Annotated in this window: 48 protein-coding genes and 1 pseudogene; 35 read left to right on the top strand and 14 right to left on the bottom strand. The window is 71.7% G+C overall.

Features of this window, described 5'->3' with window-relative positions:
• The 3 genes from BBH68_RS21310 to BBH68_RS21320 form a co-directional block, all read left to right on the top strand.
• On the top strand, positions 1-576 hold a 576-nt coding region (locus tag BBH68_RS21310; protein ID WP_141713037.1), incomplete at its 5' end, for an ABC transporter ATP-binding protein.
• A 20-nt stretch (positions 577-596) separates the two neighbouring features.
• Positions 597-1,670, top strand: coding sequence for an ABC transporter ATP-binding protein (locus BBH68_RS21315; RefSeq protein WP_065965057.1), 1,074 nt, complete (start codon positions 597-599; stop codon positions 1,668-1,670).
• 77 nt (positions 1,671-1,747) lie between these two features.
• A complete protein-coding gene (locus tag BBH68_RS21320; RefSeq protein ID WP_065964948.1) occupies positions 1,748-2,407 on the top strand; it encodes a trimeric intracellular cation channel family protein in 660 nt (219 codons plus the stop codon).
• Positions 2,408-2,479: 72 nt separating this feature from the next.
• On the opposite strand, the gene BBH68_RS21325 is transcribed toward BBH68_RS21320, so the two are convergent.
• Positions 2,480-2,935, bottom strand: coding sequence for an ester cyclase (locus BBH68_RS21325; protein WP_065964949.1), 456 nt, complete (start codon positions 2,933-2,935; stop codon positions 2,480-2,482).
• A 109-nt stretch (positions 2,936-3,044) separates the two neighbouring features.
• Between BBH68_RS21325 and BBH68_RS21330 the strand changes: the two genes are divergently transcribed.
• The gene (locus BBH68_RS21330) at positions 3,045-3,965 is read left to right on the top strand and encodes an SRPBCC family protein (RefSeq protein ID WP_065964950.1); all 921 of its coding nucleotides are present in this window, start codon (positions 3,045-3,047) and stop codon (positions 3,963-3,965) included.
• Between the two features lie 77 nt (positions 3,966-4,042).
• Here the strand turns inward: BBH68_RS21330 and BBH68_RS21335 are convergent, their stop codons facing one another.
• The gene (locus BBH68_RS21335; RefSeq protein WP_065964952.1) at positions 4,043-4,885 is read right to left on the bottom strand and encodes an alpha/beta fold hydrolase; all 843 of its coding nucleotides are present in this window, start codon (positions 4,883-4,885) and stop codon (positions 4,043-4,045) included.
• Positions 4,886-4,945: 60 nt separating this feature from the next.
• On the bottom strand, positions 4,946-5,332 hold the full coding sequence (locus BBH68_RS21340; protein WP_065965059.1) for a carboxymuconolactone decarboxylase family protein: 387 nt from the start codon (positions 5,330-5,332) through the stop codon (positions 4,946-4,948).
• Between the two features lie 233 nt (positions 5,333-5,565).
• Between BBH68_RS21340 and BBH68_RS21345 the strand changes: the two genes are divergently transcribed.
• Positions 5,566-6,735, top strand: coding sequence for a cysteine desulfurase family protein (locus BBH68_RS21345; protein WP_065965062.1), 1,170 nt, complete (start codon positions 5,566-5,568; stop codon positions 6,733-6,735).
• Here the strand turns inward: BBH68_RS21345 and BBH68_RS21350 are convergent.
• Complete coding sequence (locus BBH68_RS21350) at positions 6,732-7,472, bottom strand: N-acetylmuramoyl-L-alanine amidase (protein ID WP_245738199.1); 741 nt, start codon at positions 7,470-7,472, stop codon at positions 6,732-6,734. The genes BBH68_RS21345 and BBH68_RS21350 overlap by 4 nt on opposite strands.
• A gap of 187 nt (positions 7,473-7,659) precedes the next feature.
• Here BBH68_RS21350 and BBH68_RS21355 point away from each other — a divergent pair, with 187 nt between their 5' ends.
• On the top strand, positions 7,660-8,562 hold the full coding sequence (locus BBH68_RS21355; protein WP_065964954.1) for a TIGR03619 family F420-dependent LLM class oxidoreductase: 903 nt from the start codon (positions 7,660-7,662) through the stop codon (positions 8,560-8,562).
• 235 nt (positions 8,563-8,797) lie between these two features.
• Complete coding sequence (gene mnmA, locus BBH68_RS21360) at positions 8,798-9,955, top strand: tRNA 2-thiouridine(34) synthase MnmA (protein WP_065964956.1); 1,158 nt, start codon at positions 8,798-8,800, stop codon at positions 9,953-9,955.
• A gap of 23 nt (positions 9,956-9,978) precedes the next feature.
• On the opposite strand, the gene BBH68_RS21365 is transcribed toward mnmA, so the two are convergent.
• Complete coding sequence (locus tag BBH68_RS21365; protein WP_158080295.1) at positions 9,979-10,539, bottom strand: Uma2 family endonuclease; 561 nt, start codon at positions 10,537-10,539, stop codon at positions 9,979-9,981.
• 245 nt (positions 10,540-10,784) lie between these two features.
• On the opposite strand from BBH68_RS21365, the gene BBH68_RS21370 reads away from it, so the two are divergent.
• The 8 genes from BBH68_RS21370 (at position 10,785) to BBH68_RS21405 (ending at position 19,469) form a co-directional block, all read left to right on the top strand.
• Complete coding sequence (locus BBH68_RS21370) at positions 10,785-11,390, top strand: hypothetical protein (RefSeq protein WP_065964960.1); 606 nt, start codon at positions 10,785-10,787, stop codon at positions 11,388-11,390.
• Positions 11,391-11,444: 54 nt separating this feature from the next.
• Complete coding sequence (locus tag BBH68_RS21375; protein ID WP_065964962.1) at positions 11,445-11,810, top strand: ArsR/SmtB family transcription factor; 366 nt, start codon at positions 11,445-11,447, stop codon at positions 11,808-11,810.
• Positions 11,811-11,815: 5 nt separating this feature from the next.
• Positions 11,816-12,301, top strand: a complete 486-nt coding sequence (locus BBH68_RS21380; protein WP_065964966.1) for an SRPBCC family protein — start codon at positions 11,816-11,818, stop codon at positions 12,299-12,301.
• Between the two features lie 252 nt (positions 12,302-12,553).
• Positions 12,554-13,090, top strand: coding sequence for an allene oxide cyclase barrel-like domain-containing protein (locus BBH68_RS21385; protein WP_211301778.1), 537 nt, complete (start codon positions 12,554-12,556; stop codon positions 13,088-13,090).
• A gap of 349 nt (positions 13,091-13,439) precedes the next feature.
• The gene (locus BBH68_RS21390; protein ID WP_245738200.1) at positions 13,440-14,729 is read left to right on the top strand and encodes an AAA family ATPase; all 1,290 of its coding nucleotides are present in this window, start codon (positions 13,440-13,442) and stop codon (positions 14,727-14,729) included.
• A complete protein-coding gene (locus BBH68_RS21395) occupies positions 14,726-15,571 on the top strand; it encodes an RloB family protein (RefSeq protein WP_065964967.1) in 846 nt (281 codons plus the stop codon). Before BBH68_RS21390 ends, BBH68_RS21395 begins: the two co-directional genes overlap by 4 nt.
• Before the next feature lie 132 nt (positions 15,572-15,703).
• Complete coding sequence (locus BBH68_RS21400; RefSeq protein ID WP_065964968.1) at positions 15,704-18,256, top strand: type I restriction-modification system subunit M; 2,553 nt, start codon at positions 15,704-15,706, stop codon at positions 18,254-18,256.
• A complete protein-coding gene (locus tag BBH68_RS21405; RefSeq protein WP_076970732.1) occupies positions 18,246-19,469 on the top strand; it encodes a restriction endonuclease subunit S in 1,224 nt (407 codons plus the stop codon). The genes BBH68_RS21400 and BBH68_RS21405 overlap by 11 nt, the downstream gene beginning before the upstream one ends.
• Here BBH68_RS21405 and BBH68_RS39660 read toward each other — a convergent pair.
• The 3 genes from BBH68_RS39660 to BBH68_RS21415 are packed head-to-tail and all read right to left on the bottom strand — an operon-like array spanning position 19,405 to position 20,788.
• Positions 19,405-19,755 (bottom strand): DUF397 domain-containing protein, encoded by a 351-nt coding sequence (locus BBH68_RS39660; RefSeq protein ID WP_342673144.1) that lies wholly within the window; start codon positions 19,753-19,755, stop codon positions 19,405-19,407. The two genes, BBH68_RS21405 and BBH68_RS39660, sit on opposite strands and share 65 nt — an antisense overlap.
• Positions 19,727-19,933, bottom strand: coding sequence for a DUF397 domain-containing protein (locus tag BBH68_RS21410; RefSeq protein ID WP_245738201.1), 207 nt, complete (start codon positions 19,931-19,933; stop codon positions 19,727-19,729). Before BBH68_RS21410 ends, BBH68_RS39660 begins: the two co-directional genes overlap by 29 nt.
• A gap of 3 nt (positions 19,934-19,936) precedes the next feature.
• Positions 19,937-20,788 carry a helix-turn-helix domain-containing protein gene (locus BBH68_RS21415; RefSeq protein WP_065964971.1) on the bottom strand — a complete coding sequence of 284 codons (852 nt, stop codon included), beginning with the start codon at positions 20,786-20,788 and terminating at the stop codon, positions 19,937-19,939.
• Between the two features lie 312 nt (positions 20,789-21,100).
• Between BBH68_RS21415 and BBH68_RS21420 the strand changes: the two genes are divergently transcribed.
• The 4 genes from BBH68_RS21420 (at position 21,101) to BBH68_RS21435 (ending at position 26,813) form a co-directional block, all read left to right on the top strand.
• Positions 21,101-21,562, top strand: coding sequence for an ATP-binding protein (locus BBH68_RS21420; protein ID WP_065964972.1), 462 nt, complete (start codon positions 21,101-21,103; stop codon positions 21,560-21,562).
• A 178-nt stretch (positions 21,563-21,740) separates the two neighbouring features.
• Positions 21,741-25,286: a type I restriction endonuclease subunit R gene (locus BBH68_RS21425; protein WP_065964973.1), complete on the top strand. Its 3,546-nt coding sequence runs from the start codon at positions 21,741-21,743 to the stop codon at positions 25,284-25,286.
• Between the two features lie 170 nt (positions 25,287-25,456).
• Positions 25,457-26,200, top strand: coding sequence for a M48 family metallopeptidase (locus BBH68_RS21430; protein WP_065964974.1), 744 nt, complete (start codon positions 25,457-25,459; stop codon positions 26,198-26,200).
• An 88-nt stretch (positions 26,201-26,288) separates the two neighbouring features.
• Complete coding sequence (locus tag BBH68_RS21435) at positions 26,289-26,813, top strand: LOG family protein (RefSeq protein ID WP_065964976.1); 525 nt, start codon at positions 26,289-26,291, stop codon at positions 26,811-26,813.
• Positions 26,814-26,870: 57 nt separating this feature from the next.
• On the opposite strand, the gene BBH68_RS21440 is transcribed toward BBH68_RS21435, so the two are convergent.
• Positions 26,871-28,028, bottom strand: a complete 1,158-nt coding sequence (locus BBH68_RS21440) for a hypothetical protein (protein WP_079151126.1) — start codon at positions 28,026-28,028, stop codon at positions 26,871-26,873.
• 224 nt (positions 28,029-28,252) lie between these two features.
• Here BBH68_RS21440 and BBH68_RS21445 point away from each other — a divergent pair, with 224 nt between their 5' ends.
• The 10 genes from BBH68_RS21445 (at position 28,253) to gatB (ending at position 40,605) form a co-directional block, all read left to right on the top strand.
• Positions 28,253-28,942 (top strand): SDR family oxidoreductase, encoded by a 690-nt coding sequence (locus BBH68_RS21445; protein ID WP_065964980.1) that lies wholly within the window; start codon positions 28,253-28,255, stop codon positions 28,940-28,942.
• A gap of 120 nt (positions 28,943-29,062) precedes the next feature.
• Positions 29,063-29,521, top strand: coding sequence for a MarR family winged helix-turn-helix transcriptional regulator (locus tag BBH68_RS21450; RefSeq protein ID WP_174589063.1), 459 nt, complete (start codon positions 29,063-29,065; stop codon positions 29,519-29,521).
• A gap of 123 nt (positions 29,522-29,644) precedes the next feature.
• The gene (locus BBH68_RS21455; protein WP_245738203.1) at positions 29,645-31,210 is read left to right on the top strand and encodes an MFS transporter; all 1,566 of its coding nucleotides are present in this window, start codon (positions 29,645-29,647) and stop codon (positions 31,208-31,210) included.
• On the top strand, positions 31,207-32,244 hold the full coding sequence (locus tag BBH68_RS21460) for a methionine synthase (RefSeq protein ID WP_076970731.1): 1,038 nt from the start codon (positions 31,207-31,209) through the stop codon (positions 32,242-32,244). Before BBH68_RS21455 ends, BBH68_RS21460 begins: the two co-directional genes overlap by 4 nt.
• Positions 32,245-32,259: 15 nt before the next feature.
• A complete protein-coding gene (gene ligA / locus BBH68_RS21465; protein ID WP_065964983.1) occupies positions 32,260-34,446 on the top strand; it encodes an NAD-dependent DNA ligase LigA in 2,187 nt (728 codons plus the stop codon).
• 228 nt (positions 34,447-34,674) lie between these two features.
• Complete coding sequence (locus BBH68_RS21470) at positions 34,675-36,873, top strand: putative bifunctional diguanylate cyclase/phosphodiesterase (protein WP_065964985.1); 2,199 nt, start codon at positions 34,675-34,677, stop codon at positions 36,871-36,873.
• Between the two features lie 168 nt (positions 36,874-37,041).
• Entirely contained in the window at positions 37,042-37,338 is a 297-nt protein-coding gene (gene gatC, locus BBH68_RS21475) for an Asp-tRNA(Asn)/Glu-tRNA(Gln) amidotransferase subunit GatC (RefSeq protein WP_065964987.1), read from the top strand.
• Positions 37,339-37,343: 5 nt separating this feature from the next.
• Positions 37,344-38,837 (top strand): Asp-tRNA(Asn)/Glu-tRNA(Gln) amidotransferase subunit GatA, encoded by a 1,494-nt coding sequence (gatA, locus tag BBH68_RS21480; protein WP_065964989.1) that lies wholly within the window; start codon positions 37,344-37,346, stop codon positions 38,835-38,837.
• Positions 38,834-39,073 (top strand): hypothetical protein, encoded by a 240-nt coding sequence (locus tag BBH68_RS21485; protein ID WP_065964991.1) that lies wholly within the window; start codon positions 38,834-38,836, stop codon positions 39,071-39,073. Before gatA ends, BBH68_RS21485 begins: the two co-directional genes overlap by 4 nt.
• A gap of 23 nt (positions 39,074-39,096) precedes the next feature.
• A complete protein-coding gene (gene gatB, locus BBH68_RS21490) occupies positions 39,097-40,605 on the top strand; it encodes an Asp-tRNA(Asn)/Glu-tRNA(Gln) amidotransferase subunit GatB (RefSeq protein WP_065964993.1) in 1,509 nt (502 codons plus the stop codon).
• A gap of 75 nt (positions 40,606-40,680) precedes the next feature.
• On the opposite strand, the gene BBH68_RS21495 is transcribed toward gatB, so the two are convergent.
• Positions 40,681-42,219, bottom strand: coding sequence for a M81 family metallopeptidase (locus tag BBH68_RS21495; RefSeq protein WP_065964995.1), 1,539 nt, complete (start codon positions 42,217-42,219; stop codon positions 40,681-40,683).
• Positions 42,220-42,507: 288 nt separating this feature from the next.
• On the opposite strand from BBH68_RS21495, the gene BBH68_RS21500 reads away from it, so the two are divergent.
• Positions 42,508-44,802 carry an MMPL family transporter gene (locus BBH68_RS21500; RefSeq protein WP_065964996.1) on the top strand — a complete coding sequence of 765 codons (2,295 nt, stop codon included), beginning with the start codon at positions 42,508-42,510 and terminating at the stop codon, positions 44,800-44,802.
• On the opposite strand, the pseudogene BBH68_RS39665 reads toward BBH68_RS21500, so the two are convergent.
• Positions 44,690-45,661 (bottom strand): annotated as a pseudogene (locus BBH68_RS39665) (ArsR/SmtB family transcription factor); the annotation flags it as partial. The gene BBH68_RS21500 and the pseudogene BBH68_RS39665 overlap by 113 nt on opposite strands.
• A gap of 60 nt (positions 45,662-45,721) precedes the next feature.
• Here BBH68_RS39665 and BBH68_RS21515 point away from each other — a divergent pair.
• From BBH68_RS21515 to BBH68_RS21525, 3 genes are all read left to right on the top strand, one after another.
• Positions 45,722-46,987 (top strand): MFS transporter, encoded by a 1,266-nt coding sequence (locus tag BBH68_RS21515; protein ID WP_065965000.1) that lies wholly within the window; start codon positions 45,722-45,724, stop codon positions 46,985-46,987.
• A 114-nt stretch (positions 46,988-47,101) separates the two neighbouring features.
• Positions 47,102-47,296, top strand: coding sequence for a hypothetical protein (locus tag BBH68_RS21520; RefSeq protein ID WP_065965002.1), 195 nt, complete (start codon positions 47,102-47,104; stop codon positions 47,294-47,296).
• A 156-nt stretch (positions 47,297-47,452) separates the two neighbouring features.
• Entirely contained in the window at positions 47,453-50,530 is a 3,078-nt protein-coding gene (locus tag BBH68_RS21525; RefSeq protein ID WP_065965004.1) for a helix-turn-helix transcriptional regulator, read from the top strand.
• A gap of 157 nt (positions 50,531-50,687) precedes the next feature.
• Here BBH68_RS21525 and BBH68_RS44295 read toward each other — a convergent pair whose 3' ends face one another.
• The 3 genes from BBH68_RS44295 to BBH68_RS21540 form a co-directional block, all read right to left on the bottom strand.
• Positions 50,688-50,867, bottom strand: coding sequence for a DUF6191 domain-containing protein (locus tag BBH68_RS44295; protein WP_065965006.1), 180 nt, complete (start codon positions 50,865-50,867; stop codon positions 50,688-50,690).
• Positions 50,868-50,945: 78 nt separating this feature from the next.
• Positions 50,946-52,127 carry a PQQ-dependent sugar dehydrogenase gene (locus tag BBH68_RS21535; RefSeq protein ID WP_245738204.1) on the bottom strand — a complete coding sequence of 394 codons (1,182 nt, stop codon included), beginning with the start codon at positions 52,125-52,127 and terminating at the stop codon, positions 50,946-50,948.
• 201 nt (positions 52,128-52,328) lie between these two features.
• Positions 52,329-53,327, bottom strand: a complete 999-nt coding sequence (locus BBH68_RS21540; protein WP_076970727.1) for an aldo/keto reductase — start codon at positions 53,325-53,327, stop codon at positions 52,329-52,331.
• A 73-nt stretch (positions 53,328-53,400) separates the two neighbouring features.
• Here BBH68_RS21540 and BBH68_RS21545 point away from each other — a divergent pair, with 73 nt between their 5' ends.
• Together BBH68_RS21545 and BBH68_RS21550 are read left to right on the top strand one after the other, a co-directional pair.
• Positions 53,401-54,378, top strand: a complete 978-nt coding sequence (locus BBH68_RS21545) for a 2-hydroxyacid dehydrogenase (protein ID WP_065965011.1) — start codon at positions 53,401-53,403, stop codon at positions 54,376-54,378.
• Positions 54,379-54,654: 276 nt separating this feature from the next.
• A complete protein-coding gene (locus BBH68_RS21550) occupies positions 54,655-57,642 on the top strand; it encodes a putative bifunctional diguanylate cyclase/phosphodiesterase (RefSeq protein WP_065965013.1) in 2,988 nt (995 codons plus the stop codon).
• Positions 57,643-57,671 lie beyond the last annotated feature (29 nt).

Consider the following 57,671-nt stretch of genomic DNA (forward strand, 5'->3'; position numbering starts at 1 on the left):
ACAGCTACCCAGTTCTCCGGCGGTATGCGGCAGCGCGCCATGATCGCGATGGCCCTGGTCAACAACCCCGAGCTGCTGATCGCCGACGAGCCGACCACCGCCCTGGACGTCACCGTGCAGGCGCAGATCCTCGACCTCGTCCGGGACCTGCAGAAGGAGTTCGGCTCCGCGGTCATCGTCATCACCCACGACCTGGGCGTCGTCGCCGAGCTGGCCGACGACCTGCTGGTGATGTACGGCGGGCGCTGCGTCGAGCGCGGCCCGGCCGAGAAGGTCTTCTACGAGCCCCAGCACCCCTACACCTGGGGCCTGCTCGGCTCGATGCCGCGCATCGACCGCGACCAGACCGACCGCCTCATCCCGGTCAAGGGCTCCCCGCCCAGCCTGATCAACGTGCCGTCCGGCTGCGCCTTCCACCCGCGCTGCCCGTACGCGGATGTCCCCAAGGACAACATCACGCGCACGGAGCGGCCGGAGCTGCGCGAGGCCGGGGGCGGCGGGCACTTCTCCGCGTGCCACATGACGCAGGAGGAGCGCACGCGGATCTGGACCGAAGAGATTGCGCCGAAGCTGTGACGGACACGAAGGATCCGAAGATGACGGTCCCGGAGCAGGCGACCACCACCCCCGAGCCCCTGCTCAAGGTGTCCGGCCTGGTCAAGCACTTCCCCCTCAAGAAGGGGCTGCTGCAGCGGCAGGCCGGCGCGGTGCAGGCGGTGGACGGCCTCGACTTCGACGTACGGCCCGGGGAGACCCTGGGCGTGGTGGGCGAGTCGGGCTGCGGCAAGTCCACCATGGGGCGGCTGATCACCCGGCTGCTCGAACCCACCCGAGGGAAGATCGAGTTCGAGGGCAAGGACATCACGCACCTCGGCACCGCCGGGATGCGGCCGATGCGCCGCGACGTCCAGATGATCTTCCAGGACCCGTACTCCTCGCTGAACCCCCGGCACACGGTCGGCTCCATCGTCGGGGCGCCCTTCCGGCTCCAGGGCGTCAAGCCGGAGGGCGGTGTCAAGGCGGAGGTGCAGCGGCTGCTGGAGCTGGTGGGCCTGAACCCCGAGCACTACAACCGCTACCCGCACGAGTTCTCCGGCGGCCAGCGGCAGCGCATCGGCATCGCCCGCGCGCTCGCGCTCAAGCCCAAGCTGGTCGTCGCGGACGAGCCGGTCTCGGCGCTGGACGTCTCGATCCAGGCCCAGGTCGTCAACCTGCTGGACGACCTCCAGGACGAGCTCGGCCTCACCTACGTGATCATCGCGCACGACCTGTCGGTCATCCGGCATGTCTCCGACCGGATCGCGGTGATGTACCTCGGCAAGATCGTCGAGCTGGCGGACCGCAAGGCCCTGTACGAGCGCCCCATGCACCCGTACACCAAGGCGCTGCTCTCGGCGGTGCCGGTGCCGGATCCCAAGCGGCGCGCCAAGCGGGAGCGGATCCTGCTCAAGGGCGATGTGCCCTCGCCGATCTCGCCGCCGTCCGGCTGCCGCTTCCACACCCGGTGCTGGAAGGCGACCGAGGTGTGCAAGCAGCAGGAGCCGCCGCTGGTCGCGCTGGAGACCGGACACCAGGTGGCCTGCCACCACCCGGAGAACGCGTCAGACCAGGCGCCGGCGGAGAAGCCCGGCCCCGAGGCGGCGGCGAAGGTGGAGAAGAAGGCGGAGTAGGGGAGCAGGGGAGCAGCGGACGGAGCCGAGGGCTGGGCGGCCCGGCGATGAGAAAATCCGATGAGTAAAAATGTCGGGTGTTCATCGATCTGTTCAGCCCGTCCGTCCAGCACTCACTGGACCTCGCCGGGATCTTCGTCTTCGCGATATCCGGCGCGCTGCTCGGCGTGCGCAAGAACTTCGACATCGTCGGCATGGCGCTGCTCGCGGAGGTCACCGCGCTGGGCGGCGGGGTGTTCCGCGATCTGGTGATCGGCGCCGTGCCGCCGGCCGCCTTCACCGACCTCGGCTACTTCCTGACCCCGCTCATCGCCACCGTCATCGTCTTCTTCCTCCACCCCGAGGTGGAACGGATCACGGCGGCGGTGGGCGTCTTCGACGCGGCCGGGCTGGGGCTGTTCTGCGTCGCCGGCACGACGAAGGCGTACGACCACGGGCTCGGCCTCACCTTCTGCGCCGTCCTCGGGATGACCACCGCGATCGGCGGCGGCGTGCTGCGCGACCTCCTCGCCCACGAGGTGCCGTCGGTGCTGCGCTGGGACCGCGACCTGTACGTGGTCCCGTCCATCGTGGGCGCGACGATCGCGGCAGTCCTCATCCGCTTCGACGCGCTGACGGGCTCCACCAGCGCCCTGGCGGCCGCCGTCGCGTTCCTGGTCCGGCTGCTGGCGATGCGGTTCGGCTGGCGCGCGCCGCGCGCGTGGAACCGGCGCAGCACGGCGGCCGAGGAGGTCTGAGGCCGGCGCGGGGCCGGCCAGGGGGCGGATACGGGAGCGGACAAGGGCCGAGCGGGCCCGGGGCAGGGCTGGTCAGGGCGCGGTCGGCGGCTCGATGAGCCCGAGCTGGGCGAGCTGGGACAGCGCGTCGTAGAAGTACTCGCCACCCACCACCCGCCCGTCCGCGTCGTAGTGCAGGATCTCGCAGATCGTCATCCGCATCGGCCTGTGGGTGGGCGGCACCCCGGGGATCAGCTCGCCGTCGTTGACGCCTCGGCCCTCGAAGACCGCGATGGTGTGGTCCCCGGCGTCGTAGAAGCGCTCCTCCTCGACATGGACGTCGGAGAAGGCGACCGCCGCCCGCCGGGAGTGCTCCACCACCCCCTCCACCCCCTTGATGACCTCCCCCCTGGGGTGGTCGACGAACACCACGTCCGGGCTGAAGGGGAGGGCGGCGGCAGCCCAGTCGCGGGCCCGGAACGCCTGGGTCAGCTTCTTGTGCGTGTCGAGATTGCGCGTGTCGGGATTGCGCGTGTCGGGATTGCTCACCGGCGAAGCCTCGCAGGACTCCCTCAGCATCGGCTCAGGGCTCGGTCAGCCCCCGGCGGCACCCACCGTGGTTGTATGGCGATGAGCCCTGAACGAGGGAGGACGCGCTGTGAAGGACACGCTGAGCTCGACCGAGGGCGGCCGCTCGGCCCTGCGCCTGGAGCGGCGGATCGCCCGCCCGCCGGAGGAGGTCTGGCGGGCCCTGACCGAGCCCGCCCTGATGGCGCGGTGGTTCCCCGCCGAGGTCCGGCTGGAGGCGCGGGTCGGCGGGCGGATGGACTTCGTCTTCCCCGGGCAGGACGTACCCGACACCCAGGGGACGGTCACGGAGCTCGACCCGCCGCGCGTCTTCGCCTTCACCTGGGGCGCCGACCAGCTCCGCTGGGAACTGCGGCCGGAGGGCGACGGCTGTGCCCTGACCCTCACCCACACCTTCCGCGACCGCTTCGGCGCGGCCAGCTTCGCCTCCGGCTGGCACACCTGCGTCTCGGCGCTCGCCACGCTGGTGGAAGGGGTGGAACCCGGCGGCCCGGCGGGCACCGCCGACCCTGGTGACACGGCCGGCCCGGCCGGCCCGGCTGACATGGCCGAGCTGCACGAGCGCTACGTCGAGGCGTTCGGCCTGGCCGAGGGCGTCGTCGAGGCCGCCGAGGACGGCTGGCGGCTGCGGTTCGAGCGCCAGCTCGTCCGCCCGGTCGAGACGGTGTGGCAGGCGCTGACCGGCCCGTCCGGCACCGGGGAGCCCGTGGTGGGCGGCCCGGTGCCGATCGGATTCCGTACGGACGCGGTGCCGCCCGGCCCGGTCGCGGATGTCGCCCCGCCCCGCGAGCTGTCCTACGACTGGCTGCGCGGCGGCCACCCGGCCGGGCGGGTCCGCTGGCGGCTGACCGACGGCACCGGGCACGGCGCCCGACTGATCCTCACCCAGACCGGCCCGCCCGAGGCGGGGGAGGAGCGGGACGCGGCGCTGGCCGCCTGGCGCAAGCACATCGCGCTGCTGGCCGCGAAGCTGCTGTACGCGCGGGGCTGAGCCGCCGACTCGACCGGCGCGTGGATCGTCCGGCCCGCTGCCGGACGGCCCACTGTCCGGCCTGCCGCCGGACGGCTCTACTCGCCGAGGAAGCCCAGCAGCGCCGCCGTGAGCTCGGCGGGGGCATCCTCCTGGACGAGATGGCCCGCGCCCTCGAACATCCGCAGCCGCGCGCCGGGGATCGCGTCGGCCAGCTCCCGCCCCCGCTCCGGCGGCAGCCAGGTGTCGGCGGCGCCCCAGCAGACCAGCACGGGCAGGTCCAGCTCGCCGTAGCGGCCCTGGATCTCGTCGGTGAAGCGCTGGTCGTTCTGCGCCATCTGCCGGTACAGCGCGGCCTGTCCCTCGTCGCCGCACCACGGTTCGACCAGCCGGTCCAGGACGGCGGGGTGCAGCCCGGGGCCGCTGGCCGAGGCCACGTACTCGCGCACCAGGGCCCGGTGCAGCCCGGGCGGCAGCCGCTCGAAGACCCCGGCGTGGTCGCCGAGCAGCCGGTAGGTGTCCGTGCCCCAGGGGCCCAGGGTCACCGCGTCGACCAGGGCCAGCCGCTCGTAGCGCGCGCCGTGCAGCAGATGGGCGCGGAGGGCGACGCAGCCGCCGAAGTCGTGGGCGACGACGGACGGCGCCGGCCCGGGGCCGGTCAGCCCCCAGTGGTCCAGCAGCTCGGTGAAGACCCGGGCCTGGGCCGCCAGGGAGACGTCCTGCCCCGCCCGCTTCTCCGAGGCGCCGTAGCCGGGCATGTCCCAGACGAAGACCCGGTGGCGGTCGGCGAGTGAACGGGCCACGGCGCGCCATATGTACGAGGAGAAGGGCGTGCCGTGGAGGAGGACGACCGGCGGGCGGTCGGGGGCGCCGAGCGCGGCCCAGCGGACCTCGCCGGAGGAGCTGTGGTGGGTGTGGTCCAGTTCCCAGTCGCCTGTCATGAGCAAAACGCTAGTTGCTCATGACAGGCCCTGTCGAGCCCGTCCGGTCAGCCCGTCCTGTCAGCCCTCGGCGGCGGCGTCGCCACCGGGGACGGGCAGCAGCCCGCGCTCGCCGAAGACCTTCTTGGCGACGAAGGTGGCGTTGAGCGCCTTGGGGATGCCGCAGTAGACCGCCGCGTGCAGCAGCGCCTCGGTGATCTCGGTCGTGGTGAGGCCCACGTTCAGCGCGGCGTTGATGTGCACCTCGAGCTGCGGCTCGCAGCCGCCGAGGGCGGTGAGTATGCCGAGGGTGACCAGCTGCCGGTCCCGGGGGGCCAGCTCGGGGCGGGCGTACATGTCGCCGAAGGCCCAGGCGGCCACCTGGTGGCCCAGCTCGGGGGAGATGTCGGCCAGCGAGTCGACCACTCGCTCCCCCACCTCGCCGTCGATCCGGCTGAGCACCTCCATGCCGTACTCGAAGCGCTCCTGCTTGATCTTGTCGTTCTTGGCCGTGTCGTTCTTTACCGTGTCGTTCTTGGCCTTGCTGTTCTTGGCCTCGTCGTTCGCGTTGCTCATGCGGAGAAACGTAGGAGTTGGAGCACACTCCAAGGCAAGCGGCCGGGCACCGGGCCGCCCGCCCCCCTGTGCCCGGCATGCGCCCGGCACGCGCCCCCGCCGTGGCTCGTAGAATCGTGCTCACCATGGTTTACCTCGACCACGCCGCCACCACCCCGATGCTTCCGGAGGCGGTGCAGGCGATGACCGCCCAGCTCGCCGTCACCGGTAACGCCTCCTCGCTGCACGCCGCCGGCCGCCGGGCGCGCCGTACGGTCGAGGAGTCCCGCGAATCGCTCGCCTCCTCACTGGGCGCGCGCCCGAGCGAGGTCGTCTTCACCTCGGGCGGGACCGAGGCCGACAACCTCGCGGTCAAGGGACTGTACTGGTCCCGCAGGGACGCCGACCCCGCCCGCACCCGCCTGCTCGCCAGCCCCGTCGAGCACCACGCCGTCCTCGACGCCGTCGACTGGCTCGCCGAGCACGAGGGCGCGCGGGTCGAGTGGCTGCCCGTGGACGGATACGGGCGGGTCCACCCCGACGCGCTGCGCGAGGCGATCGCCCGCGATCCCTCGGATGTCGCCCTCGCGACCGTCATGTGGGCCAACAACGAGATCGGCACGGTCATGCCGGTGCGGGAACTGGCCGCCGTGGCGGCCGAGTTCGACATTCCGCTGCATGCCGACGCCGTCCAGGCCTTCGGCCAGCTCGACCTCGACTTCGCCGCCTCCGGCCTGGCCGCGATGACGGTCAGCGGCCACAAGATAGGCGGCCCGTACGGCATCGGCGCGCTGATCCTCGGCCGTGAGTGGACCCCGGCGCCACTGCTGCACGGCGGCGGCCAGGAGCGCCAGGTGCGCTCCGGCACCCTCGACACCCCGGCCGTCGCGGCCTTCGCGGTCGCCGCCGCCCACGCCGCCGCCCACCGCGAGCAGTTCGCCCGCGAGATCGGCGCCCTGCGCGACGCGCTGATCAGCGCCGTCCGGACGGCCGTCCCCGACGCGATCCTGGGCGGCGACCCGGACCCGGCCGGCCGCCTCCCGGCCAACGCCCACTTCTCCTTCCCCGGCTGCGAGGGCGATTCGCTGCTCCTGCTGCTGGACGCGCGGGGCATCGAGTGCTCGACCGGCTCGGCCTGCACCGCCGGCGTCGCCCAGCCCAGCCATGTCGTCCTCGCCACCGGCACCGACCCCGACCTGGCGCGCGGCACCCTGCGCTTCTCGCTCGGCCACACCTCCACCAAGGCGGACGTGGAGGCGGTGGCGGAGGCAATCGGCCCGGTGGTCGAGCGGGCGCGCGGCGCGGGCCTGAGCTAGGCCCTGTTGCCCGTCGTCTCCCGCCCGTCCATGGCCGCCCGGACCAGCCGCAGATAGCGGTCCCAGTCCCAGTGCGGCCCGGGGTCGGTGTGGTCGGTGCCCGGCACCTCGGAGTGGTTGACGAGGTGCTCGCGGTCCGCCGGGAATCCGTACCGCTCGCAGATCCGGGCCGTCAGCCGCGCCGACGCGCGGTACATCCGGTCCGTGAAGGAGCTAGGCCGGTCCACGAACCCCTCGTGCTCGATGCCGACGCTGCGCTCGTTGTACGCGCGGTTTCCCGCGTGGAAGGCGACGTCCAGCTCCCGGACCGTCTGCGCGATCGCCCCGTCGCGGCGCACCACATAGTGCGCCGCGGCGCGGTGGCCCGGGTTCCGGAACGCCGCCAGCGCGTCGGAGAAGCTGCCCTGGACGACGTGGATCACGACCCGGTCGACGGTGTAGTCGTACGGCCGGTCCGCCCGCCGCCAGTTCGCCGGCGAGGCCGCGTCCCACCGCGCGCCCGGGTAGTCGACCGCGCCCTCCTCGCGCGGCCGGTCCACGCCGGGCAGCCGCCACCACAGCCGCTCCAGGTCGTCCCACGCCGCGTAGCCCACCCCGGCCAGCCCGGCGGCGACCCCGCCGGTCAGCAGCGCCCGCCGCCCGAGGCGCCGCCCGCCGCCGCGCCGCCCTGCGCGGTCGCCCTGCCCGGGGTCCCTGTCGGAGGCGGAGCGCTCCTGGGCGTCCGTGGTCTCGCTCACGGTTCTTTCAACGGGCGGCGAGGCGCGTCCGGTTCCAGCGGGACCGACCGGGATCATCGGACGCGGATGCTCTGAAGTGGAGGATCATGGCCTGAATCCCTCCCCCGACGCGCCGACCGCCCCACCCCCGGGGTAGATGAAAGTTGGACCATATTTGTTCCGGCCACTCGACGAGGAGTGAACCACCATGCGCATCGGCTTCGCGCTTCCCCAGTTCGGCGCTCTGGCGCACCACCCGGAGGACGTCGCCCGGTTCGCCCGGCAGGCCGAGGAGCTGGGCGCGGCGAGCCTGTGGGTCGGCGACCGGCTGCTCGCCCCCGTCCGGCCGACCGTCGGATACGCCGGCACCGACACGATCCCGCCGGAATTCCGCGTCGCCCTGGACCCCTTCGCCCTCCTCGCCACCGCCGCCGCCGTCACCGAGCGGGTCCAGCTGGGCAGCAACGTCATCAACGCCCCCTGGTACCCGCCGGCCGTCCTCGCCCGCTCCCTCACCACCATCGACGCGCTGAGCGCGGGCCGGCTGCTGGTCGGCCTCGGCACCGGCTGGTCCCCGGAGGAGTACGAGGCCGTGAACGTCCCGATGGGCGAGCGCGGCCGCCGCCTGGACGAGACCCTCGACGTCCTGACCGCCTGGTGGACCACCAACCCGGTCGAACACCGCGGCGAGCACTGGACCGTCCCCGCCTCCCACATCGACCTCAAGCCGGCCACCCGCCCCCACCCGCCCGTCTACCTCGGCGGCTTCGTCCCCACCGCCCTCCGCCGGGTGGCCCGGCGCGCCGACGGCTGGCTGCCCATCGCCGTCCCGCCCGGCCCGTTCGACCCCGAGGCCGCCGTCGTCCGCCCGATGCGACGCATCCGGGAGACGGCCGAACGCGAGGGCCGGGACCCCGCCGCGCTCGACGTGATCCTGCGGGTCAACCCCACCTCCGCGGCCACCGCCGAGGACATCGTCACGGTGCTGACCCGGGCGGAGGCGGAGGCGGGCGTGCGGCACGCCTTCGTGGACCTGACGTACGCGGCCAAGGACGTGGACCAGGCGCTGGAGCAGGCGCGTCGCGTCCTGGACCGGGCGGGCGCCCGCTGAGGGGCGGCGCTGGGAGCGGCGCCGAGGAGCGCCCGTCGAGGGACGGCCGCTGAGGGGCGGCCGCCGAAGGACGGAGCAAGCGCGCGCGAAGCACAGGGGCCCAAGGCCATGCCGGCCGCGAGGCCTGCCGTGCGGAGCAAGCGCGCGCGAAGCACAGGGCCTCCGTACCGCCACGGTCCGTGACGTCCCCCTGGGCAACCAGGCCCCCACCTCCAGGGCCTACCCTGGAGGGGTTATGAATGACTTCCCCGGTGCGCCCACAGGTCCCCGCGACGGTCGTCGCCTGCGCGTCCTCGCCGCCATGTCCGGCGGCGTCGACTCCGCCGTCGCGGCCGCCCGCGCGGCCGAGGCGGGCCACGACGTGACCGGCGTCCACCTCGCCCTCTCCGCGAACCCGCAGTCCTTCCGCACCGGCGCCCGCGGCTGTTGCACCATCGAGGACTCGCGCGACGCCCGCCGGGCCGCGGACATCATCGGCATCCCCTTCTACGTGTGGGACCTCGCCGAGCGCTTCCGCGAGGACGTGGTGGAGAACTTCATCTCCGAATACGAGGCCGGGCGCACCCCCAACCCCTGCCTGCGCTGCAACGAGAAGATCAAGTTCGCGGCGCTGCTCGACAAGGCGCTCGCCCTCGGCTTCGACGCCGTCTGCACCGGCCACTACGCCACGATCGTCCACCGCGAGGACGGCACCCGCGAGCTGCACCGGGCCTCGGACATGGCCAAGGACCAGTCGTACGTCCTCGGTGTCCTCGACGAGCGCCAGCTGGCCCACGCCATGTTCCCGCTCGGCGACACCCTCACCACCAAGGACGAGATTCGCGCGGAGGCCGAGCGGCGCGGCCTGGCCGTCGCCAAGAAGCCCGACAGCCACGACATCTGCTTCATCGCCGACGGCGACACCCAGGGTTTCCTCGCCAAGCACCTCGGCACGGCCGAGGGCGACATCGTCGACGAGGACGGCCGCAAGCTCGGCACCCACGAGGGCGCCTACGGCTTCACCATCGGCCAGCGCAAGGGCCTGCGCATCGGCCACCCCGCGCCCGACGGCAAGCCGCGCTACGTCCTGGACATCTCCCCGGTGAACAACACCGTCACCGTCGGCCCGGCCGAGGCCCTCGACGTCACCGCCCTCACCGCCATCACCCCCCGCTGGTGCGGCACCCCGCCCACCGGCCCCGCCACCTACACCGCCCAGCTGCGCGCCCACGGCGGCGAAACCGAGGTGACGGCGGAACCCGTCGCCGGCGGACTGCGCGTCACCTTCACCACCCCGGCCCGCGGCGTGGCCCCCGGCCAGGCGATCGTGCTGTACGACGGCACCCGGGTCGTGGGCTCCGCGACCATCGCGACGACGGAACGGGTGGCGGCCCGGACGGCGTCGGTGAGCTGAGCGGACGCCTTGGCAGGCGCGCCTCAATAGGTGTAGAGCGCCGAGGTGTCGAGGTCGGTGCCGAGCGGTTCACCGAGCGGCACCGGCTCGCCGAAATCCGTCTCCAGCGACGCGCGGTAGTGCTCCCCGCTGGGCAGGGAGTAGAGCAGGCACTTGCCCACGATGGGGTTGACGATCAGGTAGTACGGGATGCCCGCCAGGGCGTACTTCCTGACCTTCTTCACCGTGTCGTTCTCGGGATTGGACTCCGAGACGACCTCGGCTACGAGGATGATCTCGTCGGCGGGAAACTTTGCGAGACGTGTGCCACGGTGGGAAGAGTCGGCGACGGAGATGTCCGGCCGGAGGAGTGTCGTGCCGTGCCACCCCTCGTAGACGGTGTCGACTTCGGTCATGACACACCACTTGGAGGCGAGCTGGGCTCCGATGGCCATGACCATCTGTCCATGAGGGCTGGTAACCACGGTGCTGACGTAAACCTCTCCATCAATCATCTCGGCGTGGTAGTCCGGGAATGCCGCATCGAACTTCTCGAAGCGCCGCATCTGCTCGGTCTGCACTGGGCTCTCCATCTGCGCCGTCATGGTGTGCCCTCCCCTCGTGTCCTGGCCTTTGCCAGGGTAGCCGTGCGTATGCGCTCCCGCAGTCGGTCGGGCCTCGGAGACATCGACCTTTCGCCGCGCGGCGCGTGCGGATCGCGTTCTCGTATCAGGCGGCATGCAGTGCTCCAGAGGTATGTCGGCAGTCCCGGCAGCGGGCGGGCGGGGCGTACGGTGAAAACGGCCCCCCAAACGGCTTCAACTGACCGCACCGTGGCAAAGTCACGCCCATGTTGACCTCGACGCGTGAGCGGCGCAGACCCTTCGCCGCGGCCGCTCTCCTCCTGGGAGCCGTCATATCCCTGACCGCCTGCGGTGAGCAGCGCGGCATGGACTCGGCGGCCGGCATCCCGAACCCGCCGCCCCCGAGTTCCAGCCCGGGCTCCTCCGGCGCCTCCCCCCACGTGGAGCCCGGAGCAGGCGACGGCGCCCCGCACTACAACGAGAACAACGCCGGCCGCCTCCCCGGCGAGATGTCCGCCGACAGCGCGGAGGACGCGCGGAAGGAGGCCGACCGCATCAGACCCGTGCTCAGGCGGCTCTGGAAAGAGAAGAAGTGGGACGTCAAGAGCGTGCGCGCGGCGCTGCTCGAGTTCGGGTACGAGGAGGTGCGGACCGGGGCGGGCGGCAAGCGGCTCGGGGGGACGCTCGACGTGCGGGGGATGGAACCACGCTTCGAGACCGACCACTACGTGACGCCGGAGGGCGCCCGGGTGGGCCTGTGGGTCCATGACGACGCCTGCGTCACGGCCTTCGTGCAGAAGACCAACTTCGAGGTGCGCACGAACGGCCCGTACCTGGAGAGCGGCTGCTTCGAGCCGCCCTTCGCCCACTGAGGAAACGCGTCCAGGGCTTGCGGCCCGGGGTTGACGGGGTTAACGTACAACCAAATGGTTGTAGATGAGCTGAGCGACGAGTCCGTGGACCGCCTGTTCCACGCGCTGGCCGACGCCACCCGCCGCAGCATCCTCCGCCGCTGTGTGCGGGGTGAGTTGTCGGTGTCGCGGCTGGCCGAGGACTACCCGATGAGCTTCGCCGCCGTGCAGAAGCACGTGGCCGTGCTGGAGCGGGCCGGCCTCGTCACCAAGCAGCGCCGTGGGAGGGAGCAGCTCGTGCGGACCGACGCCGAGGCCATAGCCCGCGCGCGGCAGGTGCTCGACGAGCTGGAGGCGACCTGGCGCGGGCGCGTGGACCGGATGGCCCGCCTGCTCGCCCAGGACCCGGAGCCGGACGACAAGACCCCGAAGGAAGGATGAGGCCGATGAGCGTCACCCGTGTGGACAAGGACCTGGACAACCTGACCCTGACCCTGATCGCCGACTTCACCGCCCCCGTCGACCGGGTGTGGCAGCTGTGGGCCGACCCGCGGCAGCTGGAGCGCTGGTGGGGACCGCCGACCTACCCGGCCACGGTCGAGCAGTACGACCTGACCCCGGGTGGCGAGGTCACGTATTTCATGACCGGCCCGGAAGGCGACAAGCACCACGGCTGGTGGCGGGTCGCCTCGGTCAACCCGCCGACCTCCCTCGAATTCCTCGACGGGTTCGCCCACGAGGACGGAAAGCCGAACGACGAGATGCCGACCACCACCATGCGGGTCCGGCTCACCGAGCACGACGGCGGCACCCGGATGGAACTGCGCTCGGTCTTCGACTCCCGGGAGCAGATGGAGCGGATGGCCGAGATGGGCATGGTCGAGGGCCTGCGGCAGGCGGTGGGCCAGATGGACGCCCAGCTCGACGCCTGACGCCGACTCGCCCCCATCCTTGCGTCTCGGGCGCAAGGGAGCCCCGGTGCGCGCCCGCACCGGGGCTTCCGTCATCACCGACCTGGCCGGGAGGCAAGCCAGGGTCTGCCCGGCGCCGGCCGGGGCCCGTTCTCTCCTGCGTCATGCCTTCGTGGTTATAACGCCATAACGGTATTCGTCTTGGATGTTATGAATCGCAAGGCATAGCGTCGAGGTGTTCGCACACGGAGATCGGAATGAGGAGGATTCCCCATGGTCGCCAGCAGCTCAGGGTCCACCGGCGCGCAGCGGAGGGAGTGGCGGAGGAACAACCGGCGGGTGACGCTCGTCAAAACCTTCGCCGTATCGCTGGTCACCGCATTAGTCGGCGTCTGCGCAGTTGGCAGCGCAGACGCCGATGCTCCGGGAAAGGGCCGAGTCGACGTCCTCGAACTAGAAGTTCAGAACGATCAGTACACGAATACTGATCTGGGCCCGACGGGGCCGAGCTTGGGTGACATGTACGTCTACTCCGGCACCGCGATAAAGGACGGTCGAGCAGCCGGACGTGGGGGCGGGTCGTGCCAGGTCATTCATGCTGATGGTGAAGAACTGACGACGCAGTGCCTGATCACGATAGAACTTGAGCGCGGCTCCCTGACGATGCAGTCGCTCTGGGTGAGCGGAACGAATGCGCTCGACATGGCCATCACCGGCGGTACGGGCGACTTCAGCAACGCGAGGGGCACCGCGCGCTACTGGGACATCGCAACGTCGAAGGAGAGGGTGCGGGCCGAGATCCTGCGCTGACCGGCGGTGGGCCGCGCGCCCCACCCGCGGTCGCGTTCGTCGCCCGGGCTCGTCCGTACGCCGGTCCGGGGCTGTCGGACCCGGACCGTCCGCGGGCCGCCGAAGCGCGCACCGGCGATCGATGCCGCGATCCGCGAGATGGCCGGCGGGCGGCCTGCTTCGGGAGTCCGTGCCGGGCGGTCGCAGGGCGGCTATGCCGCAGGCGAGCGGTCCGGCCGAGCGGCGGGATGCGTCAACTCCGGCTGACGTTGCTCTGGCGCATCCAGCAGCCCCATCATAGGCTGTTTCGTGCGGGCTTCCCGCACGAAAGGCCGTAAGGCGGCAATCGAGGCACCGCCTCGCGAGGAGGATGGCCGTGCTGCTCAGCTTCCGGGTGGCCAATCACCGGTCGATCCGCGACGAGCAAGAGCTTTCGCTGGTTGCGACGGAGTTCAATGAGGGCACCGGCCGAGAGACAAGTGCTCGATTCGAGGGCAAACCCGTGTCCGTACTGCCCGCGATCGGCATCTACGGCTCAAATGCGTCGGGCAAGTCCAACGCCCTGAAAGCCCTGCGCTTCATGCGCAAAGCCGTGCTCGAGTCCTTCGCGGACTGGGCCAAGGAACCCGATATCCCCTTTCGCGAGCCCTTCGCGCTCGATCCCGGGGCCCGCGAGGAGACCAGCCTCTTCGAGGTCGAGCTGCTGCTGGGCCGCACCCCGACGCGCTACACCTACGGATTCGAGATCTCCGACGAGCGGGTCGAAGCGGAATGGCTGCACGCCTACCCGTCCGGGCGCCGTCAGATCTGGTTCGACCGTGAGGCCGGGCGGCCGGAGGACGAGGGCGGCGAATTCAAATTCCCCGGTAGCGGGCTGCGGGGCCGCAAGGACGAAATCACCGGCCTCACCAGACCCAACGCCCTCTTCCTCACGGTCGCCGCCGCTCTCAACCACCCCCAGCTCTCCGCCGTGCACCGCTGGTTCGTCGACCACTTGTGGCTGGTCACCTCCCAAGCCGACGTCCCGGCCCGGACCCGCTGGACCCGGGAGCAGCTCAGCCGCCCGGACGCGGAGGGCAAAAAGCTGCGTGATCGTCTCACGCGGCTGCTCGCCGCCGCAGACCTCGGTATCACGGGGATGGACCGCGATCCCGACAGCGGTGAGGTGCGACTGCTGCACCGGACGCCGGACGGGGGCTCGGCCCCCCTGGACTTCTGGAATCAGGAATCTCTGGGCACTCATGCCTGGTTCGCCTTCCTCGGCCCCCTTTTCCACATCCTGGACCGTGGCGGCTCCCTGCTCGCCGATGAACTGGACTCCAGCCTGCACCCGCTACTCGCCGCGGAGGTGATCCGCCTCTTCCACGACGAGCAGGCCAACCCGCGGACCGCGCAGCTTATCTTCACCACCCACGACGCGACCCTGCTCGGCAACGCGACAGCCCAGCGCCCGCTCGACCGGGACCAGGTGTGGATCACGGTCAAGAGCAAGGGAGGGGAGACCGAGCTGTATCCCTTGACGGCAGCGAAGGCACGCCGGGACGAGCCCCTTGAGCGCCGGTATCTCCGTGGCCACTATGGAGGGATTCCCCAGCTGATCACAGGGGAGATCGCACAGGAACTGGCCCGGGTGGAAGAGGAGCTGAAGGCGACAGCGTGAGCAGGGGGCGGAAACAACAACAGGACAATGGCGGGCGGCGCAGGAGGCGCCGCGATCCGGGGGCGCCGGCCCGGTCGCCGCGTGGCCCGGTCAGCGCGTACGGGGACCGGGCCCAGCGGGTCATCTACATCGCCCACGAGGGCGAGAAGACCGAGAAGGATTACCTTCGGCTACTGGAAAGCACCTACCGCACCCGTGAGGGCAAGCGCTCCTTCAGATTCGCCCTGTTTGGAGAGGCCGGCGGCCTGCGCCCGATGGCGACGGTCGACCGGGTGCTGGAAGAGACCGAGCCGCACGACGAGAAGTGGGTCTTCTTCGACCGCGACGCGGCGGACAGCAGGGATACCGAAATCCCGCAGGCCATGCGCAAGGCCGCCAAGAACGGCGTGCAGGTGGTCCTCTCGCACCCGTCCTTCGAGCTGTGGCTGCTGCTCCACTTCCAGCTCTGGACCAGCCAGGAGAGTGGTTTCGACAGTAAGGTCAAAGATCGGCTCCGCCAGCACAAGGACGCCAAGGGCTTTGAGGACTACGACCAGGCGTCCGGCGACCGGGGCAAGGGCATCGACGGCAAGCGGGCGGAGTCACTGCTCGCCTCTGGCCGTGTGAAAAGCGCCATCCGCAACGCACGCAAGCTGGTGAACGCGTGCCAGTACGGGCAGTGCAAGGCCGAGGCCGCCGACGAGGCCGCCGCCTCCCCCATCGACCCGGGCAAGCCCGAGACGTACGACCAGTGGACGAGGCGCAGCGGGCACGCCGGCGGATGCGAGCCACTTAAGCGTGATCCGTCCACCGATGTGTGGCGGCTGCTCGCCGCGCTGGAGATCGACGGCGAGGACGAGTGAGGCTTGCGGTGAGTATGGGACGGCGACACGCCGAAGCGTCGGCGTGTCGCCGTCCCATACTCACCGCAAAATCTCCGCGCCCATGCGTCTAGGCTCTAGCCCAGACCCTCCGAAGCGACGAAGGAACCGTGCGTGGCCAGAATCACCCTGCCCCAGTTGGAGCGGCATCTCTTCTCCGCCGCCGACATCCTGCGCGGCCGGATGGATGCCTCGGAGTACAAGGACTACATCTTCGGGATGCTGTTCCTGAAGCGCAGCTCAGACGAGTTCCACCCGCAGTGGCGGCGCGTCCACGAGGATGCGCTGGCACGTACGGGGGATGAGGGCAAGGCCCTCGCCCGCGCGAACGACCCCGACTCGTACCGCGATCTCTACGTGCCGCCGCGGGCCCGGTGGTGGGCCGGGCCGCACCACGATCCTGAGTACCCCGACTCCCCGGCGCTCGGCATCTCCCGCCTCACGTCGAAAGTGGGCGAGGGGCTGAACCAGGCGCTCAAGGCCCTTCAGGACGAGAACGGTGACCAGTTCGCCGGAGTCGCCGCGCACATCGACTTCAACGGGATGGTGGGCACCCGCACCCGGTTCACCGACAATGAACTGCGCGCGCTGATCAGGCACTTCTCACTGTACGAGCTGCGCAATGAGGACTTCGAGTTTCCCGACATGCTGGGCGCGGCATACGAGTACCTGATCGGCCGCTTCGCCGACTCGGCCGGCCAGCGCGGCGGAGAGTTCTACACCCCGCGGTCGGTGGTCCGGATGATGGTGCGGCTGGTCGATCCCCAGCCCGGCGACACGGTCTACGACCCGTGTGCGGGGTCGGGGGGCATGCTGATCGCGGCCAACGAGTACGTGGAGGAGCACGGCGGCGACACCCGGCAACTGATGGTCTACGGCCAGGACAAGAACGGCGCCTCATGGTCCATGGCGACCATGAACATGCTGCTTCATGGCATCCGCGAATTTGACCTCAGGCATGGCGACACGCTTGCCGAGCCGCTGCACCTGACCGAGGACAAGCGGCTGCGGAAATTCAGCAAGGTGCTCTCGAACCCGCCCTTCTCGCTGAACTATGACGCGGCGCTGGTCGCCAAGGCGGACGAGGACCACGGCCGACGAATGCTGGACTGGACACCGGAAGGCGGCAAGAAGGCCGACCTGATGTTCGTCCAGCACATGGTGGCGGTGCTGGAGGAAGCGGGCGTGGCGGCCACGGTCATGCCGCACGGCGTGCTGTTCCGGGGCGGCGCGGAGCGGAACATCCGGGAGCGGTTCCTGAAAGCCGACGTGATTGAGGCCGTGATTGGTCTGGGGCCGAACCTCTTCTACGGGACGGGTATTCCTGCGTGCATCCTGGTGCTGCGGCGGCCGGGGCGGAAGCGCGGAAAGCGTGCGGGGAACGTGTTGTTCATCAACGCGGACCGTGACTTCGTGGCGGGCAGGAACCAGAACGAACTGGGGGCGGAGCACGCGGAGAAGATCGTCGCGACGTTCACGAAGTGGCGGGAGATCGAGGGCTATTCGCGGATCGTGACGAGAGAGGATCTGCTGAAGGCCGAGGCGAACCTCAACATCCGACGCTGGGTGGACAACTCGCCGCCCGCCGAGCCGCAGGATGTTCGGGCGCATCTGTACGGCGGCGTGCCGAAGGCGGAGATCGCGGCGAAGGCTGAGCTGTTCGACGCCTACGGCGTGGAGGCGGAGAGGCTTTTCGCGGAACGGGAGGGGGACGGGGCGTATGTCGACTTCCTGCCAGAAGGGGCCGAGGCGACGGCGGCGCGGATTCCCGAGCTGACGGCGGAGAAGGAAGAGCGTCTGAGGAAGGCGTACGGAGAGTGGTGGGAGGGGCATTCGAGTGCGTTCGCGGAGCTGTCGTCTCATCAGCGTCTGATGAAGCTGCGGGATTCGCTGCTGAGCAGTTTCACGAAGGCGGTGGGTGGTGTGGGCGTCATCGATGAATACACCACGGACGGGATCATCGCCGACTGGTGGATGGGCAACCGCTACGACTTGAAGGCGCTGGCGGCGGGTGGTTTCGACCGGGTGCTGGAGGGCTGGGTCGACTCTGTGGAGGCCATGGTGGAGCCGGCCACGCCGGGGGACGGTGACCGGGCGGTGAGCGTTTCGGCGGCTGACCGACGCCGGGCGATGGACCAGCCGGTGGTGGGGCAGCTGATCCCGGAGTTTCTGGGTGAGGTGGTGCGGGCCGACGCTGCTTTGGCGGACGCGGACGCGGCGTACAAGGCGGCGCTGGATGCGGTGGCGGAGGCCAAGGGGGACGGCGGCGAGGAGGACGGTGATGAGGCCGTCCCCGGCTCGTCTTCGGCGGCCGATCCGGAGGAGATCGCGCGGCTGGAGTCGGTCGCCGCGCAGCGGAAGAAGGAGCGCGCGGCGGCGTCCAAGAAACGGAAGGACTTGGACAAGCGGTTTTTGAAGGACTTGCGGGCCGCGGCGGATGGGGTGCTGGCGGCTGGTGGGTCGGAGGGCGTGGTGCTGGCGGTGCTGGAGCAGGATCTGGCGGGCCGAGTGGACGCTGCGGTCGCGGCCGGGCGGCGGGAGTTGATCGCGGTTTTCCGGCGGTGGGTCGAGAAGTACGCGGTGTCACTGGCGGAGCTAGAGGGGGAGAGCGACAGTGCGGCGGGGGAGCTGGCCGAGGTGCTGAGGAGGTTGGGTTATGCGCGGTGAGGCTGTGGAAGCCGGCTTTGCTTGGCCTCGGGGCTGGCGGCGCATCCCCCTCGCGGAGGCCGGGAAGTGGCTGTCGGGTGGAACCCCGAGCACGTCGAACGATGCCTATTGGAATGGCGACATTCCATGGATCAGCGCAGCGAGTTTGAAAAGCTTCCGTATCGCGGACTCTGATCGTCGGCTGACGAGGATGGGGGCGGCGAATGGATCTCGCCTGGTAGGCGAGGGAACCGTCCTCTTTATCGTGCGAGGAATGAGTCTCAAGTCGGAATTCCGGATTGGCGTCACGGCAAGGGAAGTGGCCTTTGGGCAGGACTGCAAAGCTGTAATTCCTGTGGAGGGCATCGATCCCCACTTTCTCGCTCATGCGATCCAAGTCCGGACTCCCAAGATTCTGGGCATGGTCGAGGAGACCAGCCATGGCACGGGTCGGCTGGATACGGCCCGACTTCAGGCCCTGGAGATCGGAGTGCCGCCGCTCGCTGAGCAGCGCCGGATCGTTGCCGCTCACGCCGCCTTCGAGCGGCGCATTGCGGTGGTGGAAAAAGTGCTTCAGAAGTTGAGGGTTGCCGAGGCTGCTCTCGTTGCACGGGCAACAGCAGGCGCGCAGGTGCGGGTCAAGCTCGGGTCATGGCTACATGGCATTGAAGCAGGGAAGAGTCCCCTGGCCGAGGACACGCCAGCAGGAGAGGGCGAATGGGGAGTCCTCAAGGTCAGCGCCGTTCAGCGCGGCTGGTTCAACGCGGTTGAGAATAAGGTGGTACGTGATCCCACTCTTATCAATTCTCGCTTTGAGGTCCGACCGGGTGACCTGATTATGACGCGAGCAAACACGGAAGATCTTGTCGGACTCGCTTGCGTTGCCCACAACCCCCCGGGGTGCCTCATGCTGAGCGATAAGACCCTGCGCCTTATCGTCGACCATTCGATCGCCGATCCTGAATTCATTGAACTGGTGCTTATGGAGCCAGGGGTTCGCAGACAGGTGAAGGCGGCGGCGACTGGTACAAGTGGCAGCATGAAGAATATCGGCCAGGATGCCATCAAGGGATTGCTCGTCCCGGATGTCTCTCTTGATGATCAGCGCAGGACCGTTGCTGTGCGAGCGGCTAGCAAGGCTCGAACGGATAGCTTGCGGAAGCAACTCGTCAAGCTGCGCGCGATCCAACAGGGGATGGTTGAGGACCTTCTCGGGCCAAGGCCTGTTCCCTGACCTCGCCCGTCGCGATTTCTCTGCTTCGACGCATCAGCCCAGCAGCTGGTCGAATTTCCCGTCCATCACGGCCAGGAGGAACGCGTGGAGTGTAGTCCGATCGGTCGAGACGATGGCTTCGGGCTTGCGAACTCTCTCGGATGGCAATGTCGCCACCCCTTGCGGCGACCTCCAGGCAGTTATTGCCGCTGCTGCAGAACGACGACCGCTGCCAGGTGTACTCATGCATAGGCAGCTCCTCTTGCGCCAGATGCGGATCAGCCCACCAGATGATCGAATCGCCCATTCTTGACGGCCCGGACAAACATGCCAAGGGTTATCCGGTCGGTCGTGACGATGGTCTCGGGATGGCAGCTCTCTCGCATGAATATGGTGCCACCGCCGGTGGCGATCTCTATGCAGTTGTTGCCGCCTTCTTCGGAGAAAGAGGACTTGCGCCACCCGGTCTCAAGCAAAATGGACACCTCTTATAAATCTTTGGCGATCGCGTAGATGAAATCCCGCGAATTTTTCGGACTCAGAGCCATCTCTTCGATAAGGCGCAGCCGCTTGCGGAAGTTGGCCAGTTGAGTCGGTGAGTCGATGAACACCGCTCCGGTTGGAGAGTCCATGTGTACGGTGTCCAGTCGGAGGTTCGGTGCCTCGGCGTACAGTACGGAGTCTCCGGCCATTGGGAAACCGCCTGCCTCGAAGGGGATCACGAGCAACGTGATGTTGTCGCGCTCGCTCTCTTCCAGCAAGTGATCGAGCTGTGAACGAGCGACTCTCCGACCGCCGATCTGCATGCGCAGGGCCGCCTCGTGGATTACGCCCACATACGGGACGGGGTCGTCCCCGGTCACCACGGTTCGCCGAGTGAGGCGATGCGCCACTCGCAACTCCACTTCCAGGCGAGGCAATGGTGGCACGATGAGATCGAACAGCGCTCGTGCGTGCTCCTCGGTCTGGAACATGCCAGGCAGGTGCGCGGTCTGAACAGTCCGTAGCCGCACAGCATGCGCCTCGATCTCGGAGACGTCCAGAAAGCCCGGCGGGATCTTGCCGCGATACTCCTCCCACCAACCTGGCTTGCGCCTCCCGGTCATCTCGGCCAGAGCGTCGATGAGCGTGGAGTCGTCGCACTGGTAGATGCTGGCGAGCCGCCGCAGGCGCTCCTCGCTGATGCCGAAGCGGCCTGACTCGATGTTGGAGATCATCGTTCGGTCGGTTCCCAGCAGCCCGGCCGCGATCGGTGCGGACATGCCCGCTTCCTCGCGGAGTCGTCGCAGCTCAGCTCCCAACCTGCGTTGGCGGACGGTGGGTGCTTGTTTAGGTGCCATACCTCTCCTCTTTCCGCGCACAGTTTGCCGAGCTGAGGAGCGCGCGGCGAGAAGAAACCGAACGGTTCACCCGTTCTGATTAAGTTGGTACCACGCGTTATGTGAATGGGCCTACGGTGTGAGGCAAGCCACTCATCCTGCCCCGCCGCTTCGCGACGGAAGCGCACCGTTCCCCCTGCCTGGGAGGGCGAACGGCACTGACACCGTCGCGGCACCGACATCCAGAGACAACGAGCGGCGGCGGGGCCCGCACCGCGTACCGAACCAGATGCCACGTACCGCGAACGAAAACACCGCCACCGGAGGTGCCGCGTGACCCCGTTTCCGCCACCGCTGCTGTTCACCGAGCCCTGGGAGTACGAGCTCCGCTTCCCCCGGGACCCTCGCGGTCCCGGGATCGTCCGGGCCACCTTGCACGCCGTGCTGACCGCGCACGGTCTGCGTGAACTCGTCGAGCGCGCGGCTCTGCTGACGTCCGAGCTGACCACCAACTCCGTGCGCTACTCCGACAGCTGCGCCTCCGTACGCCTGCTCTGGCTTCACCCCGTCCTCCGTGTCAGCGTCACGGACACCAACCCGGAATTGCCCGAGCCCCTGAAGCCCTCGCCCGAGCTGGACAGCGGCCGGGGGCTGTTCATCCTGGACGTGCTCGCGGACCGCTGGGGCGGGTGTGCCCTCGGTGAGGAACCGTTCGGGCTCGGCGGTAAGACTCTGTGGTTCGAGCTGTCCTGGGGAGGGCCTCCGCCCGTGCCGGCTCCGGCGCTCGCCGCTTGACCCCAGCCGACCCGAAAACCTGCCGCCACCGCCTCACCCCGCCACCGTCGCCAACAGTCGTGCCACTCCTGCGAATCGGCCCCAACCAGGGGTAGTGTTCCGGGTACTTGTCTCCAGGGAGACGTGCGGGACGTACGACGCGACGGGCGAACGAGACGGCGGCGGGGAGAGACCGGTAGTGGGGCAGCCGGAGTACGAGATGGTGGAGCGGCCGCTGATCGAGCAGTTGGTCGCCATGGGGTGGGAACACCTTGAGGGCGCACCGCCCGGCGAGCCCGCCCACCATCCCGAAGACAGCGAACGCCACAGCTTCACCCAAGTGGTCTACGAAGACCGGTTCCGCGAGGTCGTACGCCGTATCAACCCCGGCCCCGATGGCGAAACCTGGCTCAGTGACGCCCAGCTGAACCAGATTCTCGCCATGGTCCTCGGTACCGCCCCCGGCTACGCCGAGCGGGGAGTAGCCGGGAACCTCGCCGTGACCGATCTCCTCCGTAAAGGAATCGCGTCGCGCAACCTGCCGGGCTGGCGCAAGGAGCTGCCGGAGACAGTCCGGCTGGTCGACTGGGACGGCGAGTGCGAGCCCGGCAATGACTTCCTCGCCGTCTCGCAGTTCCGGGTCGAGCGGCGCGGCGCGGAGCCGCTCACCCCCGACCTGGTGTTGTTCGTCAACGGCCTGCCCTGGGTGGTCATCGAGTGCAAGACGCCCTCGCCCCTGGGGCTCGATCTCGCGGTCGAGCAGGTGCTCGATGCGGCAGGTGGTGCGGCAGAGGCCCCGGTGTCTGAATTCATCCGCTTCGGGCAGGTCCTGATCGGCACCGACCGTGAGAGTGCCCAGCTCGGCACGGTCACCGCCGAACCGAAGCACTTCGCTTACTGGCGTACGGTCGCGCCCGCTACCGAGGCTCAGGTACGCGACGAGGTGGAAAAGCCGGACAGGAAGCACGCCCTGACCGCGCAGGAGGTGCTGGTCGCCGGAGTGCTGCGACCTGCCCATCTGCTTTCCCTCGTAAGGGACTTCACCACGACCGCCGGCCAGGGGCCCCGTACGGTCAAGCTGGTCGCCCGCTATCCCCAGTTCCGCGCCGTGCACACGTTGGCGCATAGGCTCAAGGACCGGAAGCGGACGCTGGCGGCAGGCAGGGATCCGGGTCACCGGGCCGGGGTGGTCTGGCATACGCAGGGCTCCGGCAAGAGCCTGACCATGGCCTTTCTGGTTCGCTGCCTGCGCAGCGACCCCGAGCTCGCCGGGCACAAAGTCGTGGTGATCACCGACCGGATCGATCTGGAACGGCAGATCACCGGCAGCCTGGTCAGCGCGAGCGACGAGAGCGTGCACCGTTCGTCCAACGTGAACCAGGCCCGCCAGTACCTGGCCGTCGACGTGCCCGACCTGGTTCTGGTGACGATCCAGAAGGCCCGCAAGGACGAGGACGCGGACGACGGCAGCGAGGAGAAGCTCAGCGAGGGCCCGGAGGAACAGAGGATCCACAACCGGGTGGCGAACCCCAACCACGAGATCGTCGTCCTCGTCGACGAGGCACACCGCTCGCACGGAAGCTGGCAGCACGCCCGGCTGCGCAAGATGCTGCCGAACGCCGCGATGGTCGGCTTCACGGGTACTCCGATCATCAGCGGTGCGGCCAAGCGCACGCGGGAGATCTTCGGCGACTTCGCGGACACCTACACCCTGCGCGATGCCGAGACGGACGGTGCCGTCATGCCGGTGCGCTACGAGGCGCACAGGGTGCCGATGGATGTGGTGCGGCAGGCCGCGCTGGACGCGGAGTTCGACGAGCAGGTGCCCGCCGATCCTGAGCAGCGGGAGAAGGTGCTGCGCCGCTTCGCCCGCCGCAAGGAGGTACTGGAAGCGCCGAGCGTGATCGCCGCGAAGGCCGCGCACATGCTGCGGCACTGGGCCAAGACAGCCATGCCGGACGGGTTCGGGGCGCAGGTCGTGACGGTCTCCCGGCTGGCCGCCGTGCGCTATCGCGAGGCGCTGCTCGCGGCGCGGGACGGGCTGCTGGCCGAGCTGGAGGCGATCGAGCCAGACCTGGCGTACGACCCGATGGCCCATGAGTACCTGACCGAAGAGCAGCAGGAGCTGCTCTATCTGCTGCCGCACCGAGCTCTCCTGGCCTCGATCGACGCGGCCGTGGTGATCTCCGAGGCGGCGACGGGACGCAAAGATCCCAAGGAGTGGCGGACCTGGACCGCGAGATCCCATCAACAGGAGCACATCGAGCGGTTCAAGCGCGGCACCGGCGCCGTACGGGGACAAGCGCCCGGAGAGCCGTGGGAAGCGGAAACCCATGGGGCCCCGTCGTGGAACGCAGGCCCGGGGGCGGGCGGTGGCACGGCGGTCGGCGAGGCCTGGCATCAGGAGAAGCCGGCGGCGGAGCGGGAGGAGGCCGAAGCCTCGGAGGTCTCCGCACCCCTGGCATTCCTGGTGGTGAAGTCGATGCTGCTCACCGGCTTCGACGCCCCGGTGGAACAGGTGCTCTACCTCGACCGCGCGATCTCGGGCGTCGAACTGCTCCAGGCCATCGCCCGTACCAACCGCCCGTACCCCGCGAAGAAGTGGGGCCAGGTGGTCGACTACGTCGGCATCGGCCCCGAGCTGGCCAAGGCACTCGGGGAGTACGACACGGCGCATCTGCGCGAGGTGTACGGGTACCAGCAGCCCACCGTCGAACACCTTCAGGAGGGCTACCAGGGCGAGCAGCCGACTTCCGACCGGCCTTGGTTGCAGACGGACGCCGCCGCCGACGAGCTTCTGCGGGATCTGCACACCAAGGTCCAGAAGTTCCTGACCGCTCATCGCGGTGGTTCGCTCGCGGACGACCGACAGCGTGAGGATCTGCTGGCGGAGCTCGCCGACCCGCTGCTGCGAGCGGAGTTCGACAGTCTCGTACGGGACTTCCTCACCGCGCTCAACGCGGTGCTGCCCCGGCCGGAGGCACTGAAGTACGAGGACATCGCCCGGCGGCTGGGTGTGGCCCAGTACCTGGTCCGGCGGCGGTATCTGGACGGGCACGACCGGTTCAGCCCGCGCCGCTACGGCGCGAAGGTCCGAGGGCTGATCTCACGTCACCTGGCGGTGTCGGGTATCCAGGCGCGGATACCCCCAGTGAGGATCACCGATCCGGATTTCATGGAGAAGGTCCGGGCGAACACCGATCCACGGGCCAGGACTTCGTACATGGCGGGATCGCTGCGCCTGCACATCACCGCCCGGCTCCGTTCGGACCCGGTGGTGTACGAGCGGTTCAGCGTCCGGCTGGAGAAGATCGTCCAGAGCATGGCCGAGGACTTCGACAGGGCGGCGTCCGCGATGGCCGATCTGGTGGCCGAGGTGGAGGCCCACGAGGCAGAGGCGACGGACGACGACGGCCCTCGGCTCGACCCATGGACGGAGGCGCCGGTCTACCGGACTCTGGTGCGGGCGCTTGAGGAGGCCGGACAGACGCCGGGGCCTGAGGGTATCGATCTGATGTGGGCCGCTCAGGTGCTCTCGGCCGACATAGCGGAACTCGTGCGGCCTCCCCAGTTCCCCACGCTCCCCGCCGCGCAGAACCGGGTGCGCAAGGAGCTGAGGCAGCGGTTGGAGGAGCGCTTCTCGCTGGATTGGGATGTGACCGGGCCTCTCGCCGGCCGGCTGCTGGATCTGGCTCTCAGCAGGCGTGAGGACTTTCTGCGCTACGGATCGCCTGGGGAGGGCTGAGTCGCCGTCCAACCGTAGCGGGCGGTGTTGCTCCCCGCTCGTCAGGTTCCTGGTCGCCATGGGCAGGTGCCTCGGTTTCGGCGGCTCGGAGGGGACCGGTCGCCGTGCGGAGCAGCGCACCGGGACCTCGCACCGGCCCGGATGTCGCCGCCAGGTGATAGCAATGCGCTGTGAGGACTTCCGTCCAGCAGGCCATCGCGTCTCTCCCGGTGCCGGAGGGGTGGACGTGGCGGGTCGTCGTGCGCCCCCGGCGCCGAACTTTGGGCATTGAGGTCGCGCCGACCGGTGACGTGGTCTTCTCCGTGCCGGGGGACGCCGATCCGGACGCCGTGGCGGCCGCGGTGCGCTCCAGGCTGCCGCGACTGGCGGAAGAGGTGAGACGGCGGCAGGCGAGTACCGAGGAGCCGGTCAAGAAGCTGGTTTCGGGCACTGAATTCCGCTATCTCGGCCGTCGTTATCGGTTGAAGCGGGTGAGGGGCGGCGCCGAAGGGGCGGTCCCCGGTGTACGGCTCCACCAGGGGTGGCTCGAGCTGGCTTGGCCGGTTGACGCGGCGGAGGGGGGACGGCGTATCACCGAGTGGTACACGGCCCGCGGGAATCGCTGGCTGGCGGCCAGGATGCCGCCACTCGCCACGAGGATCGGCGTGAGCCCGACTGCGGTGGTGGCCCGGGATACGGGTGACCGGTGGGGGGAGTGCGGGCCTGACGGGCTGGTGGCCGTGCACTGGGCGGTGATGCAGCTGGCTCCCGCTCTGGTCGACGTGGTTTTGGCTCATGAGCTCACCCACCTCGCGGTGCCTGGCCATGGGGCCAGGTTCCGGCATCGGCTACGGCTGGCGCTTCCTGACTTCGATGACCGGGAGAAGCTGTTCGCGGATGAAGTGGGTGGTTTGTGGCGAGGAGCGGTGCTGTAGGGATGGCCGCAAAGCGGAAGCTCTGCACTGGCCGCCACAGAGGCGCGGACCCGAGGTGGTGTCGGACCCCGGCCGTACAGTGGCGGGCATGAACATCTGTGTCTTCTGCTCCGCCGCCGACCTGGACGAGCGCTACACCGCCCCCGCGCGCGAATTCGCCGAGCTGATCGGCAAGCGTGGCCACACGCTCGTGTGGGGCGGGTCGGACGTCGGGCTGATGAAGGTCATGGCGGACGGCGTGCAGGAGAGCGGCGGGAGGTTGGTGGGGATATCGGTGGAATTCCTGGCGGCGAAGGCCAGGGAGAACGCCGACGAGATGGTGATCGCCAAGGATCTCGCCGAGCGGAAGGCGCAGCTGCTCGCGCGGGCGGACGCGGTGGTGGTCATGGTGGGCGGTACCGGGACGCTGGACGAGGCCACGGAGATCCTGGAGCTGAAGAAGCACGGCCTGCACATCAAGCCGGTGGTGCTGCTCAACACGGCGGGCTTCTACGACGGGCTGAAGCAGCAGTTCCAGCGGATGGAGGACGAGGGCTTCCTGCCGGTGCCGCTGAGCGAGCTGGTGTTCTTCGCGGAGAACGGCGCGGAGGCGATGGCGCACCTGGAGCAGTGAGAGACGCGGGCGCGGCTCCGCCGGGGCGGAGCCACGCCGTGGGCGACCGGTCGCGGGTCAGCGGCCCACCACGTACACATGGCGCTTGCGCGGGTGCTCGCCGAGCCCCCAGATGCCGTCCCGGTCGCCGTCGTAGCTGAGGTCCTCGGGGCCGATCGAGAGGTACCCGTAGGGGTCGCGCGCGTTGCCGCGCGGGCGGCGGTAGAGACGTCCTCGTCTGGTGGTGCCGTCGCTGACCGAGAAGTAGTACGTGCCGTTCACGCTGACCGCCCCTTGGACGTTCGCGATCCCGATCCGCCGCTCTTCCACGGCCTCTTCCGAGGTGATGGAGCTGGTTTCGGGGTTCATGTACCAGCGGACGGCCTTGCCGTTCTGGCTGTGCGGACGCCACTCGCTCACCACGATGGACGGCTGCGGGGTCGTACGGTCCACCGCGACCTGCGAGAACCTGAGAGGCGCTCCCGCGTTGTCGTAGGCGCGGCTCTGCGGAAGCACATACCGGTAACCCAGTGCGTAGTACTTCTTGTCCCCGGCGTGGTAGCCGCACCAGCGGGCCGCCGCGCCGCCGGTGGAGACCTGGAACATCTGGTCGATGTTGAACACGCGCAAGCCGCCGCGCGTGTCGGCGAGATAGAGCCTGGTGCCGTACCAGGCGATGCCCCCCGCGTGGACATTCACCGGTGAGAAGTCGTAGGGCTCCCCGGCGGACTTCTTCGGCTCCACGAGCAGCACGTGGCGATACCGCGGCCTGCTCGGGGCGGTCACATCGACGAAGGTGACGCGTGCGCCCTTGCCCAGGCTCGCGCCCTTCGCGTACCAGGACACCAGGACCGCGCGCTTGTCCGCGTCCGTGTTGGTGCCCGGAAGCGGTCCCTGGTAGGCGTCGTAGCTGGTGGAGACGCCCTGGGGGTACCACTCCCGGGTGGTGCCGTCCTTGGTGCTCGGGTCCCAGCCGAAGGAGTACGTGAGCCGGGTCGGCTTGGCCCAGCCGCCGGGGTTCGCCACCGCCTCCCGGTCGGCGTTCCGCAGCACCTCCTGCACCAGGGGCGCGGCGGGGAGCTCGTTGGCCAGACCGGCGATGGCCGAGGGGTAGGTGTAGCTCACCGGCTCCAGCGGGCGCTCGCGCATCCGCACCCGGTAGTCGGAAGCCGCCGCGCGCGCCGTGGACGGGAGCACCAGGCCGCCCGCGGCCGCGGCGAGCGGTGCGGCGGACATGCCGCGGAGAAGTGTTCTGCGTGTGACGGCCATGACAAACGCGTCCCCCATTCTGTGTTCGGGTCCGGGGCTGTGGCGGAACCGAAAGGCGGCGGCGCCCGCCCCCCGAGTGGGCGCCGCGACGGAGAGTCTTCCGGGCCGGATTTGCAGCGACCTTGTACGGACCTTGAATGGGCTGGTCACCCGCGGACCGCGGCCCCCGTCCCGTGCGGCAAGCTGGAGACATGGGAACGCATCTGATCACTGGAGCAGGCTCGGGCATCGGCGAGGCGGTCGCCGAGCGGCTGGCCGAGCGGGACGAGGAGCTGTGGCTGCTGGCCCGCGACGCGGGGCGGGCGCGGGAGTTGGAGGGGCGCTTCCCCGGTGCCCGTACGGTCGTCGGTGACCTGGCGGACCCGGACAAGCTGTCCTGGGCGCTGGGGCAGCAGGCGCTGCCCGACCGGCTCGACTCGCTGCTGCACATCGCCGGCGTGGTGGACCTCGGCGGGGTGGCCGAGCTGACGCCCAAGGTGTGGAGCCGCCAGCTCGCGGTCAACCTGATCGCGCCCGCCGAGCTGACCCGGCTGCTGCTGCCGCAGCTGCGGGCGGCCCAGGGGCATGTCGTCTTCGTCAACTCCGGCGCGGGGCTGCGGGCGAACGCCCAGTGGGGCCCGTACGCGGCGAGCAAGCACGGGCTCAAGGCGCTGGCCGACGCGCTGCGCTGGGAGGAGAGCGGCCACGGCGTGCGGGTGACCACCGTCTATCCGGGGCGTACGGCCACGCCCATGCAGGTCAAGGTGCATCAGCAGGAGGGCAGGGAGTACGACCCGGAGCGCTGGATGACCGCCGGATCCGTCGCGACCACGGTCCTCGCGGCGCTGGACCTGCCGCGCGACGCGGAGATCACCGACCTGTCGGTGCGGCCGCTGGCCTGACCGGCGCTGGCCTGACCGGCCGCCGGGCCGGGCGCCGGGCGGCTCCCGAGGCGTCCGACAGTGCCCCGCGGCGCCCGATGAGTCCACGGCGGATCGCGCGCGCCGACGTACGCTGACGAGGTGAGCAGCGAAGCCGAGGGTGCCGAAGCGAGAGCGACCGACGCGCAGGCGGGATGCGGGGTCAGGGAGATCCGGGGGCTCGTCACGGAGCTGTCCCGGCGGATGGACGCGCACCGGCGCAGCCGGATCGCGGAGCTGGGGCTCACCCCGACCCAGGCGAAGGCCCTGGAGGAGCTGGGGGAGCCGAAGACGGCGCGGGAGCTGGCCGGGGTGCTGTGCTGTGAGCCGCCGAACGTGACGTATGTGATCGACAAGATGGAGAAACAGGGGCTGGTCGTGCGGCAGCCGCACCCCACGGACCGCAGGGCCAAGCAGCTGGTGCTGACGGAGGCGGGGCGGGAGTTGCGGCTGGATCTGCTGCGGCGGATGGGGAAGGACTCGCCGCTGGACCATCTGACCGCGGAGGGGCGCCATGAGCTGCGGGCGCAGCTGTTGAAGGCGCTCGACCGGGCGGTGTAGGCCGGGGCGGACGGCGCGTAGCCCCAGGGGCCGGGCAAGGTTCCTGGGGCTTTCGTATGGGCTCGGCAAAGTTATAGCTGTCACGGTTGCAGCTGTAATAGATACAGCTATAAGTTTCTGCGCATGATCACTCGCACGGACAGGGCACGGCACAAGGCAACGGCGGTCGAACCCGATCACCCCGCGAACGCGAAGCGACAGGAGGGCCGGGAGCGGCGGGAGCGACAGGGGGCGCCGGAGTCGCAGAGGCAGTCGGAGTCGCAGGGGGAGCCGGAGCAGCGGGGGGCGCGGGGGCGGCAGGGCGTGCAGCTCCTCGCGCTCGCCCTCGGCTTCGTGATGGCGACCCTGGACGTGACGATCATCAACGTCGCGGGGCCCCAGCTGCGCACCGGCCTGGACCTCAGCCTGTCCGGCCTCACCTGGGTCGTCGACGGCTATGTGCTCGTCTTCGCCTCACTGCTGCTGCTCGCCGGCTCGCTGGCCGGCCGCTTCGGGGCGCGGCGGGTGTATCTGACCGGGCTCGGGCTGTTCGCCGCGGCCTCGCTGGTGTGCGCGGTCGCCCCGGTCGCCGCCGTGCTGGTGGCCGGGCGGCTGGCGCAGGGGGCCGGAGCCGCGCTGTTCATGCCGAGCTCGCTGACCCTCCTCATGAACGCCTTTTCGGGCGGCCCGCAGCGCGCCCGGGTCCTCGGCGTCTGGTCCGCGATCGTGTCCACGGCGGCCGGCGTGGGGCCGGCGGTCGGCGGGCTGCTGGTCGGCGGCCTGGGGTGGCGCAGCATCTTCCTGATCAACCTGCCCGTCGGGCTCGCCGCCCTGGTCCTGGCGCGCCGCTATGTGGCGCCGCTGCCCGGCCGCGCCGTGCCGCTGGGCGCGGGCGGGCACGCGCTCGGCCTGGTCGCGCTCGCGGCGCTCGCGTACGGGCTCATCCAGGGGCCGGAGACGGGATGGGGCGCGGCGCCGGTGCTGGCCGCGTTCGCGGTCGCGCTGCTGGCCGGGGCCGCCTTCGCGGTGCGGGAGCGGGCCCCGGGGACGACGGCCCGGGTGCTGCCCGGCGAGCTGTTCGCCAACGCCCACTTCTCGACCGCCAACGCCGTCGGCTTCCTCTTCAACCTCGGCTGTTACGGCGGGATGTTCATGCTCGGCCTCTTCCTTCAGAACGCGCGCGGCGCGAGCCCCCTGGAGGCCGGTCTGCAGCTGCTCCCCACCCAGATGGTCTTCCTGCTCGGCAACATCCTGTACGCCCGGCTGGGCCACCGCGTGGGCAACCGGGCCGCGCTCGCCGGGTCGCTGCTGTACTCGGCGGCCGGGACGCTCGCCCTGGCGCTCGTCCTCTCCCCGGACCTGCCCTACTGGGTGCTCGCCGTGGTCCTGGGCGCCTTCAACACCGGCCTCGGCGTGGCCTCCCCGGCGATGACCGGCGCCCTCATGGACGCCGCCGGACGCGAGCACGCCAACATCGCCTCCGCCACGCTCAACGCCAACCGCCAGATCGGCACCCTGGTCGGCATCGCCGTCATGGGCGCGGTGCTCGCGGGCGCGGGCGGCTGGTACGCGGGCGCCGCGGCCTCCTTCGCGCTGACCGGCGGGTCGTACGCGGCCGCCGCCCTGCTGGCCTGGTTCGGCCTGCGGCCGCCCCGGGCCGGGCGAGCGGTTCACACCAGCGGCCCCGCGGCTCGTACCCTTCCGGGGTGAGCGAGAAGAACACCGCCGACGACGCGAACGAAGCGAACAAGCCGAGCTGGGGCGCGGGCGCCGCGACCGGGGTCGGGTCGATGCCGGGCGGCGACGCGCGGGAGGCCGCGAAGACCGTCACCGGGTCGCTGGAGACGCTGCCGTACCTGCCGGAGCTGCCCGCCCGCGGGCCCGGCGCGGACATGATCGGGCGGACCGCCGGGATGCTGGTCGAGGTGTACGCCCATGTGGAGCCGAGCGGCTGGCGGATCAGCGACCGCCCCGGGCGTGACACCCGGCGGGCGCGCGCCTGGCTGAGGGAGGACCTGGACGCCCTGGAGGAGTTCACGCAAGGCTACCGGGGCGCCCTCAAGGTGTCGGCCGTCGGGCCCTGGACCCTGGCCGCCTCGCTCGAACTGCGGGGCGGCGAGGCCGCGCTGAACGACGCGGGCGCCTGCCGGGACCTGACGGCCTCGCTCGCGGAGGGGCTGCGCGCCCACCTGGACGAGGTGCGCCGCAGGGTCCCGGGGGCCCAGGTGGTGCTCCAGCTCGACGAGCCGTCCCTGACGGCGGTGGCGCGCGGCCGGGTCCGTACGGCCAGCGGCTACCGCACCTACTCCGCGGTGGACCGGGGCGTGCTGGAGGGCGCGCTGCGGGAGGTGATCGCGGTGACGGACGGGCCGGTGGTCGTCCACTCGTGCGCGCCCGGCGTGCCCTTCGGGCTGCTGCGGCGGGCGGGGGCGGCCGGCGTGTCGTTCGACCTCTCCCTGCTCACGGAGGGTGAGGAGGAGGCGATCGGGGAAGCCGTCGAGGGCGGCACCTCGCTGTTCGTCGGCGCGGTGCCCGGCACGGACGCCCCATTGTCGGACCCTGCGGGTAGCGTCATGGGTGTCAGGACGTTGTGGCGCAGGCTGGGGCTGTCACCGGGGACTCTCGCCGAGTCCGTGGTGGTCACCCCGGCGTGCGGCCTCGCGGGCGCCTCGCCCGCGTACGCGCGCGCCGCGCTGGCTCACTGCGTCCGGGCGGCGAGATCGCTCGCGGACAACCCTGAGTAACGGGAGGACGACACGGTGGCCGGCGAACAGCAGTCGACAGTGCCCGCCGAGGTACGGGACAAGCACGCCAAGCTCGCTGAGCAGGTCGAGGAGCACCGCTTCCGGTACTACGTCAAGGACGCCCCGGTCATCAGCGACGCCGAGTTCGACCGGCTGCTGCGCGGGCTGGAGGCGCTGGAGGAGGAGTATCCCGAGCTCAGGACGCCCGACTCGCCCACCCAGAAGGTCGCGGGGGCGTACGAGACCGAGTTCACCGAGGTCCGGCACCGCGAGCGGATGCTCAGTCTGGACAACGCCTTCGAAGGCGACGAGCTGGCCTCCTGGGCCGAGCGGATCGCCAAGGAGCTGGGGGACACCCCGTACCACTTCCTGTGCGAGCTCAAGGTGGACGGCCTCGCGGTCAACCTGACGTACGAGCGCGGCCGGCTGACCCGCGCCGCGACCCGCGGCGACGGCCGCACCGGCGAGGACATCACGCCCAATGTGCGGACGATCTCCGAGATCCCCGACCGCCTCAAGGGCGACCGGATCCCGGATCTCGTGGAGGTCCGCGGCGAGGTCTACTTCCCCGGGGAGCGCTTCGAGGAGCTCAACGCACGGCTGGTGGAGGCCGGCAAGCCCCCCTTCGCCAACCCGAGGAACGCGGCGGCGGGCTCGCTGCGCCAGAAGGACCCCAAGGTCACCGCGAGCCGGCCGCTGCGCATGGTGGTCCACGGCATCGGCGCGCGCGAGGGCTTCGCCATCGAGCGGCAGTCGCAGGCGTACGAGCTGCTGCACGAGTGGGGGCTGCCGACCGCCGCCCACTACAAGGTGGTGGATTCGCTCGACGGCGTCCGCGAGTACATCGCGTACTACGGGGACCCCAAGCGGCGGCATTCGCTGGAGCACGAGATCGACGGGGTCGTGGTCAAGCTCGACGAGATCCCGTTGCAGGGGCGGCTGGGCTCCACCTCGCGGGCGCCGCGCTGGGCGATCGCCTGGAAGTTCCCGCCGGAGGAGGTCAACACCAAGCTGGTCGACATCCGGGTCGGCGTCGGGCGCACCGGGCGGGTCACGCCGTTCGCCGTGGTCGAGCCGGTCACGGTCGCGGGCTCCGAGGTGGAATTCGCGACCCTGCACAATCAGGACGTCGTCAAGGCCAAAGGCGTGTTGATCGGCGACACGGTGGTGCTGCGAAAAGCGGGCGATGTCATTCCGGAAATTGTGGGGCCGGTCGTCGATCTGCGGGAGGGCGATGAGCGGGAGTTCGTGATGCCCGCCGAGTGCCCGGAGTGCGGCACCGCGCTTCAGCCGATGAAGGAGGGCGATGTCGATCTCCGCTGTCCCAACGCCCGGTACTGCCCGGCCCAGATCCGCGAGCGGATCTACTACCTCGCGGGCCGCAAGTGCCTGGACATCGAGAATTTCGGCTATGTCGCCGCCGGGGCGCTCACCCAACCGCTGGAGCCCGCCGAGCCGCCGTTGAAGGACGAGGGCGATCTGTTCGATCTGAAGGTCGAACAGCTTCTGCCCATCACGTCGTACGTATTGGACCCGGACAGCGGACTGCCCAAGCGCGACCCGAAGACCGGCGAGGAAAAGGTCGTCACCTTCTTCGCCAACCAGAAGGGCGAGCCGAAGAAGAACACCCTCGCCATGCTGGCCAACATCGAGGCGGCCAAGCAGCGCCCCCTGGCCCGGGTCATCACCGGTCTTTCGATCCGTCATGTCGGGCCGGTCGCGGCGGCGGCGCTGGCCCGCGAGTTCCGCTCGCTCGACCGGATCGCCGAGGCCAGCGAGGAGGCCCTGGCCGCCGTGGAGGGCGTGGGACCCACCATCGCGGCCTCGGTCAAGCAGTGGTTCGCCGAGGACTGGCACCGCGAGATCGTGGAGAAGTGGCGCCGGGCCGGGGTGCGGCTGGAGGAGGAGGCGGGCGACGACGAGGGGCCGCGGCCGCTCGAAGGGCTCACCGTCGTGGTGACGGGCACCCTGCAATCGCACACGCGGGACGGGGCGAAGGAGGCGCTGCAGAACCGCGGTGCCAAAGTCGCGGGTTCCGTTTCGAAGAAGACCGACTTTGTTGTGGTCGGCGACAATCCAGGATCGAAGTACGACAAAGCCATGCAGCTGAAGGTTCCTGTGCTCGATGAGGACGGATTTGCGGTCCTGCTCGAACAAGGTCCCGACGCCGCGCGAGAGGTCGCCGTCACGCCTTCGGAGTAGTCCCGGTCGAGCAGGTTCCGGTCCAACCTGGCCGGATTACGACTGGGAGCACTTCCCGGGCACAGCAAGCGGGCATCACCCTTACAGCGCATACCAGATGGTTATGGATCGTCGGGCGGCATTCGGGCAACCGTCGCCGATCGCCGCCCGTCAAAGCCATCTGCCGCCTACTGTTGATGGTGTGCGCCTGCCGTGGCGCTGGCACCGCCGGCTGTGAGAGGGACGGGTATGAAACCGACCGAAAGCGCCGCTCCGGCGTCACGGCTGCGCCGGCTCCTGCTGCCGGCGCTGCCCGCCGCGGCGGTCGCGATGGCCGCTTTCGCACTCGGCATCGGGGTATTCCGAGTGCTCGACGCGGGCCATGCGCTCTTTCCCGACGGCACGGTGGGCTGGTCCCTCGCCGTCCTCACCGGAATCATCGTCGGCCATCTGGTGGCCCTGGGCCGCGACCGCTGGTGGGGCGGCACCGGATCCGGCGCCGCGTTAACCCTGGCCGCGCTGCTGCTGTACGGCTGGCTCCCCGCCGGACTCGTCAGCCTCGCCGTCGTCGTCCTGGTCGGCGCCGCCCGGCGGCACCGCTGGCGGCAGGCGGCACTGCACGGCGCGGTCGACATCCTCGGCGTCGGCACGGCCGCCCTGACCCTCGCCGCCTTCGGCACCGTCCCCACCGTCGAGGACCCCTGGCGGCCGGCGAGCTGGGAGATGTCCGCCGTCCCCCAGACGGTGCTGGCCGCCTTCGGCTATCTGGCGGTGACCCGCGCCCTGTTGTGGTACTCCCTCGCCCCGCCCGGCGCCGGACTGCCCACCCTCGCCCGCACCGCCCTCGTCCGGCAGGCCCTCGTCGGCATCGCGCTGCTCGGCATCGCCCCGCTGATCGTCGTCGTCGCCGACGAGATGCCCCTGCTGCTCCCGCTGTTCGCGGTGCCCCTGATCGCCCTCGACTCCACCCTCTGGATCGCCCGGGTGCGCGCCGAGGAGCAGCTGCGCGACCCGCTCACCGGACTGCCCAACCGCCAGTGGCTGCTGGAGCGCACCTGGACCGCGCTCGACGAGGCCGAGCGGGGCGGCACCCGCACCGCCCTGGTCCTCCTCGACCTCGACCGCTTCCGCTCGGTCAACGACACCCTGGGCCACCTCGCGGGCGACCGGCTGCTGCTGCAGATAGCGGAGCGGCTGCGGCTCGCCCTGCCGCGCGGCGCGGAGGTGGCCCGGCTCGGCGGCGACGAGTTCGCGGTGCTGCTCCCCACCACCGACTCCCTGACCAGCGCCCAGCGGGCGGCCCGCAGCCTCGTCGGCGACCTCGGCTCACCCCTGGACCTGGACGGGCTCACCCTGGTCCTGGAGGCCAGCGCCGGCGTCGCCGTCTACCCCGACCACGCGCTCGACGCCGAGGGGCTGCTGCGCCGCGCGGACGTCGCCATGTACCAGGCCAAGCGCGACCGCAGCGGCGTCGAGCTGTACGAGGCCCGGCGCGACGGCAACACCCCCGACCGGCTCGGCCTGCTCGGCGATCTGCGGCGGGCGCTGGACGCGGGCGAGGTCGAGCTGCACTACCAGCCCAAGGTCGGCTTCGACGGCCATGTCTCCGGCCTGGAGGCACTCGTGCGATGGGTCCACCCCGACCGGGGGCGGGTGCCGCCCGACGAGTTCATCTCCATGGCCGAGAGCTCCGGGCTGATGCCCCGGCTGACCGAGTACGTCCTGGAGACGGCGCTCGGCCAGGTCGCGCGATGGCGCGCCGACGGCCTCGACGTGCCCGTCGCGGTCAACGTCTCGCCCCGCGATGTGCACACCCCCGGCTTCGCCGGCTCGGTCGCCGGACGTCTGGCCCGCCACGGCGTCCCGGCGGGCGCCCTCCAACTGGAGATCACCGAGCACGTGCTGCTCGAGGACCCCCAGCGGGCCGCCGACACGCTGGCCAGCCTCACCGGACACGGCGTGCGGATGTCCCTCGACGACTTCGGCACGGGCTACTCCTCGCTGGTCCACCTGCGGCGGCTGCCGGTGAGCGAGCTGAAGATCGACCGGTCGTTCGTGGCCCGGCTGGCCGTGGACACCGAGGACGCCGAGATCGTCCGCTGCACCGTCGACCTCGCCCATTCCCTGGGGCTGCTGGTCGTCGCGGAGGGCGTCGAGGACGACGAGACCTGGGAGCGGCTGCGGGACCTGGGCTGCGACGCCGTACAGGGCTGGCTGGTCGCGGCGGCCATGCCCCCCGACGAGACCACGGCCTGGCTGCGCGCCCGCGGCGAAGGCGGCTGGCGCCGGGAGGACGCCGCCACGCCCGCCACGCCCGCCACGCCCGCCACGCCCGCCGCCCCGGCGGCCGCCCCCGCCCCCCTCACCACCCCCTCCCCGGCCGCCACCGCCACCACCGCCGCGACGGCCGCCCCCGCCGAGGAGGACGCGGACCAGCCGGTGACGTGATCCGGCCCGGCGCCCCACCGGCCCGCTCACACCACGCGACGGGGCCGCGGTCGATGGTGCGGGCGATGGTGCGGAAGGGGCGGGGCGGGGAAAGCGTTTCGCCCGCAGCGTGGCCGGAGCCATAGGATTGGGGCGAAAACTCTCCACACTCACCCTGAGGATCGCTGCATGCCTGGCATCACGCGCGAGGAGGTCGTCCACCTCGCACGGCTGGCGCGTCTGGAGCTGAAGGACGAAGAGCTCGATCACTTCGCCGGACAGCTCGACGACATCATCGGCGCGGTGGCCCGCGTCAGCGAGGTCGCCGACCAAGACGTACCGCCGACCTCTCATCCGCTGCCGCTGACCAACGTCATGCGCCCGGATGAGGTCCGTCCGTCGCTGACCCCGCAGGAGGCGCTGTCCGGTGCCCCCGCCCAGGAGCAGCAGCGGTTCAAGGTGCCGCAGATCCTGGGGGAGGAGTAACCCACATGGCCGACCTGACCAAGCTCACCGCCTCCGGCCTCGCCGGGAAGATCGCCTCCGGCGAGGCCACCGCCGTCGAGGTGACCGAGGCGCACCTGGCCCGCATCGACGCCGTCGACGAGAAGGTGCACGCGTTCCTCCATGTGGACCGGGAGGGCGCGCTCGCCCAGGCCCGGGCCGTGGACGACAAGCGCGCCCGCGGCGAGAAGCTCGGCCCGCTGGCCGGCGTTCCGCTCGCGCTGAAGGACATCTTCACCACCAAGGGGGTCCCGACCACCGTCGGGTCCAAGATCCTCGAGGGGTGGATCCCGCCGTACGACGCGACGCTCGTCACCCGCCTGAAGGCCGCGGACGTGGTCATCCTCGGCAAGACCAACATGGACGAGTTCGCCATGGGGTCCTCGACCGAGAACAGCGCGTTCGGCCCCACCGGCAACCCCTGGGACCTCACCCGCATCCCCGGCGGCTCCGGAGGCGGCTCCTCCGCCTCGCTGGCCTCCTTCCAGGCCCCGCTCGCGATCGGCACCGACACCGGCGGCTCGATCCGCCAGCCCGCCGCCGTCACCGGCACGGTCGGCGTCAAGCCGACGTACGGCGGGGTGTCCCGCTACGGCATGGTGGCCTTCTCCTCGTCCCTGGACCAGGGCGGTCCCTGCGCCAGGACCGTGCTGGACGCGGCCCTGCTGCACGAGGCCATCGCCGGGCACGACCCGCTCGACTCGACCTCCATCGACGCCCCGGTCCCGCCGGTCGTCGAGGCCGCCCGCAACGGCAGTGTGCGCGGCATGCGCGTCGGCGTGGTCAAGGAGTTCGCCGGCGAGGGCTACCAGGCCGGCGTGATGCAGCGCTTCAACGAGTCGGTGGAGCTGCTGCGCGAGCTCGGCGCCGAGGTCGTGGAGCTGTCCTGCCCGTCCTTCGACAAGGCGCTCGCCGCGTACTACCTGATCGCGCCGTCCGAGTGCTCGTCCAACCTGGCCCGCTTCGACGGCCTGCGCTACGGCCTGCGGACCGGCGACGACGGCTCGAGGTCCGCCGAGGACGTCACCGCGCTCACCCGCGCGGCCGGCTTCGGCCCCGAGGTCAAGCGCCGGATCATGCTGGGCACCTACGCGCTCAGCTCCGGCTACTACGACGCGTACTACGGCTCCGCGCAGAAGGTCCGCACCCTGATCAGCCGGGACTTCCAGCGCGCCTTCGAACAGGTCGACGTGCTGGTCTCGCCGACCACCCCCACCACCGCCTTCCCGATCGGCGAGCGCGTCGACGACCCGATGGCGATGTATCTGGCCGACCTGTGCACGATTCCCTCGAACCTCGCGGGAAACGCGGCCATGTCACTGCCCTGCGGCCTGGCGCCGGAGGACGGTCTGCCGGTCGGACTGCAGATCGTCGCCCCCGCCATGGCCGACGACCGGCTCTACAAGGTCGGTGCCGCGGTCGAGGCCGCGTTCATCGACAAGTGGGGCCACCCGCTGCTCGAGGAGGCACCGTCACTATGAGTGCGATCAAGAAGGCCAAGAACTTCAAGAAGTCCAAGGCCGGTACCTACCTGTCCATCGGCTCCTCGCTCTTCGGCGCGCTGGGCGTGGTCAAGCAGGTCAAGAAGGCCCGATCCGAGAACGACACGCTGCAGCTGGTCGACGCGGTGGTCTCGGCCGCCGCGATCGTCACGTCCGTCGCACTGCTCGTCCGCGAGCTCAAGCGCATGGGCGACGACGACATCCTCGCGGGCTGAGCGGACTGAGAGGTTAGTTTTCCGTGACCGTCACTGAACTGGTGTCGTACGAGGACGCCCTCGCCGCCTACGACCCCGTGATGGGGCTCGAGGTCCACGTCGAGCTCGGCACCAAGACCAAGATGTTCTGCGGCTGCTCCACGGCGCTGGGCGCCGAGGCCAACGCCCAGACCTGTCCCACCTGCCTCGGCCTGCCCGGCTCACTCCCGGTCGTCAACGCGACCGGCGTCGAGTCCGCCATCAAGATCGGCCTCGCGCTGAACTGCGAGATCGCCGAGTGGTGCCGCTTCGCCCGGAAGAACTACTTCTATCCGGACATGCCGAAGAACTTCCAGACCTCGCAGTACGACGAGCCGATCGCCTTCAACGGCTATCTGGACGTCGAGATCGACGGCGGCGAGGTCTTCCGGGTCGAGATCGAGCGCGCCCACATGGAGGAGGACACCGGCAAGTCCACCCACGTGGGCGGCGCGACCGGCCGTATCCACGGCGCCTCGCACTCGCTCCTCGACTACAACCGGGCCGGCATCCCGCTCATCGAGATCGTCACCAAGCCGATCGTCGGGGCCGGGGAGCGGGCCCCGGAGGTCGCCAAGGCGTACGTCGCCGAGCTGCGCGAGCTCATCAAGGCGCTCGGGGTCTCCGAGGCGCGCATGGAGATGGGCCAGATGCGCTGCGATGTGAACCTGTCGCTGCGGCCGCAGGGCGCCGACAAGTTCGGCACCCGCTCCGAGACGAAGAACGTCAACTCGCTGCGCTCCGTCGAGCGCGCGGCCCGCTTCGAGATCCAGCGCCAGGCCGCCGTGCTCGGCGGCGGCGGCACGGTCATCCAGGAGACCCGCCACTTCCACGAGGAGGACGGCTCCACGACCCCAGGCCGGGTCAAGGAGGAGGCGGAGGACTACCGCTACTTCCCCGAGCCGGACCTGGTGCCGGTCGCCCCCTCCCGCGAGTGGGTGGAGAAGCTGCGGGCCGGGCTGCCGGAGCTGCCCCGGGTGCGCCGCAACCGGCTGCGCGAGGAGTGGGGCATCTCCGCCCACGAGATGCGGTCCGTCCTCAACGCGGGCGCGATCGACCTGATCACCGCCACGATCGACGCGGGCGCTGACGCCGCCTCGGCGCGCAAGTGGTGGATGGGCGAGCTGGCCCGCCGGGCCAACGAGGACGGCGTCGAGCTCGCGGCGCTGCCGATCACCCCGGCCCAGGTCGCGCGCGTGTGCGCCCTGGTCGCGGAGGGCTCGCTCAACGACAAGCTGGCGCGCCAGGTCATCGAGGGCGTGCTGGCGGGCGAGGGCGACCCGGACGCGGTCGTCGCGGCCCGCGGCCTGAAGGTCGTCTCGGACGAGGGCGCGCTCGGCGCCGCCGTCGACGAGGCCATCGCGGGCAACGCGGCCATCGCCGACAAGATCCGCGGCGGCAAGGTCGCGGCGGCGGGCGCGCTGGTGGGCGCGGTCATGAAGGCCACCCGCGGCCAGGCCGACGCGGCGCGCGTGCGCGAGCTGATCCTGGAGAAGCTCGGCGTCCAGGGCTGAGGGCCGAGAGCCCCCGACGCGGCGGCGGGGCGCACCCTGTGAGGGTGCGCCCCGCCGTCCGTCTTCGCGTCCCGGCTACAGCAGCTCCGGCGCGAGGTCCGGGGCCGGCATGCCGGGGTCGAGGGGGAACAGCGGGCGTTCCAGGCGGCGGTGGCCGAGGCGGGGGAGGTCCTGGTCGACGGCGCCCGGGGTGCGGGCCAGGCGCCAGTCGGCGGCCAGCTCCCGCAGCTCCGGTTCCGGGCGGCCGGTCTTGACGACGAGCAGGTCGTAGCCGCGCGGGTCCAGGCCGCCGAGGTCCGCGCGGGTGCGGACCGGCGTGCGGCGGCCGGCCAGGACCGCGGTCACCCCGCCGCGGCGTACGACGGCCAGGTCGCCACCGGCCGCGTCGCCCGGGTGGAGGGCCACGACCTCGCCGGTGAACTCGTACGGTTCGAACGGGGCGTGTTCCGTGCCGGACCCCGAGGCGCCGTACGCCCCGCCGACCGACACCCTTACCGTCGCGCCGACGCCCGCCGCGAAGCACCGCGCGACCGCCGCCGGGGCGGTGATGCCGGGGAGCAGGGCGGTGGCGCGGCCGGTGGCCAGGGCCTCATGGGCGAGCAGCCGTCCCAGCATGTACGGGAGGTCGCCCGCGCCGCCGGCCGCCGGGTCGTCACCGGAGTCGCCGATCAGGAACGGGCGGGCGGGGGAGGCCAGGGCCGCCTCGACGCACGCGTCGGCGTCGTCAGCGGTGGGGCCGGGGGAGACGAGGTCGCGGCGCAGATCCCAGTACTCCTTGGCCAGCGAGCGGGCCTCCTCGACGGCGAGGACGGGGTCGTCGCCGGTGACCACCACGGCCGCCTTGCAGCGTGGCTCGTCGGCCCAGGGGAAGCCGGCCCACACCGCCGCGTCCACGATGCCGTCCAGCTCCTCGATCGAGGCCGGCCGCCCGTACAGCGACCTGGCGGGCTCCGGCCGGGGGCCGGCCGGCTCGCCAGGCGGTACGGGCGGTGCGGGCGGTACGGGCAGCGAGGGCAGCAGCACCGGCACCTGCACCCAGGCCAGGTGCGGGCGCCCCTTGCCCGCCAGCAGGCGTTCGACGAGCTTGCGGGCGGCGCGCTCGAGGGTCGCGCCGGCGTCCTGGCGCGGGGCGAGGCGGTGCGCGGTGACCAGGTCGAGCCGGCCGGCGAGGCGGCGCGAGACATTGCCGTACGGGTCCATGGCGGCGGAGATCAGCGCGCGCGGGCCGAGGACCTCCCGCACGGCGTCGGTCAGATCGGCCTCGGCGTCGTCCAGGCCGACCACGCTCATCGCGCCGTGGATGTCGAGGACCAGGCCGTCGAGGGAGCCGGCCTGCCGGACCCGGTCGAGCAGCTCGGCCTTGAGACGGCGGTACGCCTCCGGCTCGACGGGCCCGCCCGGCGGGGCCTCGGCGTGGAGCAGCGGCACCCACTCCACCGGGCCGCCGAGCGCGCCGTCCGGCCGCGCCCAGGGGTAGCGGGCCCGCAGCGCGGCGCCGCGGGTGACGCGGAAGTCGTCGTACCCGGTGCGGTGGAGGGTGAAGGTGCTGGACCGGACGGAGACGCCGCCGACGCCGACGCGCGGCCGGCGGGCGGCGGGGGAGGGCGTGCTCATGCGGTCGCGGAGTCCTTTCCGTCCACGCGGGACACCGACTCTAGGCGAACGGTGAACGGACGCCGGGGAGCGAGTCGCCCGCGCCACGCCGAGTCACGCGTGTGGTGAAGCCCACAAAAGGGACAAAGGATCTCTTCGGGCTGTCAGAGTGCAGGAGAAGTTCGCCGCCGGTCCAGTCGCGGGACGGGTGGTGGACCTTCATATGTTCATCAGTGCGTACGCCGCCACGGTCCCCGGCGGGCCGCCCCCGGGTCCGGCGAGTTCGGCGCGATACCCGGAAAGCAGGCCATGGCCGCACTCGCCCGGTGGTGCCTCAGGCGCCGCCTCGTCGTCATCGCGCTGTGGCTGGCCGCCTTCGCGGGCGTATCCGTCGCGGCCGTGGTCACGGGGTCCGCGTACTCGAACGACTACGGCATCCCGGGCACGGACTCGGCGCGGGTCTCCGCGCTGATGGCACGGGAGTTCCCGCAGCGGGCCGGGGACAGCGACACCATCGTCTGGCAGACGGCGCCAGGCGCGGGCACGGTGCGCGCGGTGGACGTCCGGCAGCGCATGGCGGCGGCGCTGGAGCGGGTCGGGGAACTGCCCGGCGTCGTCTCCGTCACCGGGCCGTACCAGCCCGACGGGACGGCGCCCGGCGAGACGGCGATGGACACCAGCCGGATCAGCGCCGACGGGCACACCGCCTACGCCACCGTCGTCTTCGACAAACCCGCCTCCGAACTCGGCGCGGCCCAGGTGCGCGAGGTGGTCCGCACCGCCCGCGCCGCGGCGACCGACGGGCTGCGGGTGGAGATGGGCGGCGCGGGCATCGGCGCGGCGCAGGGGACCGGCTCAGCCCACCTCAGCGAGGCCATCGGGGTCGCGGCGGCCGCCGTCGTCCTCCTCCTCGCCTTCGGCTCGCTCGCGGCCGCGCTCCTGCCCATCGCCACCGCGGTGGTCGGCGTGGGCACCGCCTACGCGGGCGTCGGGCTGCTCGGCCACGCCATGACCGTCGCCGACTTCGCGCCCATGCTCGGCACGCTGATCGGGCTCGGCGTCGGCATCGACTACGCGCTGTTCATCGTCACCCGGCACCGCCAGGGCCTCCTGGCGGGGCTGCCGGTCGAGGAGGCCGCCCGGCGCGCGGTGGCCACCTCGGGGCGCGCGGTGATCTTCGCCGGGGCGACCGTCTGCGTGGCGCTGCTGGGCATGCTGGTGCTGCGTCTGGACTTCCTGAACGGGGTGGCGGTCGCCTCCGCGCTCACCGTCCTGCTCACCGTCGCCGCCTCGATCACCCTGCTGCCCGCCCTGCTCGGGCTGATCGGGACCCGGGCCCTGAGCCGGCGTCAGCGGCGCCGGCCGGCGTCGCGCGGGCCGCGGCGCAGGGCGCCCCGGGGGTTCGCCGTCCGCTGGTCCGCCCTGGTCGAGCGGCGCCCCAAGCTGCTCGGCGCCCTCGCGGCCGTGCTGATGCTGGTCCTCGCGCTGCCCACGCTCTCGCTCCGTCTCGGCACCTCCGACCAGGGCAACGACCCCGCCTCCGCCACCACCCGGCGCGCCTACGACCTGCTCGCCGACGGCTTCGGGCCCGGCTTCAACGGCCCGCTGACGCTCGTCGGCCGCATCGACGGCGCCGCCGACCGGCTCGCCTTCGGCAAGCTCCCCGAGACCCTGCGCGGCACCGAGGGAGTCGCCTCGGTGAGCCGGGCCGAGCCGAGCACCAGCGGCGACACGGCCGTGATCACGGTCGTGCCCACGACCGCCCCCCAGTCGCGGGCCACCTCCGACCTGGTGGCCCGGCTGCGCCACCAGGTGCTGCCCAAGGCCGCGGAGTCCACCTCGCTCCGGGTGTACGTCGGCGGGCTGACCGCGGGCTACGACGACTTCGCGACGGTGATCGTCGGAAAGCTGCCGCTGTTCGTGGGGGTGGTGGTGGGCCTCGGCGGCGCCCTGCTGCTGCTCGCCTTCCGCAGCATCGGCATCCCGGTCAAGGCGGCGGTCATGAACGTGGCCGCCGTCGCCGCGTCGTTCGGCGTCGTCGTCGCCGTCTTCCAGTGGGGATGGGGGAGCGAGCCGCTGAACCTCGGCCGGGCCGGGCCGATCGAGCCCTTCCTGCCGGTGATCATGATCGCGGTGCTCTTCGGTCTCTCCATGGACTACCAGGTCTTCCTGGTCAGCCGGATGTACGAGGAGTGGCGGCAGACCCGCGACAACCGGGTCGCGGTGCGGGTCGGCCTCGCCGAGACCAGCCGGGTCATCAACTCCGCCGCCGTCATCATGATCGCCGTCTTCTCGGCCTTCGTGCTCAGCGGCGACCGGATCATCGCCATGTTCGGCATCGGTCTGGCCGCCGCCGTCGCCCTGGACGCCTTCGTCCTCCGTACGCTGCTGGTGCCCGCCCTCATGCACCTGCTGGGCCGCGCCAACTGGTGGCTGCCGCGCCGGCTGGACCGCCTGCTGCCGAGGATCAGCATCGAGGCGCCGTGGCCCGCCGGCTCTCCCCCTGAGCCGTCACCAGTACCTCACCCGCGGCCGTCCGGTAGTACAGCACCGACCGCCCGGCACGCCGCCGCCGCACCAGGTGGGCATCGAGAAGGACCTTGAGATGGCGGCCCACCGAGCCCAGGCCCTGGCCGGTCAGCGCGACCAGCTGGGTCGTGCTCTTCGGGGTGTCGAGCAGCACCAGCACCCCCGCCCGGGCCGGGCCGAGCAGCCGCCCCAGGGACTCGGGCACCGACGGCCGGCCCGCCTCGGCCAGCGCGCCCGAGCAGGCGTACACCACGGCGTACCGGTGCGGGGCGTCCCAGGAGACCCACCCCGCGCTCGGGGTGACCGGGACGAACAGCAGCCGCGCCCCCGAGATCTCCTGAGGCGGATAGTCGTGCGCGTTGATCTGGAGCCGGCTCTCCCCGAGCCACCGCATCCCCGGCCGCATGGCGTCCAGCACCGAGGCCCAGCCGCCCTGGCTCAGCTGCGCGGTGCGCGCCACGACGTCCGCCTCGATGATCCGCCGCCGCCGTTGCCAGGTCGGCAGCACCGTCTCGGACCACACCCACTCCAGGAGGTCGGCGGTGCGCTCGGCCACGTCGGAGCGGTGCAGCGGGCCGGGGAGCGGGCCGCGCAGCGATACGGTCAGGTCGGCCCGGGCCCGCTCGGGCGGGGTCGCGCGGACGCGGGTCAGCTCCTCCTCGAAGCCCGGCTCGCCCTCGCCGGTGGGGGTGGGGGTGAGGAAGTCCGCGAGCCAGCGGTGCCCCACAGCGGCCCCTATGGTCAGCGCGGTGAGCGGGTCGCGGGCCAGCCGGTCCCGGTAGGCGGGCAGATGGGCGTCGAGCCAGGCGCGCTCGCCCGGGTGCCCGGCCACGCCCCGCTGCAGGGCGAGCAGACACGCGGTGGCCTCGGCCAGCGGTGAGACGACGAACCGGCTCCCGGCGAGAGTGTCCGCGTTGACCAGCCACCAGCCCATCGTTTCGCCTCCGCGCGAAACTGTAACGCCCCCGGGCGGGGGCCACCGAGACTCCCGGCCATGCGCACGTACCGAGAACTCTTCGCCGCGCCCGAGTTCACGCCCTTCTTCCTCACCGGCACCCTCCAGGTGGCCGCCCAGGCGGTGAGCGGGCTGGCCCTCGGCACCCTGATCTACGCGGCGACCGGCTCACCGCTGCTGTCCGCCCTCAGCATGTTCGGCCCCAGCCTGGCCCAGGTGGTCGGCGCGACGGTGCTGCTGTCGGCCGCCGACCGGGTGCCGCCGCGCGCCGCGATGTGCGCCCTGGCGCTGTTCTCCGCGCTGGGCACCGCCGTGCAAGCCGTCCCCGGGCTGCCGGTACCGGCCGTCTTCGCCGTCCTCCTGGTCCTCGGGGCGACCGCCTCGCTGGGCGGCGGGGTGCGCTACGGACTGCTCAACGAGATCGTGGCGCGGGACGGTTACCTGCTCGGCCGCTCCGTCCTCAACATGTCCGCGGGCGCCACGCAGATCTGCGGCTACGCGGTGGGCGGCCTGCTGGTGACCGCACTGTCGCCGCGCGGCACGCTGCTCACCGCCGCCGCCCTCCACCTCGCCGCCGCGGCCGTCGCCCGCCTGGGCCTGCGCCGGCGGCCACCGCGCGCCGCCGGACGGCCGTCGGTCGCCGAGACCTGGCGGGGCAACGCCCGGCTCTGGTCGTCCGTGCCGCGCCGGTACGTCTACCTGGCGCTGTGGGTGCCCAACGGGCTGATCGTCGGCTGCGAGTCCCTCTTCGTCCCCTACGCGCCCGGCCACGCCGGGCTGCTGCTGGCCTGCGCCGCCCTGGGGATGCTCGTCGGCGACACCCTGGCGGGCCGGTTCCTGCCGCCCTGGTGGCGGGAGCGGCTCGGCGCCCCGCTGCGCCTGCTGCTCGCCGCCCCGTACCTGGTCTTCGCCGTGCAGCCGGCGCTGCCGCTCGCGGTGGCCGCGGTCGGCCTCGCCTCGGTCGGCTTCTCCGCCGGCCTGCTGCTCCAGGAGCGGCTGATGGCCCTGACCCCCGACGAACTGAGCGGGCACGCGCTGGGGCTGCACTCCTCGGGGCTGCTCACCATGCAGGGCGTCGGCGCCGCCCTGGCGGGCGCCGTCGCCCAGTGCACCTCGCCGGCGACCGCGATGGCCGTCATGGCGGCGGCCTCGGTGGCGGTCACCCTGGCGCTGGCCCCCGGGCTGCGACCGGAGAAGCCCGGTCCTGAGGTACCGGGCCCAGGGGGTGGCAGGTCGAAGGCCGGGGGTCTAAGTCCCACCGGCCGTCCTAAGGCCCCCGCGGAAGGCGGGGCTCAGGAGGCCTAAGGCCCCCGCACCAGCGGAGATCGGGCACTCGCCCGATGCGCGGCACCCCCCTTGCGGACGAAGGTTGAGTGCGTTGAAAGACACGTCACCCACATCTCACTGAAGGAGAAGACGATGTTCCACTACGAACTGCACAAGGTCCGCGAGGCGGAGGCGCTGCGTGAGGCCGCCGAGTACCGGCTGGCCCGCCGGGCCCGGCGCGCGGGCGCCGGCCGATCCCTCGGCGACGAACCAGGAAGGCGGGTGAAGACCGCGGACCGGCGGGACGGCGGCCGCCGTTCGCCGCGGGCGTTCGGCACCGCCGCCTGACCTCCGGACCGCGCCGTGCCGCCCCTGCCGAGCACCGCCCCCGGCCGCCGGGTCCCCCCGGCGCCCGGCCGTCCCGTCGCCGCGGCACCCGTCCGCGCCCTCGCCCCGGTCCACGGCACCCCCCGAACCCGTATCGGGCTGTCGGACCCTTGTGCGATGCTCGACGACGTGCACCACATGTCTGTCAGCCCGGTGTTCGTCGGCCGCGCCGAGGAACTGGCAACTCTCACCGACGCGCTCGCCCGCGCCACCGCAGGCGAGCCGCAGGTGCTGCTCGTCGGAGGGGAGGCGGGAGTCGGCAAGAGCCGGCTGGTGGACGAGTTCCTGACCCGGGCCACCGCCGCCGGGGCCGCCGCCGCCGTCGGCGGCTGCGTCGAGATCGGGGTCGACGGCCTGCCGTTCGCCCCCGTGTCCACCGTGCTGCGCTCGCTGCGCCGCAAGCTGGGGGACGAACTGGACCGGGCCGTCGCCGGACAGGAGGGCGAGCTGGCCCGGCTGCTGCCCGAACTGGGCGAGACCGCCCGCGAATCGCGGGAGGAGGACAGCCGCGCCCGGCTCTTCGAGCTCACCGTCCGGCTGCTGGAGCGGCTGGCCACCGACCGCACCCTGGTCGTCGTCATCGAGGACCTCCACTGGGCCGACCGCTCCACCCGCGAGCTGCTCGGCTATCTCTTCCGCTCCCTGATCAGCTCCCGGCTGCTGGTCGTCGCCACCTACCGCTCCGACGACATCCACCGCCGCCACCCGCTGCGCCCCTTCCTCGCCGAGATCGACCGCATGCGGGCGGTGCGCCGCATCGAGCTGCGCCGCTTCAACCGCTCCGAGGTCCGCGCCCAGATCGCGGGGATCTACGGCGCCCGGCCGGAGCGGGCGCTGGTCGACCGGATCTTCGAGCGCAGCGACGGAAACGCCTTCTTCGTCGAGGAGATCGCCCGCAGCATCAGCGAGGGCTGCGCCACGGGGCTCAGCGAATCGCTGCGCGACCTGCTGCTGGTGCGGGTCGAGGCGCTGCCCGAGGAGGCCCAGCGGGTGGTGCGCATCCTGGCCGAGGGCGGCTCCACCGTGGAATACGAACTGCTGCGCGCGGTCGCCCGGCTCGGCGAGGACGACCTCATCGAGGCGCTGCGCGCCGCCGTCGGCGCCAACATCCTGCGGCCCACGGGCGACGACAGCGGCTACCGCTTCCGCCACGCCCTGGTCCGCGAGGCCGTGATGGACGATCTGCTGCCCGGCGAGCGCTCCCGCATCAGCCGGCGCTACGCCGAGGTGCTGGAGGCCGACCCCACGCTGGTGCGGGCCGACGAGCGCGCCGCCCGCCTCGCCAGCTACTGGTACCACGCGCACGACCCGGCCAAGGCCCTGCCCGCCGTGCTGCGGGCCGCCGTCGAGGCCCGTCGGCGGTACGCCCACGCCGAGCAGCTGCGGCTGCTGGAGCGCGCCATGGAGCTGTGGGAGGACGCCCCCCAGGAGATCCGCGAGGTGCAGCGGCCCCTCGACTACGCCGAGGCCTATCCCGCGTGCGCCCGCGAGGACGGCGCGCTGCGCCATCTGGACCTGCTGGCCGAGGTGGTGGTGGCCGCCTACCGGTCGGGTCAGCGGGAGCGGGCGCTGGCCGTCGCCCGGCGGGCGCTGCGCACGCTGGACGAGAGCGAGGACCCGCTGCAGGCCGCCTGGTTCTGGACCCAGCAGTCCAAGCTGATCAGCTCTCTGGGGCGGGGCGACGGCTGGGCCGAGCTCAGCCGGGCCCAGGAGCTGGTGCGCGGCCTGCCGCCGTCCGCCGTGCACGCGGACGTGCTGGCGCAGGCGGCCGGCTGGAACATGGTCCGCCGGCCGGGCCCGGAGGGGTTCGCCGTCGCCGAGCGGGCGGTGGAGCTGGCCCGGCTGGTCGGCGCCCACAGCACCGAGCTGCACGCCCGGCTGACGCTGGGCTACTTCATGGCCGAGTCCGGGGACGTCGAGGCCGGCCTCGCCCAGATGCGGGAGGTCTGCGAGGCCGCGATCGAGATGGGCGACGTCAGCATCGTGGGGCGCTGCTTCGTCAATCTGACCTCCGGGCTCGAGGGGCTCGGCCGGTCCGCCGAGGCGGTGGAGGTCGCCGAGAAGGGCGTCCGGATGCTGGACCACTTCGGCCTGACCGACTCCCTGGCGTGGGTGTTCGGCAACATGGCCGAGTCGCTGCTGTCGCTGGGCCGCTGGGCCGAGGCGGAGGAGGCCGCGGCCTCCACCCGGCGCCTGGCGATCGGCAACAAGGCGCATCGCCTGGCGGTGAACCGGTTGGCCAGGCTGGCGCTGAGCCGGGGCGACTGGGACACCGCGGAGCGCGAGCTGGCGGAGGCCCGCGAACAGCAGCACCTCATCGGTGAGCCGCAGTTCACCCTCCCGTTCGCCCACCACTGCCTGGACCTCGCGGCGGCCCGCGGCCGGATCCTGGAGGTCCGCTCGCTTCTCGGCCAGGTCCTGGAGGACGGCTTCCGGGCCGGCATGCAGCGGTACACCTGGCCGCTGCTGGTGGCCGCCACCGCGGCCGAGGCGGACGCCCGCGGTCTGCCCGCGGCCGAGCCGGGCCGCGCCGAGGCCCTGGCCCGGATCCGGGCGGCGGCCAAGCGGGTGGCGCAGCCGGTACCGGTGTGGCAGGCCTACGGCCGGCTGCTGGACGCCGAACTGGCCCGCGCCGAGGGGCGCGACGACGCCGAGCGCTGGGCGGCCGCGGTGGCCGCCCTGGAGCGGCTGGACCGCCCGCACCCCCTGGCCGGGGCCCGCTTCCGCTGGGCGGAGGCGCTGCTGGACTCCGGTGCGCCCCGGGAGCGGGTCGCGGAGCCGCTCGCGGCGGCGCACACCACGGCGGTCCGGCTGGGGGCGCGCCCGCTGCGCGAGGGGATCGAGCTGCTGGCCCGCCGCGCCCGGCTGCCCCTGCCATCCGGCCCGGACGCCACCGCCACCGCCCCGCTCGCCGCCCTCCCCGCGACCCGCTCGCCGGAGCCCGCCGCCGAGCCCGCCGACCCGGCCGCGGCCCTCGGACTCACCCCCCGGGAGCGCGATGTGCTGCGGCTGGTGGCCCTGGGGCGCAGCAACCGTCAGATCGCCGAGGAGCTGTTCATCTCGCCGAAGACGGCGAGTGTGCACGTGTCCAACATCCTGGCGAAGCTGGAGGTGTCGGGCCGTGGCGAGGCGGCGGCGGTGGCGCACCGGCTGCGGCTGGTGGACGGCCTGGCGGACGAGGCGATGGCGCGCTGAGCCGGCCCCGGGGCGAGCCGGCCCCGCGCCGGCGGGCCTGAGGAAGGCGGGGCCCCGGCCCGGCGGGGCGGTGTCTTCGACTGTGGCGAGGCTCAGGCCTGGCGGGAAGCTGTGACTCAGGCCTGAGGGAGGCTGGGGCTCTGAGGGAGGCTGGGGCTCAGGCCTGCCGGGGGCGGACGACCACCCGGCCCGAGTCCAGGTCGATCGGCCCCCGCCACGGGTTGTCGCCGTCGCCCACGTCGTCCACGGTCAACTCCAGCCGGTTGCGCTCTTCCTCGGTGTTCCGCCGACCCGGCGAGAACAGTTCCTCGATGATGTTGAACACGGCGACCCCCAAGGGCGAGCGACTCCCGCCAGTCTAGGCGCTGCCCCGCCGATCTCCCCTGGCCGGTCAGGAGATCGAGATCCACGCCCGTCAGGAGATCTTGAGCCGCAGGATCCGGTCGTCCTCCTTCCCCGGCTTCCCCCGCCCGTCCGTATTGCTCGTCGTCACCCACAGCCCGCCGTCGTCCGTGGCCACCACCGACCGCAGCCGCCCGTACTTCCCGACGAGGAACGACTGCGGCTTGCCCGCCGCCCGGGTGCCGTCCAGGGGGATGCGCCACAGCCGCTCCCCGCGCAGCGCGGCCATCCAGATCGAGCCCTTGGCGTACGCGATGCCGCTGGGCGAGGCCTCCTTGGGCTTCCACTGCTCGACCGGGTCGACGAACCCCTTCTCGCCGGCCTTGCCCTCCGCCTCGGGCCAGCCGTAGTTCTTGCCGGGCCGGATGAGATTGAGCTCGTCCCAGGTGTCCTGTCCGAACTCCGAGGCCCACAGCCGCTTGTCGATGTCCCAGGCCAGGCCCTGCACATTGCGGTGGCCATAGGAATAGACCACCGAGTCCGCCTCGGGATTGCCGTGGGCGGGCTCGCCCTCCGGGGTCATCCGCAGGATCTTGCCGCCGAGCGAGTCCTGGTCCTGGGCGAGCCCGCGCTCGCCGCTGTCGCCCGTGCCCACGTAGAGCATCTTGTCCGGGCCGAAGGCGATCCGCCCGCCGTCGTGAAGGGCGCCCTTGGGGATGCCCTTGAAGATGGTGTCCGGGGCGCCGAGCTGGGAGCCGGCGGGGCGCTTGTCGTCATAGGACATGCGGGCGATGCGGTTGTCCGAGGCGGTGGTGAAGTACGCGTACACCATCGGGTTGGCCCCGTAGTCGGGGGAGACGGCCAGGCCCAGCAGCCCGCCCTCGCCGCCGGGGGAGACGCCCGGGACGGAGCCGACCTCCGTCTTCTTCCCGCTCTCCGCGTCCACCTCGAAGATCTTGCCGGTGTCCCGGGAGGAGACCAGCAGGTTTCCGTCGGGCAGGGGGGCCAGCCCCCACGGCGAGTCCAGCTTGGTGGTGAGCGTGCGCACCACCTTCGCCGTGCCCTTGCCGGGGGCGGCCGGGGCCGAGGGAGAGGAGGAGGGCTTGCCCGAGGACGAGGGATCCCCGCCGGGCCCGGTCTTCGCCGGGCCGGAGGTGCTGGGGCGGCGGCCGAAGGAGGGGGCGGTCACGCCGTCATCGGACGAGCAGCCCGCCACGAGCAGCAACGCGGCAGCGGAAGCGAGCACAGGGGTCACACCAGGACGTCGCACCTTCGGTTCCTCTCCGTGGGCACATGTGCCTCGGCACGGCACTGTTTCTTATACACCGCTGCTCCGCCACCGGTTCCCGTGACCAGTTCCCGCCACCGGTCCCTGTCACCGGTCCCTGTCACGGGTCCCCGTCACCGGCCGCCGCCACCGGTTCTCCGTCGCCGGTTCCGCCACCGGAGCCCGAACCTAGTCCCATGACCCCTGGGCCGGCGGCAGCGCCGCTATCTCCGCGAAGTCCTCGTCCGTCAGCCGCAGTTCGGCCGCCGCGCAGTTCTCCACCGCCCACCGCGCCCGCTTGGTCCCCGGCACCGGGACCACGTGCCGCCCCTGCCCCAGCAGCCACGCCAGCGCCACCTGCGCCGCCGTGACCGAGTCCCCGTGCCGCCGCGCCACCCGGCGCAGCCCGGCCACGATCGGCTGGTTCGCCGCCATCATCTCGGCCGTGAAGCGCGGGTGCCGGGCCCGTACGTCGTCCGGCTCGAAGCCCTGACCCGGCGTCAGGGTGCCGCTCAGGAAGCCGTTTCCCAGCGGCATCGCGGCCAGGAAGCCGACCCCGCGCGAGGCGCACCACGGCACCAGCGCCTCCAGCGCCTCGGGCGACCACACCGAGAGCTCCGCCTGCACACAGCTGACCGGGAAGACCTGCTGCACCCGCTCCAGCTGCCGCACGGTGGCGTCGTGCATCCCGGCCCCGGCCCGCCGCTGCGCCCGCGCCCCCAGCGCGCACAGCCCCAGCGCCCGTACCTTCCCGGCCGCGACCAGCTCCGCCATCGCGCCCCAGGTCTCCTCTATCGGCACCTCCGGGTCGGCCCGGTGCAGCTGGTAGAGGTCGATGACGTCGGTCCGCAGCCGCCGCAGCGAGGCGTCGCAGGCCCGCTTCACATAGCTGGGGTGGCCGTTGGCCACGATGTGGGTCTCGCCCACCAGCAGCCCGCACTTGGTGGACACGAAGGCGTCCTCGCGCCGCTCCTTGAGCACCCGCCCCACCAGCCGTTCGTTGATGAACGGCCCGTACATGTCGGCGGTGTCCAGCAGGCTCGCGCCCGCGTCGAGCGCGGCGTGCACGGCGCGCAGCGAGCCCTCGCCGCTGCGCTGGGAAGCGGTGTACGCCCAGCTCATGGGCATGCATCCGAGGCCTATCGCGCCCACCTCGAGCGTCGCCGCTCCGATTCTCCTGCGCTCCACCTGGCCTGACCCCTCCCGTTTCTCGCACCAAACTAACGTCTGAGTCCGGGTGCTGATCGCATAGCCTCCAGGCATGAGCGCAGATCACAGCGACACCCCCGAGATCCCCGAGCACCCGCGCCCCCTCGCGTGGCTGCCGTTTCCGGCGGACGAGATCGGCGGGCTCCCCGACGGCCTGGAGTACGCCCACTGGGACGGCGAGTCCGACTACCCCACGGACCCCGCCCGCTGCGCGTTCTACTGCCTGCCGTACATGAAGAACAAAGAGGGGGTGCGGCCCCTGCCCGCCATGAGGAACCTGCGCGTGGTGCAGACCCTCACCGCCGGCATAGACCATGTGCAGCCCCACCTCGCGGAGCTGCCGTCCGGGGTGCGGCTGTGCAACGCGCGCGGGGTGCACGACGCGAGCACCGCCGAGCTGGCCCTGACCCTCATCCTCGCCTCGCTGCGCGGCATCCCCGACTTCGTGCGCGCCCAGGACGCCGGGCGGTGGAGCCAGGGCTTCCGCCCCGCGCTCGCCGACCGGACCGTGCTGATCGTCGGCTACGGGTCCATCGGCGGCGCGATCGAGGACCGGCTCGTGCCGTTCGAGTGCGAGCGGGTACTGCGCGTCGCGCGCTCCCCGCGCACGACCGAGCGCGGTCCGGTGCACCCGATCGACGACTTGCCCCGACTGCTTCCGGAAGCCGACGTGGTGGTGCTCGTCACCCCGCTCACCCCTGCCACCCGGGGCCTGGCCGGGGCGGACTTCCTGGCCCGGATGAAGGACGGCGCGCTGCTGGTGAACGTGGCGCGCGGTCCGGTGGTGGACACCAAGGCGCTCCTCGCCGAGCTGGAATCGGGCCGGCTGCGGGCCGCGCTGGATGTGACCGACCCCGAACCGCTGCCCGCCGGGCATCCGCTGTGGCACGCTCCAGGAGTGCTCATCACCCCGCACGTGGGGGGTCCGTCGTCGGCCTTCCTGCCCCGTGCGAAGCGGCTGCTGCGCGACCAGCTGCGCCGTTTCGCGGCCGGTGAACCGCTCAGTCATATCGTCACAACGACCGGATGAAATGCCCGTGGCACCACATACAGACACGGTATGACTGCACTCCGTATATACAACGCCGTTGTCGGTTACGGTGTGTAGATGACCTATGTCCCTGAGTGACCAGTCTGGTGTATCGTCCCGAGCGGGGGCTGCGCCACTGACCGAACGGCGTCAGCGATGGACCGGAACTCAAGGGGGGCGACGGGCGATGCATGGCCAATGGACCCACGACCCGACGCGGCTCAGGCGTCGACTGCTAGCTTCCGGCGCCCTCGCGCGGCGCTCGAGGGCCGTCCGGTGAGCGCCACCGGAGCGGTGCTCGCCAGGCCGTCGGTCTCCGGCGGCCGGGCGGGGCTGCTGCCCCAGGTCGTCCTCGCCCTGGTCTGCGGGGGATACGCGGCGGGCGCGGTGCTCGGCTGGGGATCGCCCGAACTGGCCTTGTTCATGGGCGACTTCGGCCTCAGCGCCGCCGCCCTGACCGCCACCGTCTCCTGCCTGTGGCACGGCCGCACGCGCTCCGGGCGGCTGCGCCCCGCCTGGCTGCTGTTCGCGGCCTCCTCCTTCATGGCGGCGCTCGGCAACGGCGTATGGGGCTGGTACGAGGTGGTGCTCGGCCGCCCGGTGCCCAGCCCCTCGGCCGCCGACTTCTGCTTCCTGCTCTTCGCCCCGCCCGCCATCGTCGGGATGCTGGTGCTCGCCAAGCGCCCGGCCACCCGCGCCGGCTGGATCTGTCTGGCGCTGGACGCCTGGCTGATGGCCGGATCGCTGCTGACCCTCTCGTGGAGCCTGGCGCTCGCCCACACCGGCCCGTTCGGCGGGGGCGGCGAGCCCGTGGCGCGCAGGGCCTTCTCGCTCGCCTACCCGCTGCTGGACATCGTGCTGATCAGCATGGTCGTCGCGGTGCACTTCCGGCGGTCCTCGGCCAACCGCTCCGCGATCAACACCGCGATCGCCGCCTTCGCGCTGACCGTGCTGTGCGACGCGCTGTTCACCTCGCCCCTGCTGCGCGAGGGCTACCGCTCCGGACAGATCCTTGACGCCGGGTGGTTCGCGGGCTCCATACTGCTCGCGTACGCCCCCTGGGTGGCCCGGCGCGAGGCCGCCCAGGCCCCGCCGGCCGTGCTCCGCCGCCCCGCCCAGCCCAGCCGGACCAGCGCGGGCTCGCTCGCCGCCCTCGCGCCGTACCTCGCCGCCGCCGTCTGCACCCTGGGGATCCTCTACAACGTGATGGACGGCCGACCGATCGACGGGGTGATGCTCTTCACCGCCTGCGCGGTCGTGCTGGCCCTGGTCGTCCGGCAGGCCATCATGCTGCTCGACAACATCGCCCTCACCCAGGAGCTGGCGGAGAAGGAGAACCACTTCCGCTCCCTGGTGCAGAGCTCCAGCGACGTCATCATGATCGCCGCGCCCACCGGCATACTGCGCTACGTCAGCCCGGCCGCCTCCGGGGTCTACGGCCGCGACGCGGACGAGCTGGTCGGCTCGGAGCTGGCCTCCCTCATCCACCCCGAGGACCTGGGCTCGGTCGTCCACGAGGTGCGGCGCTTCCTCGCCGCCTCGCCGGGGGAGGAGCCCACCACCCGCATCGAGTGCCGCTTCCGCTCCGGCTCCGGCGACTGGCTCAACGTCGAGTCGACGATCAACCGCCACCAGGGCGGCCTCATCTTCAACAGCCGGGACGTCACCGAGCGGGTGCGGCTCCAGGCCCAGCTCCAGCACAACGCCGAGCACGACCCGCTCACCGACCTGCCCAACCGCTCCCTGTTCACCAAGCGGGTCGGCCACGCCCTCGGCGGGCGGCGCCGCACCGACGCGGGCACCGCGGTGCTCTACATCGACCTCGACGGGTTCAAGGCCGTCAACGACACCGTCGGCCACCAGGCGGGCGACGAACTGCTGGTCCAGGCCGCCCGCCGGCTCCAGGAGTCCGTGCGCTCCGGGTCCGGGGACTGCGCGGCCCGCCTCGGGGGCGACGAGTTCGCCGCGCTGATCATCGGCGACGGGGACGGCGACCAGGACGCCGCCGCCCGCGAGTGCCGCATCCTGGAGATCGCCGACCGGCTGCGCCTCAGGCTCTCCCAGCCGTACCAGGTCGTGGGCGGTACCGAGGTGCGGGTGGCCGCCAGCATCGGCGTCGCCTTCGCCGAGCCCGGCGTCAGCCCCGGGGCCCTGATGCGCAACGCGGACCTGGCGATGTACCGCGCCAAGTCCGCGGGCAAGAACCGGGTCGAGCTGTACGCGCCGCAGATGCAGGCCGACGTGGCGCGGCGCGCCGAGTTCGCCTCCCGGCTGCGGACCGCCCTCCACGACGGCGAGTTCGTCCTGCTGCACCAGCCCGTCGTGGAGCTCGCCGGCGGCCGGATCACCGCCGTCGCGGCCCAGCCCCGCTGGCGCTCGGCGCAGGGCATCCTGTTCACCCCGGCCGAGTTCCTCCGGGTCGCCGACAGCGGGCGCGGCGGCGGCGAGGACGCGGCCCGCACCGCCGAGCTGGCCCGCTGGACGCTGGAGACGGCCGTCGAGCAGGCCGCCGAGCGCCGCCGCGACGGATTCCCGGTCCCGGTGTGCGTGCGGCTCCCCGCCGGTCGCCTCGTGGACAAGTCGATGCCGCCCAAGAGCGTCGAGACCCTGCTGGCCCGCCACGGCCTGCCCTCCGGCGCGCTGATCCTTGAGCTCACCGACAGCGACCCCCGGGTGCCGCTGGACGAACTGGAGCACCGCCTGAGCGCGCTGCGGCGCCTCGGCGTGCGCATCGCCCTCGACGGCTTCGGCAGCGGCTACGCCGCCATCCGGGCGCTGCGCAGGCTCCCCATCGACCTGCTCAAGCTCGACCGGGGGCTCGTGGAGGGCGTCGTCGAGTCCTCCCGGCTGCACAAGATCACCTCGGGGCTGCTGCGGATCGCCGGCGACCTGGGCATGCAGTCCCTCGCGGAAGGGGTCGACCTGCCCGAGCAGATCGTCGCCCTGCGGGCCATGGGGTGCACCCACGTCCTGGGGACGGCCTTCTCCGGCCCGCTCGACGAGCACCGGCTGCGCCGCGCCCTGAACCGCGGCTCGTACCCCGTGCCGCGCTCGGACAGCCCGGTCCTGGTCGGCGGGGCGCTGCCGACCCGGCACCTCGGCCACATCCCGGCACATGCCTCGGCGCACGCCTCAACCCACGCCTCGGGCCATGGCGCGGCTCACAGCGCGGCCCACGGCGCGGGGCACGGGCCGCGACGGGCGGAGTCTCACATCCACCCGGCCTCCCGCTCAAATACTGAGACGCCCGTCCCACCCACTTGACACCCGGTGCGCGCCGGGGGGAGGGTCGG

Origin of the sequence: Streptomyces sparsogenes, assembly GCF_001704635.1 — a bacterium.
Lineage (GTDB): Bacteria > Actinomycetota > Actinomycetes > Streptomycetales > Streptomycetaceae > Streptomyces > Streptomyces sparsogenes.

Coding starts and splice junctions, on each gene's coding strand:
- mnmA (WP_065964956.1), top strand. CDS start 8,798: ATGAATGACTTCCCCGGTGCGCCCACAGGTCCCCGCGACGGTCGTCGC.
- BBH68_RS21520 (WP_065965002.1), top strand. CDS start 47,102: ATGTTCCACTACGAACTGCACAAGGTCCGCGAGGCGGAGGCGCTGCGT.
- BBH68_RS21440 (WP_079151126.1), bottom strand. CDS start 28,028: ATGTCCGCCGCACCGCTCGCCGCGGCCGCGGGCGGCCTGGTGCTCCCG.
- BBH68_RS21455 (WP_245738203.1), top strand. CDS start 29,645: ATGATCACTCGCACGGACAGGGCACGGCACAAGGCAACGGCGGTCGAA.
- BBH68_RS21470 (WP_065964985.1), top strand. CDS start 34,675: ATGAAACCGACCGAAAGCGCCGCTCCGGCGTCACGGCTGCGCCGGCTC.
- gatA (WP_065964989.1), top strand. CDS start 37,344: ATGGCCGACCTGACCAAGCTCACCGCCTCCGGCCTCGCCGGGAAGATC.
- BBH68_RS21500 (WP_065964996.1), top strand. CDS start 42,508: ATGGCCGCACTCGCCCGGTGGTGCCTCAGGCGCCGCCTCGTCGTCATC.
- BBH68_RS21340 (WP_065965059.1), bottom strand. CDS start 5,332: ATGGAGGTGCTCAGCCGGATCGACGGCGAGGTGGGGGAGCGAGTGGTC.
- BBH68_RS21445 (WP_065964980.1), top strand. CDS start 28,253: ATGGGAACGCATCTGATCACTGGAGCAGGCTCGGGCATCGGCGAGGCG.
- BBH68_RS21515 (WP_065965000.1), top strand. CDS start 45,722: ATGCGCACGTACCGAGAACTCTTCGCCGCGCCCGAGTTCACGCCCTTC.
- BBH68_RS21405 (WP_076970732.1), top strand. CDS start 18,246: ATGCGCGGTGAGGCTGTGGAAGCCGGCTTTGCTTGGCCTCGGGGCTGG.
- BBH68_RS21385 (WP_211301778.1), top strand. CDS start 12,554: ATGGTCGCCAGCAGCTCAGGGTCCACCGGCGCGCAGCGGAGGGAGTGG.
- BBH68_RS21315 (WP_065965057.1), top strand. CDS start 597: ATGACGGTCCCGGAGCAGGCGACCACCACCCCCGAGCCCCTGCTCAAG.
- BBH68_RS21380 (WP_065964966.1), top strand. CDS start 11,816: ATGAGCGTCACCCGTGTGGACAAGGACCTGGACAACCTGACCCTGACC.
- BBH68_RS21355 (WP_065964954.1), top strand. CDS start 7,660: ATGCGCATCGGCTTCGCGCTTCCCCAGTTCGGCGCTCTGGCGCACCAC.
- BBH68_RS21335 (WP_065964952.1), bottom strand. CDS start 4,885: ATGACAGGCGACTGGGAACTGGACCACACCCACCACAGCTCCTCCGGC.
- gatC (WP_065964987.1), top strand. CDS start 37,042: ATGCCTGGCATCACGCGCGAGGAGGTCGTCCACCTCGCACGGCTGGCG.
- BBH68_RS21375 (WP_065964962.1), top strand. CDS start 11,445: ATGGTTGTAGATGAGCTGAGCGACGAGTCCGTGGACCGCCTGTTCCAC.
- BBH68_RS21415 (WP_065964971.1), bottom strand. CDS start 20,788: ATGGCACCTAAACAAGCACCCACCGTCCGCCAACGCAGGTTGGGAGCT.
- BBH68_RS21435 (WP_065964976.1), top strand. CDS start 26,289: ATGAACATCTGTGTCTTCTGCTCCGCCGCCGACCTGGACGAGCGCTAC.
- BBH68_RS21345 (WP_065965062.1), top strand. CDS start 5,566: ATGGTTTACCTCGACCACGCCGCCACCACCCCGATGCTTCCGGAGGCG.
- BBH68_RS21545 (WP_065965011.1), top strand. CDS start 53,401: ATGAGCGCAGATCACAGCGACACCCCCGAGATCCCCGAGCACCCGCGC.
- BBH68_RS21370 (WP_065964960.1), top strand. CDS start 10,785: ATGTTGACCTCGACGCGTGAGCGGCGCAGACCCTTCGCCGCGGCCGCT.
- BBH68_RS39660 (WP_342673144.1), bottom strand. CDS start 19,755: ATGGGCGATTCGATCATCTGGTGGGCTGATCCGCATCTGGCGCAAGAG.
- BBH68_RS21525 (WP_065965004.1), top strand. CDS start 47,453: ATGCTCGACGACGTGCACCACATGTCTGTCAGCCCGGTGTTCGTCGGC.
- BBH68_RS21495 (WP_065964995.1), bottom strand. CDS start 42,219: ATGAGCACGCCCTCCCCCGCCGCCCGCCGGCCGCGCGTCGGCGTCGGC.
- BBH68_RS21390 (WP_245738200.1), top strand. CDS start 13,440: ATGGCCGTGCTGCTCAGCTTCCGGGTGGCCAATCACCGGTCGATCCGC.
- BBH68_RS21365 (WP_158080295.1), bottom strand. CDS start 10,539: ATGACGGCGCAGATGGAGAGCCCAGTGCAGACCGAGCAGATGCGGCGC.
- BBH68_RS21485 (WP_065964991.1), top strand. CDS start 38,834: ATGAGTGCGATCAAGAAGGCCAAGAACTTCAAGAAGTCCAAGGCCGGT.